Origin of the sequence: Microbacterium barkeri (genome assembly GCF_027921765.1) — a bacterium.
Lineage (GTDB): Bacteria > Actinomycetota > Actinomycetes > Actinomycetales > Microbacteriaceae > Microbacterium > Microbacterium barkeri.
Window position 1 is genome coordinate 1 of sequence record NZ_BSEJ01000001.1, and the last position, 54778, is coordinate 54778.

Genomic DNA, 54778 nt, shown 5'->3' on the forward strand with positions numbered 1-54778 from the left:
GGCCCTCGAACAACTCGCCCTCGTCTACCCCGAGCGCATCGAGCCCTACCTCTGACCCCGAGGACCCAACTCCTTACACACACAACTTGACAAGCTCTCACCGTCGACCGGTACACCCCCACCGCGGCGCAGAAGCGGTACCTCCTCGCCCGCGACGAACGCTGCCGCACCCCCGGGTGCCGCAACCTCGCCCTCACCGCGGATCTGGATCACACCATCCCGTACGCCCAGGGCGGTGTCACGGACGTGGGCAATCTCGCCTGTCTGTGCGAGGGGTGCCACCAGGACAAGCACCACACGCCCTGGCAGGTCCGGCAGCTCGGCGACGGGGTCCTGGAATGGACCAGCCCCGCCGGATACACGTACACCGAGAAGCCACCCCCGCGGGTCCGCGCGGAAGCGACCCCGAACCAGCTCATCACCGACGCCCTCGCCCGCCACCACCGCGACCGCGAGCAGGTTGAGCAGCGCCGCCGCGCCCGCCAGCGCGAACGCGAGCGCGAGCAGGAACAGCACCAGCGCGAACGCGAGCGCGAGCAGCGCCAGCGGGAACGCGAACAGCACCAGCGGGAGGAGGAGCGGGAGCGGGAGCGGCGGCTGCACCTCGAGATCGAACAGGACATCCAGGAATGGCTCCGCCACTACTGGACAACCCCCGAATACCTCGCCCAAGCCCTCCTCGACGCCGACGACATCGCCCACCACGAACCCGAAGACCACGGCCCCGACACACCCGCACGCATCGAACCGCAACCGCAGCTCGCCACAGCAGCACACTGAACCCGGCCCGCCAGCCGCCCGCCGGTGCGGATGCGGACGTATGGCGGCGGGATGGCGCCAAGATGAACACGTCGACGACAACACGCCAGGCGCGATGTCTTCGACGGCCGTGTCGAGTCAGATGCTTCGTCCTGTACTTCGCTCTGGCGAACACATATGGAGGGGCAGTGAAGGCAGATTCACTCCGCTTGAGCATCACCTGCGTCAGACCTGCGAGCGGCATCTTTCCTCGTTTCGTCCCTAGGTTGCTGCGGGCACGACTTCGACCTATGGACGAGGCACCCGGCCCGCGTCGTTCAAGGTATATATGCGGTAGTGCAGAAGCCAGGGCATGAGTACCTACGCTTTCCGTGCCACCGTCAGCAAGCTGGAAGGATGCCAGAGCCGCACTCCGACGCGTCGTTGAAGGTGGGGCGCCGCATCGCCCAGCTGCGACACGCGGCGACCCTGAGCGCGAAGAAGCTGGCGGAGTGCGCAGACCTCGATCTCACCCATCTGCAGCGGATCGAGAAGGGCGCGGGCAACCCGACGCTCTACACCCTGCTCCAGATCGCCGTCGCGCTCGAAGTGGAGGTCGGAGAGCTCCTCGTCGACCTCGACGCGGAAGACCTGCCTCAGGGCCGGCGGCCCTACGGATACTCGCGCCGTGACGAGTTCCGGCGTCAGCCCCGAACGTGGGGCTGACCGACCGCGCGCGTCAGAGACAGAACCGCCACAGGTACTCATCGTCTTCGCCGGGCCGGAACCAGGCGAGCGTCACGAGCGTCGACGCGAGGGCGCGCTCGCACAGGCAGAGCTCGCAGATCTCCTCCGGCAGCACGAGTCCCCAGTGCTCGCTGGATGGCGGCGCCACATCGTCGTGCACGAACGCCCGCACGAAGTCGGCCGGCTCGCGCGATGCATTGAGCACGCGCGGATGGGCGGGGTCCGCTCGGTCTACGCGCCAGGGCACGCGATACGGGGGATCGAACCGTCGTGAGGGGAGCGGCGTGAGCATGCCGTGACGCTACGAGCGGCCTCGGACGAGCACGCGCGAGGGACGGCGGGCTGTCCACACCCGAAGGCGGGCACGCCGTCCTATCGACGGCTGTGCACGCGGCGTCGGCTACGGACGCTCGTCTCTCACGTCGCGCTCGTCGCTCGTGTCGACGTCCGCGGCCGGAGTGCCCGCGCCATCCGCATCGTCTCGCCGCCCGCGCGGCAGGGCACGTCCGACCGTATCGCGCCCGAGTCGCTCGACGCCGCGGCCGACGGCTCCGACGCCCGAGCCCATCGAGCCCGCCGCCGCGCGCAGCGAAGCGCCTGCCGTCTGGATCCCTCGCAGGGCCACGCTCTCGATCCGCTCCGCTCCCGGCTTGGGGGCGAGCCAGTCCGGAAGCCGCTCCGGGGCCGGGCCGAACGCCTTGCGCGACGCGGCGACGACGCGTCGACCGAGGAGGTGGTTGCCGACACCGCCCACGGCCGCGCCGACGCCGAACGGCAGCGCCTTGCCGACGACACTCGCGCCCCCGCGCACCGCGAACTGGTGGATGAACGCGGTCTTGAGACGGTCGACGATCGGCGCGAGAGCCGCGCGGGGGAGCGTCTTCGTGATGAGGTCGCCCCAGTGCGCCGACAGCGACGTGCCCTTGCCGACGACCTGCGCGGCGAGGTGCCGCACGAGATCGACGCCCTCCTCGCCCATCATCAGGGTGAGCACGAGCGCGCGGGCGCGATTCGGATCCTCGACGGCGAATCCGTGCAGCTCGGCGAGCGACTGGGCATAGAGGGCCGTCGCCTCGACGAATCCCACCGTCTCGACGCCCGACAGGGCGAGCGTGACGCCGGTGCCGACACCCGGGACGACGGCGGCGGCCCCGACGGCCGCCCCGCCCGACGTGACACCCAGGAGATAGCGGCGCTCGAGCATCCGCACGACCTGAGCGGGCGACGCCTCCGGATGCCGCAGCCGGATGGAGCGCAGGTGCGCGAGCACGAGGGGACGCTGCACGCCGAGCACCCGATCGAGCGCGCGGATCGCGAACGGATGCTCCTCCGAGCCGACGGGCGGAAGCCCGCCGCTCCAGGGCGCGTCGTCCGGAAGCGAGTGGATGCGGTGAACCTTGTCGGCCATCACGCCGATGCTACCCGGCCGCCTCCTGGCGGCGGTCAGAGGAGTGCCGCGTTGGCCCGCTCGAGGTCCTCGGCGAAGTCCACCTCGACGGCGTACAGGTCGGACACGTCCATCGGGAGGAGGCGCAGCCCGTCCTCGGCGATCGCGAGTTCGAGGCCGCGCTCGAAGTAGTCCTGGTCGTCGACGCGCGACAGCTGGCGCATGAAGGCGCGCTTGTCCCGCTGCGAGATGTAGTTGATGCCCACGGCCTCGCCGATGCCGCCGACGACGGTCTTCGAGAGCTCGTCGATCCAGCCCTCGGGCGTGACCGTGTACTTGACCTCCTCGTCGCTCACCTTGGCGGTGTTGACGGTCACGAAGGACTGGTCGGCCTGGATGTTGCCGATCGCGCGGTCGAGGATGCGCGGGTCGAAGACGACATCGCCGTTCATCCAGAGCACGCCGCCGCGGCCGGTCGCCGAGAGGGCACGGAGGAGGCTCTTCGAGGTGTTGGTCTGGTCGTACCGCTCGTTGTAGACGTAGTTCGCGTCGGGGAAGAGTTCGACGATGTCCTCCGCGCGGTAGCCGACCACGGTCGTGATGCGGGCGTCGTCGCCGAAGGCCGCGCGGATGTTCTCGTGCTGCTGCTGCATGATCGAGCGTCCGTCGCTGAGAACCGTGAGGGACTTGGGCAGGACGCGGCCGAGGCGCGATCCCATGCCTGCGGCGAGGATGACGGTCTGGATGGTCATGCGTGACTCCCCTTGATCGGTTCAGTCCGGGTTCATCGAAGATTCACGACAAACTGGCTCTTTCAGGGTAGCGAAGAGGCTGTGGATGAGCGACAATGCGGTCCCCATCGGCGGCACTTTGCCAGGACTCCTCCGGGAGGTCGTGACCGGATCGTGATGACCGGGGGCTCCCGATGCGACTTGATACCGTGGGGCGGTGACCGAGGCAGAGATCCGCGAAACCGAGCCGGGGAGCCCTGCGCTGACGCTCCAGGGCGTGTCCAAGTCGTACGGCGGAACGCATGCCGTCGCCGGCATCGACCTCGAGGTCCCCGCAGGCATGTACTACGGCCTCCTGGGGCCGAACGGCGCGGGGAAGACGACGACGCTGTCGATGATCTCCGGCCTGCTGCGCCCCGACCGCGGCGAGATCCGGGTGTGCGGCGTCGATCTGCGCACGCACCCGCGCGACGCGAAGAAGCGGATGGGCGTGCTCCCCGACCGTCTGCGGACGTTCGATCGGCTCACGGGCCGGCAGCTGCTGTACTACACGGGCATGCTCCGGGGAATGAAGCCCGGGGTGGTCGCGGACCGCACGGCCGACCTCGCGGGCGCGCTCGACCTCGGCGACGCGCTCGGCCGCGTGGTCTCCGACTACTCGGCCGGCATGACGAAGAAGGTGATGCTCGCGGCCGCGATGATCCACTCGCCGCAGCTCCTCGTGCTCGACGAGCCCTTCGAGGCCGTCGACCCGGCGTCTGCGGCGAAGGTGCTCGAGATCCTCGACGCGTACGTCGCGAGCGGGGGCACCGTGCTCCTCTCCAGTCACGGAATGGATCTCATCGAGAAGGTGTGCACGCGCGTGGCGGTGCTCGTCGCCGGACAGGTGCTCGAGGAGGGCACGGTCGACGAGGTCAAGGGCGACCTCACCCTCGAGCAGCGCTTCGTCGAGCTCGCCGGCGGACTCGGCGAGGTGGAGGGGCTCGAGTGGCTGCACACGTTCTCCGACTGAGGGCCGCGCTTCTCGTCGGCGCATTCCGCGAGCCGGGGCGCACGATCCCTCGGGCGATCGGCTTCCTCGCGCTCGTCATCGGCACCGCCGTCACGGCCTCGCGCGCGCTCGCGCTGCCGTCGCTTCCCGACGGCGTCGCGGCGACCGCGCTCGTGCTCTCGGCGGCAGGGCTCGTGCTCTCCTTCGCGATCGCTCCCGCGCTGACGGCGACCGTCGACCCGCTGGATCCGCGCCGGTTCCGCACGCTGGGCGCTGCGCCCGACCCGCTGGCGGCCGTCCTGCTCCTCGCGTCGCTCGTGAGCGTGCCGACGTGGCTGCTGCTCGTCTACGAGGTCGTCGCGACGATCGTCTGGACGCAGCTCGGCGCATCCGCCGGCAGCGCGATCGCGGGCGCAGTCCTCCATCTCCTTGGGTGCGTGCTCGTGGCGCGCGTCGTGATGGCGCTGCGTGCCGCTCTCGGCGGACAGGGACGGCCAGCCGACGCCGCGGGCGTGTTCGTCGTGGCGCTCGTCGTCGCGAGCGTGCCGGCGACGATCGCCTCCGCCGCGGTCTGGTCGCCCGGCGCCGCACGGGCCCTCGGCCGCGTCGCGGGGCTCATCGCGGCGCTCGTGCCGGGGACGGCGCTGCCTGCCGGCGAGGCCTCGGGCAGCGGCTCGGTCGGCCTGGCCGTCGCGATCGGGATCGTCGTCGTCGCCGCGCTCGCGGTCGCGTGGGTCGCGCTCGTCCGCCGCCTCCTCACGACGATCGAGCATCCCGTGGTGGCCCGCGGAGGTGCGGGACTCGGATGGTTCGCGCTGCTTCCTCGGACGGCGACCGGAGCGATCGCGGCGCGCAGCCTCGTGTACGGCCTGCGCGACAGCCGCTACCTCGCGAATCTCCTCGTCATCCCGGTCGCCGGCATCCTGCCGGTCATCCCGCTGCTCGTCGCGGGCGTCCCGATCGAGGTCGCCGCGCTGGTCCCGGTGCCGCTCATGGCTCTCTTCTACGGCTGGCTGCCGCACAACGACCTCGCGTACGACGCCTCCGCCGTATGGCTCCACATCGCGAGCGGCGTGCGCGGCGTCGCCGACCGGGCCGGCCGGCTCGCGCCGGTCGTGCTCATCTCGGTGCCCGTCCTCGCGGTCGCGACCGCCCTCTCCATCCTCGTGAGCGGACGCGGCGACGCCGTGCTGCCGGTCGTCGGGGTCACCGCAGCGCTCCTCCTGTCGGGCTTCGGGCTCTCGAGCATCGCGTCGGTCGTCGCGCCGTACGCCGTGGCGCGGCCCGGCGACGGACCGTTCCAGCAGCCGCAGCGCACCGACTCGACGGGCGCCTGGTCGCAGGCCCTCGTGCTGCTGGGCGCGCTCGCCGCGAGCGCGCCGACCGTCTGGCTCGCGTGGCTCGCGATCGCGGACCGCCAGGTCGAGTCGGTCGCCGTGCTCTGGACGGGACTCGGCTCCGGGGCCGCCGTCCTCCTCATCGGCATCGGGATCGGCGCCGCCGTGTTCGACGTGCGCGGCACCCGCATCATGGAGTTCGCGGGCGCAACCTGACGCCGGAGCCCGCCACGGGCATCCGCCGCGCGATTAGACTGCAGGTCATGAGCACCCCGCTTGACAGTCCCGACCAGGGCGGCACGGCACTCCTCGACCGCGAGCTCGAGGAGCTCCTCCGCGAGGAGACCATCGAGCCCGGAGACCACGAGCGCTTCTCGCACTACGTCAAGAAGGACAAGATCCTCGAGTCGGCGATCACCGGCAAGCCGGTGCGCGCGCTGTGCGGGAAGAAGTGGACTCCCGGGCGCGACCCCGAGAAGTTCCCCGTGTGCCCCACGTGCAAGGAGATCTACGAGTCCATGCAGAAGTGAGACGAGCCGCCGGCGCAGAGGCCGGCGGCTCTTCTCGTCTCAGCGGTCGCCGGCGTCGGCGAACACCGTGGGGATCGCGGGATCGGACTTGCTGAGCGCGAGGGCGCGCACGGGCAGCTCCTCCCGGACGGCGAGGTGATGCGCACGCGCCGCCTGGACGCCCTCGGGGCCCTCGTGTGCCGCGTCGAACGCGCCGTGATCGACGAGCGTGACCTGGAGCATGCGCCCGCCCTCGACGTCGGCCGCCGTCGGCAGCTCCTCGAACCCGTCGGCGATCTCGACGTACTCGTCGCGCGCCACGTCGTCCTCGAGGCGGCGGAACGCCCGCTTCCGACCGCCCTGGGAGCCCTTGCCCTCCGCCTTCTTCGCGACCGCGACCCATCCGCCCGACGCGTCCTGACGCGCGACGAGCTTGTAGACCATCCCCGCGGTCGGATAGCCCGACCCCGTGACGACCGAGGTGCCCACGCCGTACGCGTCGACGGGTGACGCGGCGAGAGCGGCGATGGCGTACTCGTCGAGATCGCTCGTGACGGTGATCCGCGTCTCGGTGGCGCCGAGTGCGTCGAGCTGGGCGCGCACCTCGGCGGCGACGATCGGGAGGTCGCCCGAGTCGATCCGCACGCCGCCGAGCCCGGTGCCGGCGACCGCGACCGCGCGCTCCACGCCGCGGCGGATGTCGTAGGTGTCGACGAGCAGGGTCGTGCCGCTGCCGAGGGCCGCGATCTGCGAGCGGAAGGCGTCCTCCTCGGTGTCGTGAAGGAGCGTCCACGAGTGCGCGGCGGTGCCCATCGTCGGGATGCCCCACTGGCGGCCGGCCTCGAGGTTGCTCGTCGCGCCGAAGCCGGCGATGTAGGCCGCGCGCGCGGCAGCGACCGCCGACTGCTCGGCCGCCCGGCGCGAGCCCATCTCGGCGAGGGGCCGGTCGCCGGCGGCGATGCTCATCCGCGCAGCGGCCGTCGCGACGGCCGCGTCGTGATTCATCACACTCAGAGCGAGCGTCTCGAGGATGACGGCGTCGGCGAACGAGCCCTCGATCGTGAGGATGGGGGAGCCGGGGAAGTAGAGCTCGCCCTCGCGGTAGCCCGTGACGGTCCCGCCGAAGCGGTAGCTCTCGAGGTACCGCACGGTCTCCGCGCTCACGACGTGCTCGTCCCGCAGGAAGCGCAGCTCGTCCTCGCCGAAGCGGAACTCGCGCAGGAGGGAGAGGAGGCGACCCGTGCCCGCCACGACGCCGAAGCGGCGCCCGCCGGAGAGGCGCCGGGCGAAGAGCTCGAAGACGCAGTGGCGGTCGGCGGTGCCGTCGCGCAGCGCGGCGTCGAGCATGGTCAGTTCGTAGCGGTCCGTCAACAGGGCCGTGGAGGCGCTCATGGCGGTCAGCCTACCGGCGTGCGCGAGCTGCTCCGGCCCGGCGGGTACGCTGGGACATCGTGAACAACGCGCCGATCGGGATCTTCGACTCGGGCGTCGGCGGCCTCACGGTGGCCCGTGCGATCGGCGACCAGCTGCCGCGCGAGTCGATGCTGTACATCGGCGACACGCTGCACTCGCCGTACGGGCCGAAGCCGATCGCCGACGTCCGCCGCTATGCGCTCGAGGTGCTCGACACCCTCGTCGACCAGGGCGTGAAGATGCTCGTGATCGCCTGCAACACGGCGTCCGCCGCGATGCTGCGCGACGCCCGAGAGCGGTACGACGTGCCCGTCGTCGAGGTCATCGGGCCGGCCGTGCGCACGGCCATCGCGGCGACCCGCAACGGCCGGATCGGCGTGATCGGCACGGAGGGGACGATCGGCTCCGGCGCGTATCAGGACATGCTCGGCGTGAACCCCGGGGTCGAGGTGTTCACCGCCGCCTGCCCGCGCTTCGTGGAGTTCGTGGAGGCCGGCGTGACCGATTCGCCCGAGCTGCTCGCGGCCGCCGAGGAGTACCTCGCGCCGCTGCGGCGTGCGGGCGTCGACACCCTCGTGCTCGGCTGCACGCACTACCCGTTCCTCAAGGGCGCGATCAGCTACCTCATGGGCGACGGCGTCTCGCTCGTGTCGAGCGACTCCGAGACCGCGAAGGACGTCTACCGCCAGCTCGTGTCGGGCGACCTCCTCGCCGACCCGTCGGCGACGCCCGTCCACACCTACGAGGCGACCGGAGCCGACACCGAGACGTTCACGGCGCTCGCCAACCGCCTGCTCGGCCGCGAGGTGCGCGATGTGCGCCTCGTGCGCACGGGCGCGATCGACCTCCCCCGATGAGAGAAGAGGACACCATGACCCAGCGCGCCGACGGCCGCACCCCCGACCAGCTGCGTCCCATCACGATCGAGCGGGGCTGGAGCAGCCAGGCCGAGGGATCGGCGCTCATCAGCTTCGGGGACACCAAGGTCCTGTGCACGGCCTCCTTCACGAACGGCGTGCCCCGGTGGCTCACCGGCCAGGGGCGCGGCTGGGTCACCGCCGAGTACGCGATGCTCCCGCGCGCCACGAACGAGCGGAACCAGCGCGAGAGCGTGAAGGGCAAGATCGGCGGGCGCACGCACGAGATCTCGCGCCTCATCGGCCGCGCGCTGCGCGCCGTGGTCGACACGAAGGCGCTCGGCGAGAACACGATCGTCATCGACTGCGACGTGCTCCAGGCCGACGGCGGCACCCGGACGGCCGCGATCACGGGCGCGTACGTCGCACTCGCGGACGCGATCGAGTGGGGGCGCGACAAGCGGTTCGTCGGGCAGAAATCGCGCGTCCTGCTCGACTCGGTCGCGGCGGTCTCGGTCGGCATCATCGACGGCGTCCCCATGCTCGACCTCCCGTACGTCGAGGACTCGCGCGCCGAGACCGACATGAACGTCGTCGTCACCGGGCGCGGTCTGTTCGTCGAAGTGCAGGGCACGGCCGAGGGCGCGCCGTTCGACAAGCGCGAGCTCGACGCGCTTCTCGAGCTGGGCGTGAACGGGTGCGCTGAGCTGCGCCGCCACCAGCTCGCTGCCCTGGGGCAGGAGGCGTGAGCCGGCGCATCGTCCTCGCGACGCACAACGCCCACAAGGTCGTGGAGTTCCAGGGCATCGTCGCCAGCACGCGACCCGACTTCGAGGTCGTCTCCTATGACGGACCCGAGCCGGTCGAGGACGGCACGACCTTCGCCGAGAACGCGCTCATCAAGGCCCGCGCGGCGGCCGCCCACACGGGGCTCCCCGCGCTCGCCGACGACTCCGGCGTGTGCGTCGACGTGCTGGGCGGCTCGCCCGGCGTGTTCTCGGCGTACTGGGCCGGGCACGCGAAGGACGACGCGGCGAACCTCGCGCTCCTGCTGGATCAGATCTCCGACATCTCCGACCCGCACCGTGGCGCGCACTACACGTCGGTGATCGCCCTCGTCACCCCCGACGGCGGCGAGCACGTCGTCGAGGGCATCTGGCCCGGGCGCATCGCCCGCGAACCGCGCGGTGCGGGCGGCTTCGGGTACGACCCCGTGTTCGTGCCGAATGGCCAGGGCGCCGACGAGCGCACGGTCGCGGAGTGGACGGCCGACGAGAAGAACGCGGCGTCGCACCGGGCCCGCGCGTTCGCGCAGCTGGGGCCGCTTCTCGCGTCGCTCTGACGTAACGAGAATCATCCCCGTTCCCGACAGCGCGCAGAGCACCCGAGCGGGCGTCCGACGCGCCTAGCCTGGAGTCATGCACGACCACGCACCGGGCATCCGCGGCGCCGACAGCCGTCGGCTGCTGACGATCTCGCTGACCCTCACGGGCGCGGTGTTCGTCGTGCAGGTCATCGGAGCGATCATGACGGGATCGCTCGCGCTGCTCGCCGACGCCGTGCACATGCTCACCGACGCCGTGGCCCTCGTCGTCGCGCTCATCGCGAGCGCGGTGGCCGCGCGGCCCGCGGACGACCGGCGGACGTACGGATATCAGCGCGCCGAGGTGCTCGGGGCGCTCGTGAACGCCGTCATCCTCATCGTGCTCTGCGTCACGGTCGCGATCGAGGGCGTGCGGCGCCTCCTCTCGCCCGACGCCCACGAGGTGACCGGCGGATGGATGCTCATCGTCGCCCTCGCGGGTCTCGTCGCGAACGGGGTGTCGCTGTGGCTGCTGAGCTCCGCGCAGCGGCACAGCATGAACGTGCGCGGCGCGTACCTCGAGGTGCTGGGCGACCTCGTCGGATCGGCGCTCGTGATCGTGGCCGCCGTCGTCATCCTTCTCACCGGGTGGATGCCCGCCGACGCGATCGCGTCGCTCGCGATCGCGGTGCTCATCGTGCCGCGCGCGATCTCGCTCCTGCGGGAGGTCGTCGGCGTGCTCGCGGAGTCGGCGCCGGCGGGGACCAGCGTCGCCGCCATCCGCGCGCACATCCTCGCGGCCCCCGGTGTCGCGGATGTGCACGACGTCCATGTGTGGCAGCTCACGCGCGGCGCGCCGGTCTTCACGGCGCACGTCGTCGTCGAGCAGTCGGTCATCGACGAGGGGCGCAGCGGCGCGGTCCTGAACGGGCTGCAGGAGTGCCTGGCCGAGCACTTCGACGTCGCGCACTCCACGTTCCAGCTGGAGCAGTCGGGCCACGTCGACCGCGACGACGCGCACTCCTGACCGTCAGCTCCAGCCCGCGACGAGCTCGGCGAACAGCTCGGCGACGTCGTCGTGGCGGGTGAGCCCCGCGCTCTGACCCGCCCACAGCGACAGCAGGTCGCCCCGGTCCTGCACAGCGGCCTCGGCCCGGAAGCGCCCGGTGAGCCAGTTCTGCGCCGGGAAGGGGGCGATCGCTCCCGCGTGCTCGATCTCGCGCACGGCGCGGTTCGGGATGCCGCGGGCGAGGCGCCCGCTCATCGCGCGCGTGAGCACGGTGTCGGCTCCCGATGCGATCGCCGCGCGGTGCGACGCGGGCGCGGCCGAGACCGACGTGCGGAGGAAGGCCGTGCCGACCTGGACCCCGTCGGCGCCGAGGGCGCGCGCGGCGGCCACGCCGCGACGATCGACGATGCCGCCCGCCGCGACGACGGGCACGTCGACCGTGTCGACGACCTGGGGGATGAGGGCGAGCCCGCCCACGAGGGACTCCTCGGGCGGCCGCAGCCACGACACCCGGTGGCCGCCCGCCTCGGCGCCCGTCGCGACGACCGCGTCGACACCGCCGTCGGCGAGGGCGCGCGCTTCCTCGACGGTCGTCGCGGTGCCGAAGATCCGGATGCCCGCGGCGCGCAGGCGCTCGACGTGCGCGGGCGACGGGACCCCGAAGACGACGCTCAGCACATCGGGGCGGGCATCCACGACCGCGTCGAGCTGGTCCTCGAAGGGAGGGAGGAACGACGACGGCTTCTCGGGGATCTCGATCCCGAGCTCGTCGAAGAATCCGCTCACGGCGGCGACCGCCGCCGTGAGATCGACGTCGTCGGGCGCGACCTCGTCGCCGCGCGGCAGCCACAAGTTCACCGCGACCGGGCGCGCCGTCGCCGCACGCAGAGCAGCGATCGTGTCGCGGATCCGGTCGGGTGCGTAGCCGTACAGCCCGTACGAGCCGAGCCCGCCCGCGTCGCTCACCGCAGCGGTGAGCGCCACGGATGAGACGCCGCCGAACGGCGCGAGGACGACGGGGTGGTCGATGCCGAGCAGGTCTTCGAGGCGTCGGGTCACGGATGCTCCTCCAGATGGTCGCGCAGGACGACGGCGTGGTTGTGCTCGGGGTCGCGTGCTCCGTAGACGAGGGTCACGACGGCGTGCTCCGCGAGCGCGGCGCGCAGCTCGTCCACGGCCGGATTCGCGTCGAGCTCGTCGCGGTAGCGCTGCGCGAACTCCTCGAATCGGGCGGGGTCGCGGTGCCACGCCGTGCGCAGCTCGGGGCTGGGCGCGACGTCCTTGGCCCACGCGTCGAGCGCCGCGCGCTCGCGGGAGACGCCGCGGGGCCACAGCCGGTCCACGAGCACGCGCCATCCGTCGTCCGCCTCCGCCGCGTCATAGACGCGCTTCAGCCGCGTCACACGGGCCATGCCGGTCCGTCCGCCTCGATACGCTCGAACACGGGATCGACGCTACTCCCACCCGCACCACCCGAGGAGCTCCATGACGACCGTCCGTCATCTCGACATCCGCCCGTCCGTCCTCTACGTGGGGACGCCCGTGATGCTGATCGGCACGGTCAACCCCGACGGCACGCCGAACCTGGCGCCCGCGTCGTCGTACTGGGCGCTCGGGTGGATGCTCGTGCTGGGGCTCGAGAACGACGGCCAGACGCAGCGGAACGTGCGCGAGCGCCCTGAGCTGACCGTGAACTTCCCGCCGCCCGGGCTCTGGAACGCCGTCGAGGCGATCGCGGACACGACGGGGCGCGTCGACGTGCCGCCCGCGAAGGCCGCCCGCTACCGTCACGTCGCCGACAAGTTCGCCGCCGCCGGCCTGACCCCGCAGGCCGCGCAGCATGTCGCGCCGCCGCGCGTCGAGGAGTGCGCCCTGCAGCTGGAGGCGCGCGTCGCGCGGATCACCGACGGCCTCGGCGACTACGCGATCGTGGAGGCGGAGGTGCAGGCCGTGCACGCGGACCCGCGGATCGTCGCGCCCGGCACGGATCACATCGATCCACGGCTCTGGGAGCCGACCATCTACAGCTTCCGCCACTACTTCGGCATCGGCGGCGAGCACGGGCACCGGCCCACGAGCGATACCGCCGGGGCCGGTGCCTGACGCTCAGATGACGCCGAGAGCGAGCATCGCGTCGGCGACGTGCGTGAAGCCCGCGATGTTCGCGCCCGCGACGTAGTCGCCGGGAGCCCCGTACTCGTCGGCGGTCTCGAGGCACCGCGCGTGGATCGAGCTCATGATCTCGGACAGGCGCTGCTCGGTGTGCTCGAACGACCACGAGTCGCGTGAGGCGTTCTGCTGCATCTCGAGGGCGCTCGTCGCGACACCGCCCGCGTTCACGGCCTTGCCGGGGGCGAAGACGACGCCGCCCTCGCGCAGCACGCGCGTCGCCTCGGGGGTCGTGGGCATGTTCGCGCCCTCGGCCACGATGAGGCAGCCGTTCCGCACGAGCGCCGCGGCGGCATCCGCGTCGAGCTCGTTCTGGGTCGCGCAGGGCAGCGCGATGTCGCACGGCACATCCCAGATCGATCCGCCTGCCACGAAGTGGGCGCTGTCGCGGCGCGCGGCGTAGTCGGAGACCCGGCCGCGGTGGCCGTTCTTGATCTCCTTGAGCAGGTCGAGGTCGATGCCGGCCTCGTCGACGACGTAGCCGCTCGAGTCCGACGTGGCGACGACCTTCGCGCCGAGCGCCTGCGCCTTCTCGGTTGCGTAGATCGCGACGTTGCCCGAGCCCGAGACGACGACACGGCGGCCCTCGAGGTCCATGCCGCGCGCCGCGAGCGCCTCCTTGACGAAGAAGACCGTGCCGTAGCCGGTCGACTCCGTGCGGACCTGCGACCCGCCCCAGGTGATGCCCTTGCCGGTCAGGACGCCCGACTCGTAGCGGTTCGTGATGCGCTTGTACTGGCCGAAGAGGTAGCCGATCTCGCGGCCGCCCACGCCGATGTCGCCCGCGGGGACGTCGGTGTGCTCGCCGATGTGACGGTAGAGCTCGGTCATGAACGACTGGCAGAAGCGCATGACCTCGGCGTCTGAGCGGCCCTTGGGGTCGAAGTCCGAGCCGCCCTTGCCGCCGCCGATCGGCATGCCGGTGAGCGCGTTCTTGAAGATCTGCTCGAAGCCGAGGAACTTGACGATCCCGAGGTAGACCGAGGGATGGAAGCGGATTCCGCCCTTGTACGGGCCCAGCGCCGAGTTGAACTCGACGCGGAAGCCGCGGTTCAGCTGCACGCGGCCGGCGTCGTCGACCCACGGCACGCGGAAGATGATCTGGCGTTCCGGCTCGCACAGCCGGCGGATGATCTCGGCGTCCGCGTACTCGGGCCGTTTGCCGAGCACGGGTCCGAGGCTCTCGAGAACCTCTCGGACCGCCTGGTGGAACTCGGCTTCGCCGGGATTGCGCCGGATCACCTCGTCGAATACGGGCGTCAGGGCGTCATGGAGTGCTGCCATCGTGTTGCTCCTCTCGCTGGCACACAAGCGCCCACGATAGCGGTTCCTCGACACCCGTCGCGTCACGCCTCCGTGCGGACGTCGTCAGGGGCCTTGTCGGGGCGGAGCCCGCGCCAGCGTGCCTGCCGGAGGCTGCCGCTGCGCGTCCACTCCGCGAACTCGACCTCGCCCACGAGCCGGGGCTCCACCCAGGTGGCGTCGCCGGTGTCCTCACGGGGGACGTCCCGCAGCGGACACTCCCGGGTCTCGAGCGGGGCGAGCAGGTCGCGCAGGCGCCGCAGCTCCCGATCGGAGAAGCCCGTGCCGACCCTGCCGACGTACCTCAGGCCATCCGCATCGGGCACGCCGAGGAGGAGCGAGGCGAACGAACCGGCCCTGCCGCCCCTGCCGCGCCGGAACCCGCCGATGACGACCTCCTGCGTGTGCGTGAGCTTGACCTTGAGCCAGTCCTCGCTGCGCGTGCCTGGCCGGTAGGGCGACGCGCGCCGCTTCGCGACGATGCCCTCGAGGGCGTGCTCGCGCGCGACGTCGAGGGCGATGTCGACGTCGTCGAAGACCGGCGGCACGATCACCGACGGACCGGCCGTCGCCGCCGTCTCCTCGAGCAGGTGCCGGCGCTCCTCCAGCGGCAGTGGCGTGAGGTCGCGGCCGTCGAGCCGCAGGATGTCGAAGAGGTACAGGAGCACGGGCGCCCGCGTGCTCTCGCGGGCGACGTCGTCGGCGCGCTCGAGGTGCATGCGGTTCTGAAGGAGCGAGAAGCTCGGCCGACCCTGCTCGTCGAGCGCGACGATCTCGCCGTCGACGAGCGCGTCCCACGCGTCGAGGTGCGTCCGGGCCGCTCCCGACAGCTCGGGGTAGCGCTGCGTGATCTCGGCGCCCGAGCGCGCGAAGAGCCGCAGGGCGCCCGAGCGCCACTCGCCCAGCGCACGCACGCCGTCCCACTTGAACTCGACCCACGGCGGCGACGAGAGCGTCCGGGCGAGCCCCGGCGTGCCGTGCACCGCGAGCATGGGCGCCGGCCGCGCGGGCGGCGCCTCGTCGCGCGCGGGCTCCGCGGCCGCCCCCGGCTGCCGCTTCGTGCGGTGGAGGAGCCACGACGACTTCTCGCCGGATCCCTGGGTGCGGATGAGCGCGATCCGCACCTCGTGGAGCGGGCCGTCCTCGCGTCCGCGGAGCGTCACGATGACCTCGTCGTCGCGCCACTTCTCCGTCTCGTACGTGCCTTCGTCCCAGATGGTCATCGTGCCGGCGCCGTACTCTCCCTTCGGGATCGTGCCGTGGAAGTCGATGTACGCGAGCGGATGGTCCTCGGTCTGCACCGCGAGGCGGTTGCGGTCGGGGGTGTCGGGAATGCCCTTCGGCACGGCCCAGCAGGCGAGGACGCCGGCGCGCTCGAGTCGGAGGTCCCAGTGGAGCCGGCTCGCGTGGTGCTCGTGCACGACGAAGCGCGGGAGATCCCCGTCGTCGGGCTCGGGATGGGGCGTCTCGGGGACCGGCTCCGGAGTGCGCCCCGCCGTGCGCTTGGCGATGTAGGAGCCGAGAGGGCCGGTCGCGGCCGCGGGCGGGTCGATCCCGGCGAGCGGGTCGCCGATCGCATCGGCGCGCGCGAGCACCTCGTCGAGCTCGAGGTGCCGCAGGTCGGGGTCGTCGAGCTCGTCCCACGTGCGCGGCGCGGCGACCCAGGGCCGCGCGCGTCCGCGCAGCGAGTAGGGCGCGACGGTCGTCTTCTTGCCGTGGTTCTGGCTCCAGTCGACGAACACGCGGCCCGCGCGCAGGTCCTTGCGCATCGCGCTGACCGCGAGGTCGGGATGGTCCGCCTCGAGTGCGCGCGCGAGCTCGCGGGCCAGCGCGGACGCGTCGTCGGAGGGGAGCGGGCGGGGGAGCGCGGCGTAGAGGTGGATGCCCTTGCTGCCGCTCGTGACCGGCTGGGGCTCGAGTCCCATCCCCTGCAGGATCCCGCGCGCGAGCCGCGCGACCTCGGCGCACTCCGCGAGCCCCGCACCGGGTCCGGGGTCGAGGTCGAGCACGAGCCGGTCCGCCGGCCCCGGCGATCCATCCGGCGCGAACCGCCACTGCGGCACGTGGAGCTCGAGGCTCGCGACCTGCGCGAGGTAGACGAGTGTCGCGACCTCGTCGACGAGGGGGTAGTCCTTCGGCCCCGAGCTGTGCTGGATGGCCTGGCGCGGCACCCAGGACGGCGCGCCCGGCTCGAGCGCCTTCGCGAAGAACGCCTCCTCGGGCGCCTCCGTCGTCCCGACGCCCTCGACCCATCGCTTGCGCGTCACGGGTCGCCCGGCGACGTGCGGCAGGAGCAGCGGCGCGATGCGCGTGTAGTACGCGATCACGTCGGCCTTCGTCGTGCCCGTCTCGGGATACATGACGCGCTCGAGGTGCGACACCCGCAGGCGGCGCCCGGCGACCTCGACGGTCTGCTGCTGGGGCACGGGCATGGTTCAGGCTATGCGCGCGGGGCCGATCCGCGTCAACCCCTGGCGGCCGGGGCGTGGGAGCGCTTCACTGGTGCCATGAGATCGATCTGGAAGGGCGCGCTGACGTTCGGCCTCGTCAACGTGCCGGTCAAGGTCTACGCGGCCACGGAGGACCACGACGTGTCGCTCCACCAGGTCCACGCGGCGGATGGCGGCCGCATCCGGTACCAGCGCAAGTGCGAGGTGTGCGGCGAGGTCGTCGCGTACCGCGACATCGACAAGGCGTTCGACGACGGCGAGCGCACGGTCGTGCTCACCGACGACGACCTGAAGTCGCTTCCCTCCGAGCGCAGCCGCGAGATCGAGGTGGTCGAGTTCGTGCCCACCGAGCAGGTCGACCCGATCACGTTCGACCGCGCGTACTACCTCGAGCCCGACTCGGCGTCGCCCAAGTCGTACGGCCTCCTGCGCGAGACCCTCGAGCGGACGGACCGGACGGCGATCGTGCGCTTCTCGCTGCGGCAGAAGACGCGGCTCGCGGCGCTGCGCGTGCGCGACGGGGTGCTCATGCTGCAGACGCTGCTGTGGGCCGACGAGGTGCGGCAGGCGTCGTTCCCCGCCCTCGAGGACCCGATCAAGGTCAGCGAGAAGGAGCTCGAGCTCGCCGAGAGCCTCGTGGAGAGCTACTCGTCCGACTTCGACCCGGAGGAGTACGTCGACGAGTACCAGAAGGAGCTCCGCACCCTCATCGAGGCGAAGCTCGAGAAGGGCGACGCAGTCGACACCGAGGCGACCTTCGGCGCCGAGGAGGAGAAGGGTGGCGAGGTCATCGACCTCATGGAGGCGCTGCGGGCGAGCGTCGAGCGATCGCGCGCCGCGCGCGGCGGCAAGAAGGAGGCCGAGGAGGCGGAGCCCGAGAAGGAGGCCAAGCCGCGCAAGCGGTCGAAGAAGGCCTCCTGACCGGATCAGAAGTCGGGCTTGCCGTCTCCGTCGATGTCGGGCGCGCGCTCGAACACCTCGGCGTCGAGCACGAGGTCTTCGGCCGGCGCCGCTTCGGCGGCCTTGCGCGCGCGGCGGCGCTCCTGCAGGTAGTGCCAGAGCACGATGAGCGCGGTGCCGCCCACGGCAGCGAGCAGGATCACGTCGATGTACTCCGTGACGATGTCGCGGACCCACGGGATGTACGCGATCACGTAGCCGAACATCGTGAGGCCGAAGCCCCACAGGAGCGCGCCTATGAGGTTGTAGAGCGAGTATCGCTTCCACGGCATATGACCGATGCCCGCCGCGACCGGCGCGAAGGTGCGGACGATCGGGACGAAGCGCGCGAGCACCACCGTGATGCCGCCGAAGCGCTCGAAGAAGGCGTTGGTCCGCTCGACGTTGTGGCGGCTGAACACGCCGGAGTCCTTGCGCTCGAACACCGCGGGCCCGCCCTTGTGCCCGATGAGGTAGCCGACCTCGCCGCCGACGAACGCGGCGAGCGCGATGAGGCCGCTCACGATCCAGATGTTGACGCCGAAGACGTCGACCGTGTGGGTGAGGAGCCCCGAGATGAGCAGGAGCGTGTCGCCCGGGAGGAGGAAGCCGACGAGCAGGCCGGTCTCGGAGAACACGATGAGGCAGACGACGAGCAGCGCCCACGGCCCTGCCGCGTCGATGATCGCCTGCGGGTCGAGCCACGGGATGAGAGCGATGTGGTGCACGATGCTCCGGATGTCGGTGGGAGGGGTGCGACGCGGGACCGCGTCTCGTGCGGAAGGTGGGACTTGAACCCACACGCCCGGAGGCACAGGAACCTAAATCCTGCGTGTCTGCCAGTTTCACCACTCCCGCGAGTCCGATCAGTCTACGGCGCGGGAGGGAGCGCGACCATGAACGCCGATCACGCCTTCATGCCGGCAGATCCCATCACCCGCTCGACGGCGATCTCGAGGACGACCCTGCGCGGGTTCTCGCGTGGCTGACGGTAGCGCTCCGTGTAGAGGCGCACAGCCTCCGCGACCGCCTCGGGCTCATCCCGCACGCGCGCGGGCCCCTCGAAGCTGATCCAGCGGGCGCCGTCGACGCTGCTCACGGTCGCGCGCCCTGCGCGTGCGGCGTTGACGAACTTCTGCGTGCCGCGTGTGCCGATGATCCGCACCACGCCGTCCCGGTAGGTCATGCCCACCGGGACGGCGTGGATGCGGCCATCGCGGCCGATCGTGGACAGGGTGGCGAGGTGGCGCTCGGAGACGAACGCGAGACCGGCTTCGGAGATCACCTCACCAGCGTGCCAGAGCGATCAGGCGCGGAAGCCCGCGCGGTCGACCTTGCGGTGGTAGCGCATGCCCGCGAGCCCGCCGAGCACCGCTCCGCCGAGGCTCACCAGGAGCGCGCCCACCGCGGTGATGATGCCCACCGTCGTGAGCTCGCCCTCGTTGAAGGGGAGCCGGGGGAACGTATTGACGTCGGCGAGGATGTTCCACTGGGCGCCCGCGACCGCCGTGACGATCGCGACGACGATCGCGATGACGACGGCCCACAGCCAGACGGCGAGGCCCTGCTTGGCGCCGCTGAACCGCGCCATCCGCCCCGCGACGTACCCGCCCGCGTAGTACGAGACGAGCAGGATCACGAGCACCGCGACGGCGCCCGCGATGCCGATCGTGTCGGCGTTCTGCGCCGCCTCGTCGGCGGTCACCTGCTCGCTGAGGCCGAGAGCCGCCCCTGCTCCCGCGACGAGGGCGGTCAGCAGCGCCGTCATGCCCATCGCGCACAGCCATCCGAAGAAGGCCGAGCCGAACTTGAAGCCGCCGAACTCCTCCTTCTCGCGCGCCACGACCTCCTCGCGGTCGGTGCGGACGGCCGTGGTGTCGGCGCGGGACGCTGTCGTGTCATCGCGGACGTCGCGCACGTCGTACGCGCGCGTGGGCTCGTCGCTGCCGTGGCCGGCATCGCCGTCGCCGGCGAGATAGTCCGCGTGCTCCGGGGCGCGCCGGTCGCGGCGCGATTCCGATGAGTTCTCGGGAGTGCTCATGATGCGGTCCTTTCGAGCTCGTCCGTGGTCCCCCCAGTAAGGCATCGGCGCGGCCGCGCACACAGGGCATTGCGCGAACGGCGTCGGCACGGTAGCGGCTCGCGGCTCCGCTGTGGATAACTTTCGAGGCCCTCTCGGCGATTCGGCCAGGATGGCCGCGTGGGTCCCCTCATGAGCGCGGTCGCGGAGCGAGTCAGGGATCGGCTGCGCGCCGACCAGACCGATCCCTCGCGTGCGCCCGAGGCGGTGCTCCGAATCGCGCACGCGGAGGTGCGCCGGCACAACGACTTCGCCCTCGCCCGCGGTCTCGCGATCGTCGACGACGAGCAGGCGGCCGTGCGCGAGGTGCTCGCCGCCGTGACCGGATACGGGCCCCTGCAGGAGCATCTCGACGACCCGACGGTCGAGGAGCTCTGGATCAACGCCCCCGATCGGATCTTCGTGGCCAGGGACGGCGTGACCGAGCGCCTCCCGCTCGCGCTCACCGACGCGGCGGTCCGCGACCTCGTCGAGCGGATGCTCCACGCGACAGGGCGGCGCATCGACCTCTCGCAGCCGTTCGTCGACGCCGCCCTCCCGGACGGCTCGCGCCTGCACGTCGTCCTCGGCGGGATCGCGCGGAGGCACTGGGCCGTGAACATCCGCAAGTTCCTCCCGCACGTGCGGAGCCTCGATCGCCTCGTGGAGATCGGATCGCTCGCCGCCGAGGCGGCCGACCTCCTGCGCGACGCCATGAGGCAGGGGCGCAGCGTGCTCGTCTCCGGAGCGACGCACGCGGGCAAGACGACCCTCCTGGGTGCTCTCGTCGCCGCGTGTCCGCCTGCGCACCGCATCGTCACGGTCGAGGAGACCTTCGAGCTGGGCGTGGACGCGCCCGACCTCGTCGCGCTGCAGGGTCGGCAGCCGAGCCTCGAGGGCACGGGCGAGATCACCCTCCGGCGCCTCGTCAAGGAGGCCCTGCGAATGCGGCCCGACCGGATCGTCATCGGGGAGGTGCGCGACGCAGAGGCGCTGGACCTCCTGCTCGCGCTGAACACGGGCATCCCCGGCGCCGCGACGATCCACGCGAACTCGGCGGTCGACGCCCTCGCCAAGCTCGCTGCGCTCCCGCTGCTCGCGGGCCGCAACATCGGTCGCGAGTTCGTCGTCCCGGCGATCGCGACGAGCGTGGACCTCGTCGTGCACTGTCAGCGGGCCGAGGACGGGCGGCGCCGCGTCCAGGAGATCATCGCTCCCACGGGGCGCGTCATCGACGACGCTCCCGAGACGCGCACGCTCTACCGGACTGGGGAGCGATGGCGGTGATCCTCGTCCTCGGAGCTGCGCTCGCCGCGGGGCTCCTGCTCGCCCTGTCGCCGTGGCTCTGGCCGCCGCGGGAGCGCGCAGCGCGCGAGCGCCCGTCGGCCCTCGCGGCCCTGCTCGAGTCCGCGGGCTTCTCCCACGTCGCCCCGCGCGTGGTCGTCGCGGTGTGCGCAGGCGCGGCGCTCGTCGCGGCGTCCGTCGCGTGGCTCGTGACGACCGTGGGGGTGCTCGCCCTCCTCGCGGGGCTCGCGGGAGTCGCGTGGCCCCTCCTGTGGCTGCGCTCGCGCGCTGCGCGACTCGTCCGCGCCCGCCGCGCGCTCTGGCCCGACGTCTGCGACCTGCTCATCGCCTCGGTCCGCGCGGGGATGTCGCTGCCCGACGCGGTCTCATCGCTCGCGCGATCCGCGCCTCCTGCCCTTCGTGCGGCGTTCGCGGGCTTCGAACGCGATATGGCGGCGTCGGGGCACTTCGACTCGAGCGCCGATCGGCTGAAGTCCGCACTCGCGGATCCGATGGCCGACCGCATCGTGGAGACCCTGCGCATGGCGCGGCAGGTCGGCGGCACCGAACTCACCCCCGTGCTGCGGGCGCTCGCCGCGTCGGTCCGCGCGGACGCCGCCCTGCGCTCCGAGGTGGAGTCCCGGCAGTCGTGGACGCGCGGGGCCGCGGTCCTCGGCGTCCTCGCGCCGTGGGTGATCGTCGCCCTGCTCGCCATGCGGCCCGAGGGTGCGGAGGCGTACTCGAGCCCCGAGGGCGTGGCCCTCCTGCTCGCGGGAGCGGCGGTGTCGATCGTGGCGTTCCGGGTCATGCTCCGGATCGGCCGGCTGCCCGAGCCCCGGCGGTGGTTCGCATGAGCTGGGCGACCGACGCGGCGCTCTCGCTCCTCCTGGGCGGGTGCCTCGGTCTAGGCATCTGGGCCCTCCTGATGCTTGCTCCGCGCTGGAGCGCGCCGAGCCTCGCGCGCCGCATCGCGCCGTACCTCCGCGACATCACCGATCCGGCGGGCACGACGGCGTGGGCGGCCGTCGCCGACCCGGGTGCGGCGATCGCGGGCGGGGCCAGAGCCCTGTGGGCGGCGGCACAGCGTCGGCTGACGGCCCTGCTCGGGGGTGCGGACGGGATCGCGCGCCGACTCGCGCAAGCGGGCCGCCCGGTCGACGTCGCCGCGTTCCGCGGCCGCCAGCTGGCCGCGACCCTGATCGGGCTCGTCGCGGGCGGGCTCGTCGTCGCCGTGCTCGCCGTCGGCGGCACGCTGTCCGGCCCGACGCTGGTGCTGCCGGTCGCGGGAGCCGCCGCCGGGGCTGTCGGCGCGGACCTCGCCCTCACCGGGCGCGCGCACGCGCGGATGGCGCGGATCGGCGAGGAGCTCCCCACCGTGCTCGAGTTCCTCGCGCTCTGCCTCGCAGCGGGGGAGGGCATCTACGACAGCGTCGGCCGCGTCGCGCGTCTGGGGTCGGGCGAGCTCACGGCCGAGCTGCGCGCGGTCGTCCTCGACGTGCGCACGGGCTCGACCCTGCCCGATGCGCTCCTCGCGATGGCGCGGCGCCTCCAGGTGCCCGCGCTCAGCCGCTCCGTCGAGCACATCGTCGCGGCGCTCGACCGCGGCTCCCCGCTCGCCCAGGCGCTCCAGGCGCAGGCGGCGGACGCGCGCGAGGAGGCCAAGCGCGCGCTCATCGAGCAGGCCGGCCGCAAGGAGATCCTCATGCTCCTCCCGCTCGTGTTCGGCCTGCTGCCCCTCAGCGTCCTCTTCGCCGTCTTCCCGGGCATCGTCATGCTCCGCCTCGGGATCGGCTGACCCCTCGAGAAAGGAAACGACATGAGCAGAATCGACGAGCTCGCCATCCGCCTCCGCACCGCGTGGGGCGACACCCTGCAGGACCTCGCCGAGGACGAACGCGGCGACGTGCCGGGGTGGGTGCTGATCACGCTGATGTCCGCCGGCCTGGTCGTGCTCATCTGGGCCCTCGCCGGGCCTGCGCTCGAGGGGCTGTTCCAGCGGGCGATCAGCAGCGTCGACGGGATCTGACCGTGCTCGGCCCGAGCCTCCGCGACGAGCGCGGCTCGAGCTCGGTCGAGTTCGTCCTCGTGGGCGCCCTGCTCACGGCCCTCACCCTCGCCGTCCTGCAGCTGGGGCTCGGGGTGTACGTCCGCAACGTCCTGCACGATGCGGCCGTCGAGGGCGCGTACCACGCCGCGCTCGCCGACGTGGGGCCCGAAGGCGGGGCCGAGCGGACCCGGCTCGTGATCGCACGCGCGATCGGATCGGCCTACGCGCAGGATGTGAGCGCCGCGGTGTCGGGCGGCGACATCCGGGTCACGGTCCGCTCCGTGACGCCCGTCGTCGGGCTGATCGGCGTGCCAGGGACGCTGGAGGTGACGGCGCGTGCGCCGGTCGAGTCGATGGGCTGACGCGGCCCCGGACGACGAGCGGGGGTCGGCCGCGCTCGAGTTCCTCGTGGGCGGGATCGTGCTGCTCGTCCCGCTGGCCTACCTGGTCGTCGCGCTCGGCGTCGTCCAGGAGCACGCCCTGGGCGTCGAGGCGACGGCACGGCATGCGGCGCACACGCTCGCGCGGACCGGCGGGATCGACGACACGTTCGCGGCGCTGCCCGAGGTGCTCTCGTCGGTGCCGCCCGAGTACGGCATCGCGCCCGACGCCCTCGAGGTCTCCGTGACGTGCGTGCCCGCCCATGTCGGGTGCCCAGAGGCCGGCTCCACGGTCGTCGTGACGATCGGCGCGAGGGTCCCGCTGCCGCTCGTGCCGCCCGTCCTCGGGCTCGATCGCCTCACGAGCATCCCCGTCGAGTCGACATCCGTGCAGAAGGTCTCGCGCTTCTGGGGCGGCACGTGAGCGCCCGGGGCCTCCTGCGCGACGAGAGCGGGAGCATCCTCCCGCTCACGATCGGGTACGCCGTCCTCGCGCTCGCGCTCATCATCGTGTGCGCGAACGCGACGTCGCTGTATCTCGCGCAGAAGTCCCTCGACGCGGTCGCGGATGCGGCGGCGCTCGCGGGCGCGGACGGCTTCACGCTGTCGCTCGAGGGCGATGCTCCTCTCGCGCGACTCGACGACGGCGCCGTGCGCGCGCAGGCCGAGGCGATCGTGGCGGCCGCGCCCGGCGATCAGACCCTCGTGGCGGCGGGGACGCCCGACGGCCTCTCGGCGCGGGTGACCGTCGCGACGACGTGGCACGCGCCGCTGCTCAGCGCGCTCGTCCCGGCCGGGGTCGCACTCGAGGCGACCGCGACGAGTCGCACGGCGCTGCGCTGAATCAGTCGCGTCGCGGGGCGTAGCGGGGCACGTAGCGCACGAACGCCGCGGCGCCGACGAGGCCCACCACACCGACGAGACCGGTCGCGACCGAGAGCGAAGCGGCGGCCGTCACGGCCGACACGATGAGCGGCGTCAGGGCCGCGCCGCCGTCGGTCAGCGTGCGCCACGCGCCGAGGAACGGCGCAGGGTCGCGCTCGGGGGCCACGTCGGCGCCGAGCGTGAGCAGGATGCCCGACGACAGGCCGTTGCCGACGCCGATGACGAGCGCGAGCACGCCGAACCACAGCACCGCGCTGTCGAGGTCGTGGGTGAACGCGAGCGCGCCGAAGCCCGCGCCCATGAGCAGGAGCGCGGGCACCGCCGCCCAGAGGCGGCCGAACCGGTCCATGACCTGCCCGCTCACGTAGAAGAGGGAGAACTCGACCGCTCCTGCGACGCCGACGACGAGGGCGAGGGTCTGCGAGTCCAGGCCGATCGAGACGCCCCACAGCGGCAGCACGGCCTGGCGAGCCGAGCGCACGGCGGCGAGCGACGCGGCAGCGGCTCCCAGCCGGGCGAGCACCCCGCGATGGCGGTGCATGGTCCGCAGAACGCCGATCCGCTCGGTCGCCGGGATGGAGCCGGTCACCGGCTCGCCCGTGTCCTCCTCGTCGAGATCGGCGCGCGCGTCGGCCCGCTCGCGCGCGGCGAGGCGATCGGCGATGAGCGCCTTCTCCTCGGGATCGGGTCCGAAGGCGACGAGCGCCGCGACGCCGAGCAGGCAGACCGCGAAGAACCACACCGAGGCGATCTCGTCGCCGAACAGGGCGAGCAGGCCCGCCGAGACGAACGGGCCCGTGAATCCGCCGAGGCGGAACGAGCCGCCGACGAGGGCGAGCGCGCGGGCGCGGTGCGCGTACGGCACGCGCGTCGTCATGAACGTGTGGCGGGCCACCGCGAACGACGACGCGCAGAACCCGATGAGCAGCACCGAGAGCCCCAGCAGGGCGATGTGAGGCGCGAGGAGCATCCCCGCGATGCCCACGAGCGACGCGAGCGACGCGATGAGCATCGTGCGCCGCTCCCCGGCCTTCGACACGAGCCAGCCGGCGGGGATGTTGCCGGCGAGCTGACCCACGACGATCGCGGCCGACACGAGCGCGGCGACCGCGAGATCGGCGCCCAGGTCGGCGGCCAGCGCCGGGAGCAGCGGAAGGATGGCTCCCTGGCCGAGCGAGTAGAGGGCCGTCGGCCCGTAGACCATGGGCGCATACCGCCGGATCGGATCGAACGGGGCGTCGGCAGTCGAGGGCATCGGCTTCCACGTTACGCCGAGCAGGATAGGCTGGAGCGTCATGCTTGAGTTCGATCCTTCCGCCGAGATCCAGGCGCTGCGCTCCACGTTCGCGAACATCCGAGAGGTGGTCGACGTCGACAGCGTGCGCGCGGACATCGCGCGTCTCGAGAAGGAGGCGTCGGAGCCCGGCCTGTGGGACGACACCGCGAACGCCCAGCGCGTCACGAGCGCGCTGAGCCACCGCCAGTCCGAGCTCGCGCGCATCGAGGCGGTCGAGCGTCGCCTCGACGACCTCGAGGTGCTCGTCGAGCTCGCCAACGAGATGGGCGACGAGGACTCCGTCGAGGAGGCGCGCAAGGAGATCACCGACCTCGAGCGCGTCATCGGCGACCTCGAGGTGAAGACCCTGCTCGACGGGGAGTACGACGAGCGCGCCGCGGTCGTGACCATCCGCTCGGGTGCAGGCGGCGACGACGCCACCGACTTCGCCGAGATGCTCATGCGCATGTACCTGCGCTGGGCAGAGCGTCACAAGTACCCCGTCAAGGTGATGGACACGTCGTACGCCGAGGGCGCCGGGATCAAGTCGGCCACGTTCGAGGTCGACGCGCCGTACGCCTACGGCATCCTCTCGGTCGAGGCCGGCACGCACCGCCTCGCGCGCATCAGCCCGTTCGGCTCCGCCGACAAGCGCCAGACGAGCTTCGCCGCGGTCGAGGTCATCCCCGTCATGGAGGAGGCCGTCGAGGTCGAGATCCCGGAGAACGACATCCGCGTCGACGTCTTCCGCTCGTCGGGCCCCGGCGGCCAGTCCGTCAACACGACCGACTCCGCCGTCCGCATCACGCACATCCCGACGGGAATCGTCGTGTCGATGCAGAACGAGAAGTCGCAGATCCAGAACCGCGCGGCGGCCATGCGCGTGCTCCAGACCCGACTGCTGCTGCTGCAGCGCGAGGAGGAGGCCGCCAAGAAGAAGGAGCTCGCCGGAACGATCACGGCGAGCTGGGGCGACCAGATGCGCTCGTACTTCCTCTACGGACAGCAGCTCGTGAAGGATCTGCGCACGGGCTTCGAGGTCGGCAACCCCGCGACCGTCTTCGACGGCGACATCGACGGCCTCATCAACGCGGGCATCCGCTGGCGCAAGCGCAAGATCGAGGACTGATCGCCGCGGGCTGACGCCCGCGCCCGGGTGGTCTCCGCGCGTTCACACGCCGCGCGCACGACGGTCGCCGTCCGTTCACCGCGGGCGGCGACGCTCATCGCGTGACGCGCTCTCGTGCCCTCCGCCGGAACCGCTCCCTCGCTCTCCTCGCGCTCGCCGCGGCCCTCGTTCCCGCGTGCGCGACGCCCGCGCCATCCGGTGCCGTCGCCGCGCCGACCGACGGCGACATCGTCATCGACGAGGTGGGCGCCGGGACGCCGGACGACCCCGCCGCGAGCTTCTTCGAGCTGCGCAATCTGTCGCCGCACGCGGTCGACCTGAGCGGATGGCGCGTGCACCGCTGCACGGGCGACGGCACGCGCCTCGCGGAGGCCGACCACGAGGTCGACCTCGCTGGCGTCGTCCTCGAGCCCGGCGAGCGGATCACGGTCGGGACGGGCGTCGACGCCGACGTCGCGATGCGCGGGCCCTTCTCGACCGAGGGGTACGGGCTCGTGCTCGAGGATGCGCGGCGGCGAGCCGTGGACGCCTTCGCGGCGTATCCGTCCGAGCCGTGGCCGACGCAGAGCGAGTGCAGCGCGTCCGGCAACGTCCCGGATGCGCTCGGGGCCGCGCTCGACGAGAGCTGGCAGCGGGTCGGACGCACGGGCGACCTGGCCGCCGACTTCGTGCGCACCCGCGCGACGCCGCGTGAAGCCGCCGCGCCCGCCGTCGAGCCGGCCGAGCCGCGGGCGCTCATCTCGGAGGTCGCGAGCGCGGGCCCCGGCGGCCGTGACGACGACCTCGTCGAGCTGCGCGCCGTCGCCGACGTCGACCTCTCGGGCTGGGCGCTCTACCGCTGCACGCGCACGGGCGCGCTCACTCCGGAGACGCTGCAGGCGCGGTTCGCGGACGGGACGGAGCTGCGGGAGGGCGAGCGCCTGGTCGTGGGCGGCCCGGGATTCCGCGGCGACGTCGACGTGCGGACGACGACCTCGCTCGCCGACACCGTGTCGGGCGTGCTCCTCGTCGATGCCGAGGGCGCACGCGTCGACGGCGTGAGCGTCTCGAACCACGCCGACACGGCCTGCCAGACGGGCGACGCGAAGCTGCCGTCGGTCCTCGACCACCTGCGCGGCGAGAGCTGGCAGCGGCACGAGGAGACGGGGGAGTTCCTCATCGCCCCGCGCACGCCGGGTCGCGAGAACGCGACGGCCGACGACCGCCTCGAGATCGCCTTCGCGTACGGCGACCCCGGCGTCGCGCTGAGCGAGGTCGCGACCGACCCGGAGCTGCCGAGCGCCGAGCGGCACAATCTCGTCGAGCTCGCGAACTACGGCGACGCCGTCGTCGACCTGAGCGGATGGCGCATCCGCGCGTGCGCGCCGGACGGCTTCCGCGAGCGGACGCCGCTCATCGAGGTGCCGGCCGGCGTCCGGCTCGCACCCGGGCAGACCTGGCTCGCGGCGCTCGAGGGCACCCGCGCCGCGCAGGGCGCCGACGCGGTGTACGCGACGGCCCTCGGCTACCAGGGATCGGGCGTGTGGATCGAGGACGCTGCCGGAGAGCGCGTCGACAGCGTCGGCATCTTCCACCGCAACGAGCAGGACGCGTCGAACGACGTCGTGAGCCCGTGCACGAAGGGGCTCGCCCTGTCGACCTTCGGAGTCGACCGCCTGGCCGGCGAGACCTGGCAGCGCGTGGGCTTCACGGGCGACGATGCGAACGACTTCCGAGGCGGGCCGTCGAGCCCGGGCGCGCTCGACCTCCACGACGAGACGCCCGTCGGAGAGCTCACGGCCGAGGCTGCGCTCCGGATCGCCGCGGCCACGCCGGCCGATGGCGCACGGGCCGCTCGCGCGGTCGCGGCAGCGGCGGATGAGCCGCAGGCCGTCGACGGCATCGATCCGGTCGTCGCCCGCGCCTTCACCGGAGCGAGCGAGGGCGGGGCCCTCACGGCCGAGGCGGCGGCGGGGGAGCGGCCCGCCGCGCTCGAGACGGCGCGGCTCGCGGCGAGCGACGACGGATGGGCGCACCCCTACGTGCGGTTCGAGCTCGCGCGAGCTGCCGACGGGACGGCCACCTGGTCGGGCGAGGTCGCCGGTCCGGCCCCCGCGCGGCTCTCGGCATGGGCCGACGGGCGCTGGCACGCGGTCGACGAGGAGGCCGCCGCTGACGACGGCACGGTGACGCTCTCCGGCACGCTGCCCGAAGGGACCACCGGCCTGCTCGTGCAGGTCGTGCCGAGCGGCCCCGCCATCGCGGACGCCGCCGACGGTCTCGCCGCTCCCGGCACCTACGACTTCGCCGTGAGCCACCTCACCGACACGCAGTACCTCAGCGAGGCCCACCCGGAGGTGTACCGCGAGCAGACGGCGTGGATCGCGGCGAACGCCGGGCCGCGCGACATCGCGTTCGCCGTCCACACCGGCGACCTCGTCCAGAACTGGGTCGACCCCGACCAGGGCGAGGAGCGTGCGCGTCGCGAGTTCGCCGTCGCGTCGGCAGCCCAGGGCGAGCTCGACGCGGCGGGCGTCCCGAACAGCGTCCTCCCGGGAAACCACGACAACAAGCGCGGAGCGACGAACGATCTCTTCAACGAGCACTTCGGCCCGCACCGCTACGCCGATGCCCCCTGGTACGGAGGGTCCATCGCCCCCGATGACGGCAGCGCGAACTGGACCTCCTTCACCCGCGAGGGCGCGGAGTTCATCGTGCTGTCTCTGCCCTACGCGTACGCCGAGCGCGAGCTCGCGTGGGCGGAGCGCGTGATCGCGGAGCATCCGCGCGCGAACATCATCGTCGCGACGCACGAGCATCTGCTCCCTGAGGACGCGAGCGGCTCGGCCGAGCGGGCGACCGAGAACAGGTGGGTCTCGCGCGCCGACGAGCTGTGGGAGCGCATCGTCGCCCCGCACCGCAGAGTCGTCCTCGTGCTGTCTGGCCACTATCACGGGCTCGCCCGCATCGAGACGGATGACGCGGGCGGCATCCCCGGCCACGACGTCGTGGAGATCCTGGGCGACTACCAGGAGTTCCGCACCGAGACGGGGATGCGCGCGACCGGCTTCCAGCGGCTCCTCCAGGTGTCGCTCGCGACCGGAGAGATCGCCGTCGACACGATCTCGGTGACCCTCGGGGAGCACGCGAGCGCGCCGTTCGACTACCCGCAGGCGGTGGCCGACGACGGCCGCGAGACCACGCTCGCCGCGGATCGGCCGTGGCGGATCGTCGAGGCCGGCGTCCAGGGGCGCTACGACGTCGCCGACGACGACTTCCGCATCTCCGTCGGCCTGCAGTACCCGAAGGGGCTCGCCACGAGCGGCCTCCGCATCGCGGCGCCGTGAGCCGATAGCCTGGGCTCATGCTGTCCCGCGACGATGACGCCCTCCGCTGGGAGGGCGACGACGACCCCACGCTCGACGCGCGCTCCGAGACCGCGGCCGAGCCCGGCGAGCCGTCCGAGGCACCCGTCCTGCCGGAAGGGTGGCGCGCCGTCGGTGCCGGCAGCGAGACGGTTCCCGAGGACGATGCAGTCGAACCGGCCCCGGCGCAGGGACTCGGGAACGTCGCCCTCGTCTCCCTCGGGCTGCTGGGCGGCGTCTACCTCTTCTGGACGATCGGATGGGTGCTCGGCACCACCCGCCTAGCGGCGTGGGTGCAGTCGGGCACGGACGCCGTTGCCGACGTCATGTTCCAGGCGAGCATGTGGCTCGCGATCGCTACGCCCGTCGCCTGGTTCGCGGCGGTCCTCATCCTGACCCGGCGCGCGGCGACCTGGAAGCGCATCGTGCTCCTGCTCGCGGGCGCCGTCGTGCTCGTGCCATGGCCGTTCCTCATGTCCGGGTCGTTCATCGTGGTGGGAGGGTGATGCGCATGGCCGTCGAGACCTCGAAGAAGCCCACGCCCGTCTGGATCGTGTCGACCATCGCCGGTGCGTTCGGGCTGCTCTACGCGTACGCCGTGTGGAGCGGCGTGTCGTACCTCGTGCTCTACGCGCAGATCGCGAGTCAGTACGGCACCTCGCTCACGCCTATGGCGGCCGTCGTTCTCGTCCTCGCCATTGCCGTCCCAGTGGTGCTCTTCTTCGTCGCCCTGTTCGCGGGGATGCGCCGCGGCGGCGTGACGCTCGCCCTCCTCCTCGCAGGCGGCCTCATGCTCACCGCCGTTTTCTGGATGAACGCGCAGGCGTACACCGCGTCGACCGCGTTCCTCGCTGTCTGAGCGTCATCTTCCGACGCCCGCGTCGGGTCGTGCCGCCGGCTCCGATAGAGTGGTCGCCGTCGCGCCCCCACGGCGTGTGGCGCGTCGAACCCGCTCCCGCGCGCCCGCGCCCATCCGCATCGAAGGATCCATCCGTGCCGAAGCCCGTCGTGCTCATCGCCGAAGAACTCTCTCCCGCAACGATCGAGGCGCTCGGCCCCGACTTCGACATCCGCAATGTGGACGGCACCGACCGCCCCGCGCTCTTCGACGCGCTCGCGGACGCCGACGCCATCCTCATCCGCTCGGCCACGAAGGTCGACGAGGAGGCCCTGGGCCACGCGAAGAAGCTCAAGGTCGTCGCCCGCGCCGGCGTCGGCCTCGACAACGTCGACATCAAGGCCGCCACGACCGCCGGCGTCATGGTCGTGAACGCGCCGACGTCGAACATCATCTCGGCCGCCGAGCTCACGTGCGGTCACATCCTCAGCCTCGCCCGCCACATCCCGGCGGCGCGCGCCTCGCTGGGCGCCGGGGAGTGGAAGCGCAGCAAGTACACGGGCGTCGAGCTCTTCGAGAAGACGCTGGGCGTCGTCGGCCTCGGCCGGATCGGCGCCCTCGTCGCCGCGCGGATGCAGGGCTTCGGGATGCGCGTCGTCGCATACGACCCGTACGTCACGAGCGCGCGCGCCCAGCAGCTGGGCGTCGAGCTGCTCAGCCTCGACGAGCTCGTCGCGCAGGCCGACTTCCTGACGATCCACATGCCGAAGACGCCCGAGACGACGGGCATGATCGGCGCCGAGCAGCTCAAGGCGATGAAGCCGACGTCGTACGTCGTGAACGTCGCGCGCGGCGGCCTCATCGACGAGGACGCGCTGTACGAGGCGCTCGTCAACGGCGAGATCGCGGGCGCCGGCCTTGACGTCTTCACGAGCGAGCCGCCGACCGACACGAAGCTCACGGCCCTGCCGAACGTCGTCGTCACGCCGCACCTCGGGGCGTCGACGTCGGAGGCGCAGGAGAAGGCCGGCATCTCGGTCGCGAAGTCGGTCAAGCTCGCGCTCGAGGGCGACCTCGTGCCCGACGCCGTCAACGTCGCCGGCGGCGTCATCGACCCGTTCGTGCGCCCCGGGATCGCGCTCGTCGAGAAGCTCGGCCAGGTCTTCAGCGGTCTCGCCACGTCGGCGCTCACGAGCCTCGACATCGAGGTGCGCGGCGAGCTCGCCGACTACGACGTGAGCGTCTACCGCCTCGCCGCGCTCAAGGGCATCCTGTCGAACGTCGTGAGCGAGAACGTCTCGTACGTGAACGCCCCCGTCTTCGCCGAGCAGCGCGGCATCGAGACGCGCCTCATCGTGGAGAAGGAGAGCCCCGAGTACCGCAACCTCACGACGCTGCGCGGTGCGCTGTCGGACGGCACGGTGCTCACGGTCGCGGGGACGCTCGCCGGCACGCGGATGGTGCAGAAGATCGTCGGCATCAACGGCCACGAGATCGAGGTGCCGATCGAGAAGCACCACATCGTCATGCTCTACACCGACCGCCCCGGCATCGTCGCGGTCTACGGCCAGAAGTTCGGCGAGGCCGGCATCAACATCGCGGGCATGCAGATCGCGCGCCGCTCGGCCGGCGGCCAGGCCCTGTCGGTGCTCACGGTCGACTCGCGCGTCCCCGAGGACCTGCTCGCCGAGGTCGGCGAGGCGATCGAGGCGTCGGTCATCCGGCAGATCGAGATCGCCGAGGCCTGACCCCGGCGCACCGAACGCCCCCGCCCATCGGGCGGGGGCGTTCGCGCGTGCTCAGGCGCGCGTCGCCCCCTCGACGAGGCGGATGAGCGCCTCCAGCGCCTCGCCGGTGGGGACCGGGCTCGGAACGTCGTTGAGCAGAGCGGAGTTCACGTACAGGCCGTCGCTCAGCAGGAGCACGAGCTCGAGGGCGGCCTCGTCGCGCACGTGCGGGCGGATGGCGTCTGCCCACGCATCCCGGAGCTCGGCGAGGGCGCCGCGCGCGAGGGCGTTGCCGCCGTGCGCGAGGCGGCCGACCGCCGAGATCGCACGGTCGAACGGCCCGCCGACGTGCGCGGAGGTCGCGATGTAGTACCAGATCGGGCCCTCGGGTGCGTCGTGCAGGGCCGCCATGTCGTCGGCCGCGAGCAGCCGGAGCCGGTCGACGAGGCCCGCATCGAGCGCGTCGCGCGAGCCGAAGTGGTAGAGCAGACCGCCCTTGGACACGCCCGCTCGGCGCGCGACCGCCTCGAGGGTCGCCGCCCGCTCGCCCTCCTCGAGGAGGATGCTCTCGAAGGCGTCGAGGACCTTCTCTCTGGCGCGGGGCGGGCGGCTCATGCAGACGAGCCTCTCACACGGCGCGCGCTGCCCAGGGCGTGCACAGCCATGGCAGTTACTGTACCATCTGGACGGTACAGTAATTGAGACAGGCGGATGAGATGACGACCGGCACGACGACCCAGCCCACGACGACGCAGCGCGCCGGATGGCGGGCATGGGCCGCGCTCGCGGTGCTCATGCTCCCCGTGCTCCTCGTGTCGATCGACAACACGATCCTCAACTTCGCGCTGCCCGCCATCGCGAAGGAGCTCGAGCCCACGAGCGCCGAGCAGCTCTGGATCATCGACGCGTACTCGCTCGTGCTGGCGGGGCTCCTCGTGACGATGGGATCGCTCGGCGACCGGTTCGGGCGCCGCCTGCTGCTCCTCACCGGCGCGATCGGGTTCACGGTCGTCTCCGTCCTCGCGGCCTTCGCACCGACAGCCGGATGGCTCATCGCGGCGCGCGCCGTCATGGGCCTGTTCGGCGCGACCCTCATGCCGTCGACCATGTCGCTCCTGCGCTCGCTGTTCCCCGAGCGCAACCAGCGGCGCATCGCCGTTGCCGTGTGGGCCGGCATGTTCTCCGCGGGCGGGGCTCTCGGCCCGATCGTCGGCGGCTTCCTCATCGAGCACTTCCCGTGGCAGAGCGTGTTCCTGCTCGCGGTGCCCATGCTCGTCCTCATGCTCGTGCTCGCCCCGCTCTTCGTGAGCGAGAGCCGCGATCCGAACCCCGGCCGGATCGACCTCCCGAGCATCCTGCTCTCGATGCTCGCGCTCGCGCCCCTCGCCTACGGCATCAAGGAGATCGCCGTGCACGGTCTCGCCGGCGGCGCTCCCGTCGTCATCGGCGTCCTGTTCGGATGGCTCTTCGTGCGCCGGCAGCTGCGGATGGCGCAGCCGATGCTCGACATGTCGCTGTTCGCGCGGGCCGGGTTCAGCGGCTCGATGCTCGTGAACCTCTTCAGCGTCATCGCGATGGTGGGCTTCCTCTACTTCGTGTCGCAGCATCTGCAGATGATCGTCGGCCTGAGCCCGATGATCGCGGGCCTCGCGCTCCTGCCCGGCGCCCTCACCTCGATCGCCGGCGGCTTCATCGTCACGCCGATCGCGCGGCGTGTGCGCGCGTCGATCGTCATCCCGTCGGCGCTCCTGCTCTCGCTCGCGGCGTACCTCATCGTGGCGCTCGTCGGCGCACACGACGTCGGGATGCTCGTGCTCGGGTTCGCGCTCCTCGGCGCGGGGATCGGCGCGGCCGAGACCGTGTCGGGGGAGCTCATCCTCGCGAACGCTCCCGCGGAGAAGGCGGGCGCGGCGAGCGCCGTCTCGGAGACCGCGTACGAGCTCGGCGCCGTGCTCGGCACATCCATCCTCGGCGGCATCCTCACGTGGTGGTACCGCTCGACCCTCGTCGTGCCGGAGGGGATCCCCGCGGAGCTCGCGCTGCATGCCGAGGAGACGCTCGCCGGAGCGATGAACGCCGCGGACTCCGTCGGGGGAGCGGCGGGAGAGGCGCTCCGGTCCGCGGCGGCGACCGCGTTCGACGGCGGCGTGACGATCACGTCGCTCATCGGCGCGGGGCTCGTCGTGCTCGCGATGGCGATCGCGGCGACTACCCTGGGAGGACGCCGGGAGCACGCGTCGCACTGACCGGAGCCCCGGCGGATGCCGAGACATCCGAAGGAGAGCAATGCCCCGCGTCGTGAAACTGGCCGTCATCCCCGGTGACGGGATCGGCCCCGAGGTCATCGCCGAGGCCGAGAAGGTGCTCGACGCCGTCACCGCGGGCGGCGACGTCGTCTTCGAGAAGACCCGCTTCTCGCTCGGAGCGGGCCGCTACCTCGAGACCGGCGACACGCTCACCGACGACGACCTCGACGCCATCAAGGCGCACGACGCGATCCTCCTCGGCGCGGTGGGCGGCACGCCCGGCGACCCGCGGCTCGCGGGCGCGAACATCGAGCGCGGGCTGCTCCTGAAGCTCCGCTTCGCGCTGGACCACTACGTGAACCTCCGCCCGTCCAAGCTCTACCCCGGGCAGGACGGCCCGCTCGCCGAGCCCGGCGACATCGACTTCGTCGTCGTGCGCGAGGGCACAGAGGGTCCGTACGTCGGCAACGGCGGCTCGATCCGCCAGGGGACCCCGCACGAGGTCGCGAACGAGACGAGCGTGAACACCGCGTTCGGCGTCGAGCGCGTCGTGCGCTACGCGTTCGCGCTCGCCGAGCGCCGCAGCCGTCGCCTCACGCTCGTGCACAAGACGAACGTGCTCGTCAACGCGGGCCGCCTGTGGCAGCGCATCGTCGACGAGGTCGCGCGGGAGCACCCGGACGTGGCCGTAGACTATCTGCACGTCGACGCCGCGACGATCTTCCTGGTCACGAACCCGGGTCGCTTCGACGTCATCGTCACCGACAACCTCTTCGGCGACATCCTCACAGACCTGGCCGGCGCCGTCACCGGTGGCATCGGACTCGCAGCCTCGGGCAACATCAACCCCGACGGCGACTTCCCCTCGATGTTCGAGCCCGTGCACGGCTCGGCCCCCGACATCGCGGGCACCCAGCAGGCCGACCCCACAGCGGCGATCGGCTCCATCGCCCTCCTGCTCGACCACCTCGGCCTGCAGGACGCGGCCGATCGCGTGTCGCGCGCGATCGAGGACGACATCGCCGCCCGCACGGGCGAGAAGCGCTCGACCGCCGAGATCGGCGACGCGATCGCGTCTCGCCTGAAGGCCTGACACCCACCGACGCGCAGACAGGAATCCGCACATGACGACCACCGACACCACGCTCCCGTCTCTCGACTTCGCGGTCACGAAGAACCTCGCCGCCGTCTCGCCCGCCCAGCGCGCCGAGCTGCTCGAGAACCCGGGCTTCGGCACGATCTTCACCGACCACATGGTCGACATCTGCTGGTCGGTCAAGGGCGGCTGGCACCGTCCGCGCGTGCAGCCCTTCGGTCCGATCAGCCTGTCGCCCGCCGCCGCCGTGCTCCACTACGCGCAGGAGATCTTCGAGGGCCTCAAGGCCTACCGCCACGCCGACGGCGGGATCTACACGTTCCGGCCCGATCAGAACGCGCGCCGCATGCAGCGCAGCGCGCGCCGCCTCGCGATGCCCGAGCTTCCGGAGGAGTACTTCCTCCAGTCTCTGCGCGAGCTCATCGCGGTCGACGGCGCCTGGGTGCCCGAGAAGGCCGACCAGACGCTCTACCTGCGCCCGTTCATGTTCGCGAAGGAGGCGTTCCTCGGCGTCCGCCCCGCGCACAAGTACACGTACTGCCTCATCGCGAGCCCCGCCGGCTCGTACTTCACGGGCGGTGTGAAGCCGGTCAGCATCTGGCTGAGCGAGAACTACGCGCGCGCCGCGAAGGGCGGCACGGGCGCCGCGAAGACCGGCGGCAACTACGCCTCGAGCCTCCTTCCTCAGGCCGAGGCGTACGAGAAGGGGTGCGACCAGGTGGTCTTCCTCGACGCCGACGGGAACGTCGAGGAGCTCGGCGGCATGAACATCGTCTTCGTGAAGAAGGACGGCACGCTCGTCACGCCGGCGTCGGACAGCATCCTCGACGGCATCACCCGCAACTCGCTCCTCGAGCTCGCGGCCGACCGCGGCCTCGCGGTCGAGCGCCGCGCGGTCTCGCTCGCGGAGTGGCGCGACGGCGTCGCGTCGGGCGACATCACCGAGGTGTTCGCGTGCGGCACGGCAGCGGTGGTCACGCCGATCGGCGCGCTCAAGGGCGAGGGCTTCGAGGACGCCCAGCCGCTCGGCGAGCTCGGCCTCTCGCTGCGCGAGGAGCTCACCGACATCCAGTACGGGCGCCGCGAGGACACGAAGGGGTGGCTGTACCGCCTCGACGCCTGAGCGCCCGCTCGCCGCGACGCCCGCCCGGGATGCCCGGGCGGGCGTCGCGCATCACCGTCCGTTCACCTGCGGACGGCACCCTGTCGGGATGATGCGCCGCGCCGGGTTCCGTCGAGACATCCAGGGGCTCAGGGCCATCGCCGTGCTGGCCGTCGTGACGCAGCACGCGGGCGCGACCTGGGCGCCGGGCGGCTTCATCGGCGTCGACGTGTTCTTCGTCGTGTCGGGCTTCCTCATCACCGGCCTCCTCGTGCGCGAGCTGGCGGAGACCGGCCGCATCGACCTGCCGGCGTTCACGGCGCGCCGGGCGCGCCGCATCCTCCCCGCGGCGCTCGTCGTGGTCGTGCTCACGGTCGTCGGCGCGTACGGGATCGTCTCGCCCCTCCGGCGGGAGACGCTCCTCGCCGACGCGGTCGCCTCGGCCCTGTTCGTGCCGAACTACGCGTTCGCCGTGCGCGACGCGGACTACTTCGGCGACGAGACGCCGTCGCTCTTCCAGCACTACTGGTCGCTCGGCGTCGAGGAGCAGTGGTACCTCGTCTGCCCGGCTCTGCTGCTCGCCGCGTGGGCCGTCGGCCGCCGACTAGGGGGCCGGCGCGGTGCGCGCGGGGCGGTCGCCGTCGCGCTCGGGATCGTCCTCGCGGGATCCCTCGCCGCGGTCGTCGCCCTCACGCCCGTGTCGCAGCCGTGGGCGTTCTTCGCGCTCTGGACGCGCATGTGGGAGTTCGCCGTCGGCGCGCTCATCGCGCTCGTGCCCGCCGCCGCTGTCGCGCGCATCCCCGGACTCGTGCGCGCCGCGCTCGGCTGGGCGGGCCTCGCCGGCATCCTCGCGGCGATCGCGCTCATCGGAGAGTCCTCCGCGTTCCCGGGCGTGCTCGTGCTGCTGCCGGTCCTCTCGACCGGCGCGGTCATCCTCGCGGGGATCGGGCAGGACGCGCCCCCGCGGGGGAGCGCGGGTGCCGTGATCGGCAACCGGCCGTTCGTCTTCGTCGGCGAGATCTCCTTCTCGCTCTATCTCGTGCACTGGCCGCTGATCGTGGCCGGCGCACTGCTGGCGCCCGGCCTTCCCTGGCTTCCCGCGGCGCTCGGCGTCGCGAGCATCCCCGTCGCGTGGGCCCTGTTCCGGCTCGTGGAGCAGCCGACGCGCCGCGCGCGGGTGCTCGTCGATGCACGGCCGCGTCGGACGCTCCTCGCGGCGGCGGGCGCGACGGCGGCCGTCGCGCTGGCCGCAGGGACCGCGCTGGCCGTGGCGCCCGAGCCCGCGCTCGCGACGCAGACGCGGGTCGCCCACGCCGAGCCGGCCGTCCCTCCGGAGGTCACGCCCGTCGTCCCGGCCAACCTCGAGCCGGGGCTCGCGGACGCTCCCGACGACGAGTCGGAGGTGTACGACGACGGATGCAACCTCGGCTATCAGGAGGAGCGCCCGCGCCCGTGCTCCTTCGGCGAAGGGGACGAGCGGATGGTCCTCTGGGGCGACTCGCACGCCGCGCACTGGGTCCCGGGGGTGCTCCGCGCCGCGGAGGAGCGGGGGATGGCGCTCACGACGCACACCAAGAGCCGCTGCTCGTCGGCGCTGGCGCGCCACGTGCTCGACGGCAGCGCGTTCGGTGCATGCGACCGCTGGCGCAGCACGGTGCTCGACGAGCTCAGGGAGGACCCGCCGGAGGTCCTCGTGCTCGCCAACTACGCCGACGAGGAGGTGCCGGACGGCATCGACGCAGAGCAGGCGTGGCGAGACGGGCTCCGCGAGGTCGTGGACGCGCTGCCCGAGACGCGCGTGCTCCTCCTCGCCGACACGCCGGATCTCGGCACGAGCCCGCTCGACTGCCTCGCGATGAACCTCGAGCACGCGGCCGTGTGCGCGGTTCCCGAGTCGGAGGCCGTCCGCGGGGCAGGACGCGACGCGGTGAGGGAGGTCGCCCGCGAGACGCGCGCGGAGGAGATCGACCTCCTGCCGTACTTCTGCGCGCCCATCGACGGCGCCCCCTCCGAGGAGCCCTCCTGCGCGCCCATCCTCGGCGGGCTGCTCGTCTACCGCGACTCGCACCACCTCACGGCGACCTTCGCGGAGGCGATGGGCGGCGCCCTGGCCGAGGCGATCGACTCCGCGGTGGACGGTCGTGGATAGGCTGGCAGGGTGAAGATCGCGCGGTTCAGCCACAACGACGCCATCACCTACGGGATCGTCGACGGGTCGGAGCTCGTCGTGCTCGCGGGAGACCCGCTGTTCGCGGGGTTCGAGACCACGGGAGCGCGCGTTCCGGTCACGGACGTCGCGCTGCTCGCGCCGGTCATCCCGCGCTCGAAGGTCGTCGCGGTCGGGCGCAACTACCGCGATCACGCCGCGGAGCTCGGCAACGACGTCCCCGCCGAGCCGCTGCTGTTCCTCAAGCCGAACACCTCGGTGATCGGGCCCGGCGACGCGATCGTCCGGCCGCCGCAGAGCTCCGACACGCAGTACGAGGGCGAGCTCGCGATCGTGATCGGGCGCATCGCGAAGAACGTGCGAGCGGAGGACGCCCTCGATGTCGTGTTCGGATACACCATCGCGAACGACGTCACGGCGCGCGACCTGCAGCGCAGCGACGGGCAGTGGGCGCGCGCCAAGGGCTTCGACACGTTCTGCCCGATCGGGCCCGCGATCGAGACCGAGTTCGACCTCGCGCAGGGCTCCCTCACGACCCGCCTCAACGGCGAGGTCGTGCAGGAGGCCCCGCTGTCGGACATGATCTTCGACGTGCCGACGATCATCGCGCACGTGTCGGCGGCGTTCACGCTCCTCCCGGGCGACGTCATCCTCACCGGCACGCCGGCGGGAGTCGGCCCCTTCCAGGCCGGCGACACGGTCGAGGTCGAGATCCCGGGCATCGGGCTGCTGCGCAACACCGTGCGCGACGCGTGACATGACCGCCGTCACGGCTCCCGAGGAGGTCGCGCGGATCCAGGGCCGCGTCGTCCGCGTACTGGCGCTCGGCCAGGTCCTCGGCGGCGTCGCCTTCGGCGCCACCGTCTCGCTCGGGGCCCTCCTCGCCGCCGACATCTCCGGTCAGGAGTCGCTGTCGGGGTTCGCGACCGCGTCCGTCACCCTCGGGGCCGCGCTCTGCGCCATCCCGCTCGCTCGACTCGCCGCCGCGCGCGGCCGCCGCACGGCGCTGACCCTGGGCAACCTCTTCGCCCTCGTCGGCATCGCGATCGTCGTGACGGCGGCGGCCCTGCGCGTCTTCCCGCTCCTCCTCGCGGGGGTCGTGCTCATCGGCGCGGGCAACGCGGGCAATCTGCAGTCCCGGTTCGCGGCGACCGACCTCGCCGCGGGCGAGCGCCGCGGACGCGACCTCGGCACGGTCGTCTGGGCGACGACGGTCGGCGGCGTGCTCGGGCCGCTGCTGCTGACTCCGGGAGAGGCGCTCGGCCGGCTCGTCGGCATGCCGCCGCTCACCGGCGCATACCTCTTCTCCATCGTCGCGCAGGCGGCCGCGCTCATCCTCTACCTCGTCGCGCTGCGCCCCGATCCGCTTCTGCTCGCCCAGCGGATCTCGCGCGACGCCGCGGGAGGCGCGGCGCCGCCGGTCGACGCGGACCGCCCCCTCGCGGCGCGCTATGCGATGTTCGCCGTGGCCGCGTCGCATGTCGTCATGGCGTCGGTCATGGCGATGACGCCCGTGCACCTCCAGCACCTCGCGCACGCCGGGCACGGCGGGGCCGCGGGCGCGAACGAGGCCGTGACCCTCCTCGTCGGCACGACGATCGCGCTCCACGTCCTCGGCATGTACGGGCTGTCGCCCGTGTTCGGCTGGCTGGCCGACCGCTGGGGCCGCGTCGCCGTCGTCCTCCTGGGGCAGGGGGTCCTCGCGTGCGCGCTGCTGCTGGCGACCTTCGGGTCCGACGTGCAGGGCATCGTGATCGTCGCGCTGTTCCTGCTCGGGCTCGGCTGGAGCGCGGCCACGGTGGCGGGCGCGGCGCTCCTCACCGAGAGCACGCCGGTCGACCTCCGCCCGCGGCGGCAGGGGATCGGCGACACGCTGATGACCTCGTCCGCGGCGGTCGGCGCCGTTCTCGCGGGCGTCGTCCTCGGGCAGTGGGGCTACGGGGCGCTCGCGCTCGTCGCCCTCGTGCTCGTCGCGCTCACGACCGTGCTGTCGCCCCTCGCGCGGCGCTGAGCGCTGACGGGCCACCGGGCGCCGCGAACTAGACTGGACGGGATGTCTGCTCCCGATCCCCGCACCACGACCGCCACCGGCGCCGACGTGCGCGTGCGCTTCTGCCCGTCGCCCACCGGCCTCCCTCACGTCGGCCTCGTCCGCACGGCCCTGTTCAACTGGGCCTACGCCCGTCACCACGGCGGCAAGCTCGTCTTCCGCATCGAGGACACCGACGCGGCCCGCGACAGCGAGGAGAGCTACCAGCAGCTCCTCGACGCGCTGCGCTGGCTGCGCATCGACTGGGACGAGGGCGTCGAGACCGGCGGGCCGCACGCGCCGTACCGGCAGTCGCAGCGGCATGACATCTACCGCGAGGTGCTCGACAAGCTCATCGCCGCGGGGCTCGTCTACGAGAGCTTCTCGACCGCCGAGGAGATCGACGCCCGCAACGAGGCTGCCGGCCGCGCCAAGCAGCTCGGCTACGACAACCACGACCGCGACCTCACGGAGGAGCAGAAGGCCGCTTTCCGCGCCGAGGGCCGCCAGCCCGCGCTGCGGCTGCGCGTTCCCGACGAGGACCTCACGTACGTCGACCTCATCCGCGGCGAGGTGACCTTCCCGGCCGGCTCGTTCCCCGACTTCGTCATCGTGCGCCCGAACGGCGTCCCGCTGTACACGTTCGTGAACCCCGTCGACGACGCGCTGATGGGGATCACCCACGTGCTGCGCGGCGAGGACCTCATGCCGTCGACGGCCCGTCAGCTCTCGCTCTACCGCGCGCTCATTGACGCGGGCGTCACGACCTTCATCCCGCGCTTCGGGCACATGCCGCTCGTCCTGGGCGACGGCACGAAGAAGCTCTCGAAGCGCGACCCCCGCGCCGACCTGTTCCTGCAGCGCGAGAAGGGCATGATCCCCGAGGGGCTGCTCAACTACCTCGCGCTGCTCGGCTGGTCCATCGGCCCCGACCGCGACGTGTTCTCGCTCGAGGAGTTCGTCGCCGCGTTCGACATCGAGGACGTCAACCCGAACCCCGCGCGCTTCGACCAGAAGAAGGCCGAGTCGATCAACGGCGACCACATCCGGATGCTCGCGCCCGACGACTTCGCCGAGCGGATCGTGCCGTATCTCGCGCAGGCGGGCCTCGTCGACGCGACCCCGACCGACGACCAGCGCGCGCTGCTCGCGAAGGCCGCACCGCTCATCCAGGAGCGCCTTCCGCTTCTGGGCGACGCCCCCGGCCTCCTCGGCTTCCTCTTCTCGGACGAGGTCGCGTACGACGACGATGCGCTCGCGGGGCTTCCCGAGAACGCGGGCGTCGTGCTCACGGCGTGCGTCGGGGCCCTCGAGGTCGTGCCGGAGGCGGAGTTCACGGCGCAGGGCATCCAGGACGCGCTCAGCGGCGCGCTCGTCGAGAATCTCGGACTCAAGCCGCGCGTGGCCTACGGCCCGCCGCGCGTCGCGATCACCGGGCGCCGGGTCTCGCCGCCGCTGTTCGAGTCGATGGAGCTGCTCGGCAAGGCCGAGTCGATCCGGCGCCTGAGCGCCCTCGTCCAGAAGCTCGGCTGAGCGGACGCGCGCCGCGTCACCCGGTGACGCGGCGCGCGAAGGCGAGCGCGGGGGACAGGACGTCGTCGGGGTCGTCGAGCCCCTGCCACAGGTGGCCCGCCCCCGGCACGAGCTGCAGCGTCGCGTCGGCGCCCGCGGCCACGAGCGCGGCGTGCAGCGCCTCGCTCTGCGCGGCGGGCACGGCCGTGTCGTCGATCCCGTGCGCGATGTGGAACGGCGGCGCGCCGGGCGCGACCTGACGCGCGGGGCTCGCGGCACGCGCGCGCTCGGGGAGGTCGGCCACGGCGCCGCCCAGCAGCGCCTCCTCGCGCGTGGGGTGCTCATCCGACGGCGCAGGCGCGGGGAACGAGACGAGGTCGCTCGGGCCGTACCAGTCCACGACCCCGCGCACCGCGCCATCCGAGAGCCCCGCGAGCGCCGCGAGGTGCGCGCCCGCCGACTCGCCCCACAGGACGATGCGCGTCGCGTCGACCGCGAGCGCGCCCTGGTGCTCGCGGAGCCACGCGAGCGCTGCCGCGACGTCGTCGAGCGGCGCGGGGAACACCGCCTCGCCGCTCAGACGGTAGTCGATCGAGGCGACGGCGAACCCGTCGGCGACGAGTCGAGGGAACCCGTGCTCGGGGGCGAACGTCGGGCACATGACCCGGCGGCTGCCGACGCGCCAGCCGCCGCCGTGCACGAACACGATGAGCGGGGCGCCGTCGGCCTCCGGTCGATGCAGGTCGAGGGAGAGCGGCCGGAACCCGGGGCGCGTCGCGTAGACGACGTCGCGCAGCGTCCGCTCAGTCGAAGAGCTCATAGCCCTCGACGAAGTTGACGTCGTACTGGGCGCCCGCGGCCGCCATCCGCTCGAACGGCGGGATGTGGAAGCGGTCGGGCTCGGGGATCCCGGGGATGTCGGTGGGGGCGCCGACCGCGCGGAAGAAGTCGGTGAAGGGCGCGCTCGTGACGCCGAAGATCCTGCCCGTGCGCTCGATGCGATACGAGTGGACCGTGCCCTTCGGAACGAACCCGAAGCCGCCCGCCTCGAGGATGCGGGTCTCGCGGAAGCCGTTGCGGTCATCCATCCAGAGGCGGATGGCGCCCTCGAGCACGAAGAAGGTCTCGTGCGTGAGCGCGTGGTAGTGCGCGGGCACCGGACGCCCGGGCCGTCCCTCCGTCACGAACGCGTCGAACTGCCCCTCGTTCTGCGTTCCCGTCGTGAGGAGCGTGAAGAGCTGGTCGAACATGACGAGCTTGTCGCCCTGCACCTCGTCGAGGAAGTACGGGGCGGGCGCACCGGGCAGGGCGCTCGGGATGGCGGGGGCGGTGTCGGACACGGACGACCTCCTTGTCGAGGGGGAAGGAACGGGTTCAGCCTCGCGCGGAGCCCGGGCGTGCGTCCACGTGGAAGAGGCGCACGCGCATTAGCCGCGGGCTAACATCGAGCCATGAACGTGTCGGCGACGCAGCTGCGCTACTTCGTGACGGTCGCCGAGCACCTGCACTTCGGCCGTGCCGCGGCGGCCCTCCACATCTCGGGCCCCACGCTCAGTCAGCAGATCGCGCGCCTCGAGTCCGTGGTCGGCGCGCGGCTGTTCGACCGGACGCCGCGGTCCGTAGCGCTGACCGAGCGCGGTCGGGCGTTCCTCCCGCTCGCGGTGGAGGCGGATCGCGCGCATCGTGCGGTGGAGGCGTGGGCGTCGGAGTCGGCAGGGGGTGGCACGCTGCGCGTCGGCGTCGTCGCGGCTGGCGCGGGCCCGATCGTGAGCCGTGCGCTCGCCGAGCTCGTGGCAGCGGACGCCGACCTCGACGTCGAGCTCGTGCGCCTGGGCTTCTTCGCGGGGGCGCAGGCCCTGCGCGACGGCGTCGTCGACGTCGTGATCGCCCCACCGTCCGGCGCGAGGGAGGACGGGGTCTCGTCTGAGCAGATCGCGACCGAGCCGCGCGTGCTCGTGCTGCGCGACGACCATCCGCTCGCGGCACGCGACAGCGTCAGCATCGCGGAGACCGACGACCTCCCGTTCGTCGTGGTCGGAGCCGCGGAGGGGCCGGTGCGCTCGTGGTGGCTGGTCGACCCGCGGCCGAGCGGCGTGCGCCCGCGCGTCACCGCTGTCGCCGACGACGTCGAGGGTCTGCTGGAGCTGTGCGCCGCGGGGATCGGCGTGAACATCGCGGCGGCCTCCGTCGCGACGCACTATCGGCGCCCGGGGATCGTGTGCGTGCCGATCGTCGACATCGATCCGGTGCCCATCCTCGCGAGCCGGCGGGCCACCTGCGTCTCGGCCTCGGTCGACGCGTTCCTCGAGGTCGCACGCCGCGTCGCGTGAGCGACACGCCATGGGGAACGCCCCGGTTTGGACGCCCTCGCCGGTTCGGGTAGAGTAGACCCTCGGTACGGCCCAGGCCGGAAACCTCTTGGGGTATGGTGTAATTGGCAACACGGCTGATTCTGGTTCAGTTGTTCTTGGTTCGAGTCCAGGTACCCCAGCTCTGAAGAACCCCCGCTCCGGCGGGGGTTTTCTTGTACGCGGCGGTGTCGATCTGAGCTGCAGGCCGCGCAGGAACTCACTCCCTCGAGCCCCGCTCAGACCACGGGGAAGCCGTCCGGCTCTCCCACGCATCCGCCGAGCCAGGACGACATCGCGTAGTCGCATCCGACGTCGGTCGCGGCCACAGGCGTCCAGACCGTGTAGACGAGATAGGAGCTTGCGGTCAGCGGCTCGTCGACGTCGACGGTGGTGTGCGCCGTGCGCGGCCCGCCAGGAGCGGCGAGCATGCAGCGATCCGGCTCATCCTCGGGCGGTGTGCCGTCTGGGTCAATCCACCACAAGTCCGGGGTGTACGCGTCGGGGCCCACGGCACCGGCGTCAGGGGTGAGGACGTCGAAGATGAGCTCGCTGCACGTCGGGTCGCCCGCGGTGTGGCCTCCGAGCCATGCGGCGACGGATGCGCCGTCTGTGAGCTCATCCGGCACAGGGTAGAGCTCGATGCTCCGCAGCGAGCATTGCTGCGAATAGAACATCACGATGTCCTGTTCGCCGTCGCCGTCGCTGTATTGCGGTGCGAGCGAGCAGGACACCTCGGTCCAGGAGCGCACGGGAGCGCCGAGCTGTTCGAGCGGGGCACGGAACTCTTCCCGCTTCGCGAGCAGCGTGTCGCGCTCGGCGGGAAGGCTGTCGACGAGCTGGTGGGCATTATTCGTGTGGATGATCCGCAGAATCGGCCCCGGAGCGAAGGCGACGAGCCCGACGAGGATCAGGACGATGAGGGTTCCCGTGAGTCGGCGACGCCGCGGCGACCACGGCTCCGTTTCCGGCGTGTCTGGTTCCGTCGGCTCCTCCATGCCCTTCACGATATCGAGGCGCTCCGCCGGCGGGCTCGGACGCGTCTCGCAACCGAGTGTCCATGCGCGGAGTTCGGCGGGCTACGGCAGACGCAGGTCGAGGACGACTTCGAAGAGGGAGATCGTCTGTGCATCGTACGGTGGAGCGATGAGCACCGTGATCGAGGTCGAGGGAGAGACGTTCCAGGTCGACACGCGAGAGCAGCCGGGCGGACAGCGCTGCGTTGATTTCAGGTGGCTCACCGGGCCCGCCGACGGCACCTATGGCTTCACGGTGTCCGGGTTGCCGCTGGATCGGATCGAGGAGGAGGCCGCCCGCTTCGTGCGTGCATTCTTCGCGGAAGACGGCATCGGACCCGCCGACTTCCCGGACTTCGTCGCCGGTCGTGCCTAGACTCCGTGCATGCCGATGTCGGACTACGTCGCCTCGATCCGCTCCCGCATCGGGACCGATCTCCTGCTGCTTCCCGGCGTCACAGCGGTGATCCGCGACGATGACCGCTTCCTGCTGGCGCGGCATCGTCACTCGGGGCTCTGGAGCCTGATCGGCGGCGGTGTCGAGCCGGGGGAGGAGCCGGCCGCGGCGCTGCTGCGCGAGGTCCTCGAGGAGACCGGTGCGCGAGTCCGCGTCCGCGGCATCGTCGGCGTCTACGGCGGCGAGCCCATGATGGTCACCTATCCGAACGGCGACCAGGTCGGCTATGTGACGACCGCGTTCGACTGCGAGCTGCTCTCCGCGGCGACCCCCGACCTCGAGGAGCTCCTCGAGCTGGGGTGGTTCCCGCGGGACGCGATCCCATCGCTCCCGCGTCGCGACTGGATCGACCGCGTCATCGCGGACGCGCCCGGCGGCTCCGAGTCATCCTGAGCGTGAAGCGCCCGACGCCGCGGTGCGCGTCGATCAGGCGATGAGACGCATCAGGTAAGCGGCCCGGGTCTCCGTCGAACCCGGTGGATTGCGACGGAATGCCCCGTTCCCAGGCAGCAGCATCGCGAGCCAGAAGGCCGCCCACAACGGTCGGAATGCGCGCATTCGAGCGCGTTCCTCTTCGGAGAAGCCGACGGCAGTCGAGAGAGCATCGGGGTCGTAGACCCCACTTCGGCGTGCGGCGATGTGCTCGACATGGTCTGCGAGATCATAGGCGGGATCGGTGACGCCGCCGTCTTCGAAATCGACGAGGCGACAGGTCTCGCCGTCCCACAGGACGTTCGCGGGATTGAGATCGGCGATCCCGAGACTCGTCAGCTGCGCTTCCGGACGGTTGTCCGAACGCGCAAGCCATGCGAGCGCCGCTTCGATGCCGTCGCGTACTCGGGCAGGATCCGCGCAGCGGGCGAGGTCCTGTGGTTCGCGCAGCCAGCCGATGAGCGCAGCGGGGAGCGTCGAAGGTCCGTATCGCCGCTCGGAGATCGCCGCAGCCGTGATGCCCTCGATCGGGATGCGATAGAGGCGGTGCAGGGCCCGTCCGAGGGAAGCGGTCTGAGCCGGGGTGAGCGGCCCCTCACCGAGCGGCTCGCCCGGGATCCGCTCCATGACCACGACCGGGTGTCCGTCTGCGACCTCTCGCCTCAGGGGACGAGGGGCGAGCCCGGGCGCGTGTGTCCAGATGAGCTGGAGGCATTCCCATTCTCGATCGGCCTCGCCGTCCGACCAGCTCACGAAGCGCTTTCGCACCTCGGTTGGGGTGAACCTCAGCTCGTGCGTCTGGGAGGGCATGGCTCAGGACTCCGCCATGGGGATCAGTGGCTGCTCCCGTGTCTCCTGTCGCACGGCGTCGGTCGCGGGTGCGGACGCACCCGGCGTTCCTCGCCTGCGGGCACGCCGCTCGCGTGCCTCCGGCGAGAAGAGCAGCGCGACGAGCCCCGAAAGGGCCAGGGCGAGCAGGCTGAGCGTCATCGCGCCGGCCTGTCCCGGGGCGAGCCGCCCCAGCGCGCCGAGGAACGCGATCGAGATGAGCCCGGCGGCGAGCGTGCCGACGACGATCAGCGCCCACCCCTCCGGTTTCATGCCTCCATTCTGCGGCTGCCCGGGCATAACAGCCCGCATTGAACCCGGGTCGCGCGTGACGGTGCGTCAGGCGCCGTCGCGCGCGACGATGTGCGCGTCGGCTCCCGGGAAGACGAGGCCCTCGTGGCCGTCCTTCCAGCGCACGAGGAACGGCGGACCGCCGTCCGGTCCGCGCACCTCCAGGACCTCCGCCTCGCGGCGCGGCTCGCTGTCTGTGTGGCCCTCCACGACGAGGCGATCGCCGGGCTTCACCTGCATCGTCCTCACCTCCGGTTCCGCCGAAGCCGATGTGTCTTCCAGCGTGCTCGGCCGAGGCGTTCGCAGCAAGAGGGAGCACGTTGCGGGAATACCCCCGGGGGGTATACGGTTGGCGCAGGTGACACCCTTCCGAACCTGACGAGAGGACCGAAGATGACGGAGATCGAATACCGCGTGACGGGCATGACCTGCGGGCACTGCGAGATGTCGGTGCGCGAGGAAGTGGGCGAGGTGCCGGGCGTCGAGGGCATCGACGTGAGCGCGCAGACGGGCCGCCTCGTCGTGAGCGGCACGGCCGAGATCGACGACGCGAAGATCCTCGCGGCCGTTGAGGAGGCCGGCTACTCGGCGGAGCGCGTCTGATGAACGCGGGGGCGCGGCTCGCCCTGTACGGCGCCGGACTGGTGGCGGCGTTCGGCGCGGCCTTCGGGGTCGCGTCGGCCGTCGCCCCCGACGCGGTCGTCACCGCATGGAACGAGGAGGACAAGGTGGATGGTCACGGAGGCGGTCACACGACCGCGCCGACGGATGGCACGGCATCGGATGGCGCGCAGAGCGAGAGCGCGCACGGCGCGCCTGGCGATGGCGCGCACGGCGCGCACGCCCCGCAGGGCGTCACGCTCAGCGCCGACGGCTACACGCTCACCGCGGTCGCCGCTCCGAGCGGGGCGGGGGAGCAGGGGGAGCTGAGCTTCCAGATCCTCGACAGCGCGGGTGAGCCGCTCACGTCGTACGCGATCGAGCACGAGAAGGAGCTGCACCTCATCGTGGTGCGCTCCGATGGCGCGCACTTCCGCCACGTCCATCCCGAGCTCGACGCGCACACCGGAGCCTGGAGCATCCCGTGGTCGTGGGAGGCCGCCGGCACGTACCGCGTGTACGCCGACTTCACGCCGGCAGGCGACGGCGCGCAGGGGCTCACCCTCGCGCGCTCGGTCGAGGTCGCGGGCGACTACACCCCCGTCAGCGCCGAGCCGTCGCGCGTGGACGAGGTGGGCGGGTACACCGTCGAGCTCGCGGGCGACCTCGCTCCGGGTGCCGCACAGGAGCTCACGCTCTCGATCACCCGCGACGGCGAGCCGGTCACCGCGCTTGAGCCGTATCTCGGGGCATTCGGGCACCTCGTCGCGCTGCGCGAGGGCGACCTCGCGTATCTCCATGTGCATCCCGAGGGGGCGGAGCCCGGCGCGGACGACCTCGGCGGTCCGGAGATCGCGTTCGCAGCGGAGGCGCCGACCACCGGACGCTACCTGCTCTATCTGGACTTCCAGGTCGGCGGGCAGGTCCACACCGCGGAGTTCGTGCTCGACGCCGGCGCGGCCGCAGCCGGGCACGGGCATGCGCATTCGGGAGGCCACTGATGAGCACGTCCGTCGGGGGCGCCGACATCGAGCTCGAGATCGGAGGCATGACCTGCGCGTCGTGCGCGAACCGGATCGAGCGGAAGCTCAACAAGCTCGAGGGCGTGTCGGCGACCGTGAACTACGCGACCGAGAAGGCGCGCGTCACCGTGCCCGAGGGGTACGACCCGGCGCTGCTCGTCGCCGAGGTGGAGAAGACCGGGTACACGGCCGCCCTTCCGAAGCCGCCCGTCGACGAGCCGTCGGATGACGGCGAGCCGGATGATCCGGAGCTGCGCTCGCTGCGGCAGCGGCTGATCGGATCGGTCGTGCTGACGCTCCCCGTCATCGCGATGTCGATGATCCCCGCGCTGCAGTTCCCGTACTGGCAATGGGCGTCGCTCGCCCTCGCCGCACCCGTCATCGTGTGGGCGGCGTGGCCGTTCCACCGCGCCGCGTGGCTCAACCTGCGGCACGGGGCGGCGACCATGGACACGCTCATCTCGATGGGCACCTCGGCGGCGTTCCTGTGGTCGCTCTACGCGCTCTTCCTGGGCACAGCGGGCGAGCCGGGCATGACGCATGCCTTCGAGCTCTCCATCGCGCCCTCGGATGGCGCGGCGAACATCTACCTCGAGGTCGGCGCGGGCGTGACGATGTTCATCCTCGCGGGCCGCTACTTCGAGAAGCGCTCGAAGCGCCAGGCCGGCGCCGCTCTGCGGGCGCTCCTCGAGCTCGGCGCCAAGGAGGTCTCGGTGCTGCGCGGCGGCGTCGAGACCCGGATCCCCGCGTCGCAGCTCGCCGTCGGCGACGAGTTCGTCGTCCGCCCGGGGGAGAAGATCGCGACCGACGGCGTCGTGGTCTCCGGCACCTCGGCGGTCGACGCGTCGATGCTCACGGGCGAGTCCGTGCCGGTCGAGGTCGGCGAGGGCGACGCGGTGACGGGTGCGACCGTCAACGAGGGCGGGCGGCTCGTCGTGCGTGCGACGCGCGTCGGGGCTGACACGCAGCTCGCCCAGATGGCGCGGATGGTCGAGGACGCCCAGAGCGGGAAGGCCGAGGTCCAGCGGCTCGCGGACCGCATCTCGGGGGTCTTCGTGCCGATCGTCATCGCGATCGCGGTGGTCGCGCTCGGCGCGTGGCTCGGCGCGGGCTTCCCGGCGTCGGCGGCCTTCACGGCAGCCGTGGCGGTCCTCGTGATCGCCTGCCCGTGCGCGCTGGGACTCGCCACGCCGACGGCGCTTCTCGTCGGAACCGGCCGCGGAGCGCAGATGGGCATCCTCATCAAGGGGCCCGAGGTGCTCGAGTCGACGCGCCGGGTCGACACGGTCGTGCTCGACAAGACGGGCACGGTGACCAGCGGACGGATGACGCTCGTCGACGTCGTGACCGAGCCGGGTGTCGAGCGGGCCGATGTCCTGCGGCTCGCAGGCGCGCTCGAGAGCGCGTCGGAGCACCCGATCGCCCAGGCGATCGCGCGCGCGGCGACGGCGGAGCTCGGCGCGCTGCCCGTCGTGGAGGGGTTCCAGAACCTCGAGGGAAGGGGCGTGCAGGGGGTCGTCGACGGCGCGGCCGTCGTCGTCGGCCGGGCCTCTCTCCTGTCCGACTGGGCTCTGCACCTCTCCGCCGACGTCGCGGAGGCGCAGCGGCGCGAGGAGGCGGATGGCCGCACCGTCGTCGCGGTCGGATGGGACGGACGCGCACGAGGGCTCCTCGTCGTGGCCGACACCGTCAAGCCGACCAGCGCCCAGGCGATCGCCGAGCTGAAGGAGCTGGGTCTCACCCCCGTGCTGCTGACCGGCGACAACCGCGCGGTGGCCGAGCGGATCGCCGCCGAGGTCGGCATCGAGCTCGTCCACGCCGAGGTCCTGCCGCAGGACAAGGTCGAGGTCGTCGCGCGACTGCAGCGCGAGGGCCGCGTCGTCGCGATGGTGGGCGACGGCGTGAACGACGCCCCCGCGCTCGCTCAGGCCGATCTCGGGCTCGCGATGGGCACGGGGACCGACGTGGCCATCGAGGCGTCCGACATCACGCTCGTCCGGGGCGACCTGCGAGCCGCGGTCGATGCCATCCGCCTCTCCCGGCGCACGCTCTCGACGATCAAGTCCAACCTGTTCTGGGCGTTCGCGTACAACGTCGCGGCCATCCCGATCGCCGCGCTCGGCATGCTGAACCCCATGCTCGCGGGCGCCGCGATGGCCTTCTCGAGCGTGTTCGTCGTCGGCAACAGCCTGCGCCTGCGCGGCTTCCGAGGCGTCGCGCAGCGGTGACGCGGCGCTGCCCGGCGGGGAGGACCATCCCCGTCGGGTAGCGTTGCGTTGCCCGTCTCGTGCTCGGACCCGTGGGAGAACACATGTCTGTCGGCCTGCTCGCCGTCGTGGACGACATCCTGACCGCCGCTGTGAAGGCCTCGTCGAAGGCCGCCGGCGTGGTCATCGACGATGCCGCCGTGACCCCGCAGTACGTGCAGGGCATCACGCCCGCGCGCGAGCTGCCGGTCGTGGGCCGCATCGCGCTCGGCTCGCTCGCGAACAAGTTCCTCATCATCATCCCCGTGGCGATGCTGCTCACGACCTTCGCGCCGTGGGTGCTCCCGTTCCTGCTCATCCTGGGCGGTTCGTACCTCTGCTTCGAGGGCGCGGAGAAGGTCCTCGAGTGGTTCGGATTCGGGCACGGCCATGCGGACGAGGGCGCGCGCGACGAGAAGCGCCTCGTGTGGGGCGCGATCCGCACCGACCTCATCCTCTCGACCGAGATCATGCTCATCTCGCTCGCGAGCCTCGATGCGGGAATGGGGTTCTGGCAGACCCTCGCGGTGCTCGCCGTGATCGCGCTGCTCATGACCCTGCTCGTCTACGGGGCGGTCGCGCTGCTCGTGAAGATCGACGACATCGGGATGCGGATGGCCGAGAGCCCGGTCGGCAGCGTGCGGCTCACGGGCGCCCGCATCGTGACGTCCATGCCCGCCGTGTTCCGCGTCATCAGCGTGATCGGCACCGTCGCGATGCTGTGGGTCGGCGGGCACCTCGTGATCGTGAACCTCGGCGAGGTCGGCCTGCACGTCTTCGCGGATGCGCTCCATGCGGTCGAGCACGCGCTCGAGCCGCTCGGCGGCGTGGTGGTCTGGGTCGTCGACACGGCGATCTCCGCGGTGTTCGGCTTCATCGAGGGGCTCGTCATCGTGGGGGTCGTGCTCCTCATCGCGCGCCTGTTCGGCCGCCGTCCGACCTTCGACGAGGCGCACTCCACGTCGTCGCACTGAGCGCGGCCGCTAGGCCCCCTCGCGGAGGGTGACGCAGCAGCGGCCGTCCTCCGGCTCGAGGGCGACCGCGGGCGAGTGCGGCGCGAGCGCGTCGCCCACTCCGTCGATGAGCGCGCAGTTCATGCCGCACACCAGGTCGCGGTGATCCTGGGCGAGTCGATGGAACGGGCAGTTCCGCAGCACCGTGGTGGGCCCGTCGCGCTCGGGCTCGTATCCCTCGCCGCGCAGGATGTCCTCGGCCGCCTCCCGCGCGGCGGACGCGGAGACGGGCGGCTCGGCGCCCCGCGCCGCGGCGATCGCGCGGCCCCTGGCTCGCGCGACGTCGACGACCGCCTCCGCCACCGGGATGCCGTCGGCCGCGCTGCGCGTGATCGCGCGGGCGAGCAGATCACCCGCGACGTCGTAGCCACGCGGCGGCACCGAGACGGCGATCTCGCTCTCGGCAGGGCGGTACCGCTTGGCGGGTCGCCCCGCGCCCGGGCCGGTGCGCCCGGGCGGGCGGGCGTAGTCGACCGTCACGAGGCCGTCCTGCTCGAGGCGGTCGAGGTGGAACTTCGCTTGGTGATGCGGGATGTCGAGCGCGCTCGCCGCCTCGTCACGCGTGACCGCGTGGCGCTGGCGGCTGAGGAACGCGTAGATGGCGCGGCGGAGCGGATCGGCGAGCCCGCGGATCCGGCGGGTGGCCTCGGAATCGGCATCGGTCATCTCGTCCGCCTTCTTTCGGAGAATCCTCTTGACGAAAGACTACCCTCCTTCTAACGTTCGGAGTAACTTCCGATAGAAAGGACGACGCTCATGTCGACACTCCGCAGTTCCCGAGCAGAGACGCTCACCGGGGTCGGCGATCTCCGCTCACCGACGCACCAGGCGTTCCTGCTGCTCCGCACCGTGTTCACCGTCGCGCCGATCCTCTTCGGGCTCGACAAGTTCACGAATCTCCTCGTCGACTGGACGATCTATCTCGCGCCCTGGATCGACGCGATCCTCCCCGGCGACGACGTGTTCGCCATGCGCGTCGTCGGGGTCGTCGAGATCGCCGCCGGCGTGCTCGTCGCGATTCTCCCGCGCTGGGGCGCGTGGGTCGTGGCGGCGTGGCTGCTCGGGATCATCGTGAATCTGGCGACCCTGCCCGGCTACTTCGACGTGGCGCTGCGTGACTTCGGCCTCCTCGTCGGCGCGGTCGCGCTCGCGCGGCTCGCCGAGGGAGAGCGCAGGGCCCGCGGCGGGCGCTGAGCCGGATGTCAGCGCCAGGCGGGTGCGGCCGCGCCGTACCCGCCGACGTCGCGCTCGATCGAGCGGCGGTCGAGGAGGACCGGGGGAGGGGGCAGGAAGAGCGTGCCGTGCGGGGAGCTGACGTTCACCATCGTCGTCCCCATCGACACCTCGTCGTCGGCCTCGGGCGGCGGCGCAGACGCGAGGAGCGCCCGCGCCGCGCCGAGGAGGCTTGCCCGCACGAGACCGCCGCGCCCCGAGGCGAGGAGCTCGAGCACGCGCGCGGCCAGCACGTATCCCGTCGCGAAGTCGAGCGCCTGCACGGGCAGCGCGCCCGGTCGTCCGTCGG

General features: G+C 72.2%; 59 protein-coding genes and 2 tRNA genes (1 of these 61 cut by a window edge). 39 read left to right on the forward strand and 22 right to left on the reverse strand.

Annotated features, from left to right (window positions below; translation table 11 throughout):
* Window positions 1-204 precede the first annotated feature (204 nt).
* Together PKE79_RS00005 and PKE79_RS00010 are read left to right on the forward strand one after the other, a co-directional pair.
* The gene (locus PKE79_RS00005; RefSeq protein WP_374727768.1) at window positions 205-780 is read left to right on the forward strand and encodes an HNH endonuclease; all 576 of its coding nucleotides are present in this window, start codon (window positions 205-207) and stop codon (window positions 778-780) included.
* 375 nt (window positions 781-1155) lie between these two features.
* A complete protein-coding gene (locus PKE79_RS00010) occupies window positions 1156-1464 on the forward strand; it encodes a helix-turn-helix domain-containing protein (protein WP_271171613.1) in 309 nt (102 codons plus the stop codon).
* Between the two features lie 13 nt (window positions 1465-1477).
* Here the strand turns inward: PKE79_RS00010 and PKE79_RS00015 are convergent, their stop codons facing one another.
* The 3 genes from PKE79_RS00015 to PKE79_RS00025 all read right to left on the reverse strand — a co-directional run bounded on the left by PKE79_RS00015 (window position 1478) and on the right by PKE79_RS00025 (window position 3624).
* Complete coding sequence (locus tag PKE79_RS00015) at window positions 1478-1777, reverse strand: hypothetical protein (protein WP_271171614.1); 300 nt, start codon at window positions 1775-1777, stop codon at window positions 1478-1480.
* Between the two features lie 108 nt (window positions 1778-1885).
* A complete protein-coding gene (locus tag PKE79_RS00020) occupies window positions 1886-2893 on the reverse strand; it encodes a hypothetical protein (protein ID WP_271171615.1) in 1008 nt (335 codons plus the stop codon).
* Between the two features lie 35 nt (window positions 2894-2928).
* Entirely contained in the window at window positions 2929-3624 is a 696-nt protein-coding gene (locus tag PKE79_RS00025; RefSeq protein WP_271171616.1) for a phosphocholine cytidylyltransferase family protein, read from the reverse strand.
* Window positions 3625-3820: 196 nt separating this feature from the next.
* Here PKE79_RS00025 and PKE79_RS00030 point away from each other — a divergent pair, with 196 nt between their 5' ends.
* From PKE79_RS00030 to PKE79_RS00040, 3 genes are read left to right on the forward strand one after another with little or no spacing between them, the layout of a single operon-like run.
* Entirely contained in the window at window positions 3821-4615 is a 795-nt protein-coding gene (locus PKE79_RS00030) for an ABC transporter ATP-binding protein (RefSeq protein ID WP_271171617.1), read from the forward strand.
* Window positions 4591-6147, forward strand: a complete 1557-nt coding sequence (locus PKE79_RS00035; RefSeq protein WP_271171618.1) for a hypothetical protein — start codon at window positions 4591-4593, stop codon at window positions 6145-6147. Before PKE79_RS00030 ends, PKE79_RS00035 begins: the two co-directional genes overlap by 25 nt.
* A gap of 47 nt (window positions 6148-6194) precedes the next feature.
* Complete coding sequence (locus PKE79_RS00040; RefSeq protein ID WP_271171619.1) at window positions 6195-6461, forward strand: DUF3039 domain-containing protein; 267 nt, start codon at window positions 6195-6197, stop codon at window positions 6459-6461.
* A gap of 39 nt (window positions 6462-6500) precedes the next feature.
* On the opposite strand, the gene PKE79_RS00045 is transcribed toward PKE79_RS00040, so the two are convergent.
* Complete coding sequence (locus PKE79_RS00045; protein WP_271171620.1) at window positions 6501-7832, reverse strand: nicotinate phosphoribosyltransferase; 1332 nt, start codon at window positions 7830-7832, stop codon at window positions 6501-6503.
* Between the two features lie 59 nt (window positions 7833-7891).
* On the opposite strand from PKE79_RS00045, the gene murI reads away from it, so the two are divergent.
* From murI to PKE79_RS00065, 4 genes are all read left to right on the forward strand, one after another.
* Window positions 7892-8710, forward strand: coding sequence for a glutamate racemase (gene murI / locus PKE79_RS00050; protein WP_271171621.1), 819 nt, complete (start codon window positions 7892-7894; stop codon window positions 8708-8710).
* A gap of 14 nt (window positions 8711-8724) precedes the next feature.
* The gene (rph, locus tag PKE79_RS00055) at window positions 8725-9459 is read left to right on the forward strand and encodes a ribonuclease PH (RefSeq protein ID WP_271171622.1); all 735 of its coding nucleotides are present in this window, start codon (window positions 8725-8727) and stop codon (window positions 9457-9459) included.
* On the forward strand, window positions 9456-10052 hold the full coding sequence (rdgB, locus tag PKE79_RS00060; RefSeq protein WP_271171623.1) for an RdgB/HAM1 family non-canonical purine NTP pyrophosphatase: 597 nt from the start codon (window positions 9456-9458) through the stop codon (window positions 10050-10052). Before rph ends, rdgB begins: the two co-directional genes overlap by 4 nt.
* Before the next feature lie 76 nt (window positions 10053-10128).
* Window positions 10129-11040, forward strand: coding sequence for a cation diffusion facilitator family transporter (locus PKE79_RS00065; protein WP_271171624.1), 912 nt, complete (start codon window positions 10129-10131; stop codon window positions 11038-11040).
* A gap of 3 nt (window positions 11041-11043) precedes the next feature.
* Here PKE79_RS00065 and PKE79_RS00070 read toward each other — a convergent pair whose 3' ends face one another.
* Window positions 11044-12081 carry an NAD(P)H-dependent flavin oxidoreductase gene (locus PKE79_RS00070; RefSeq protein ID WP_271171625.1) on the reverse strand — a complete coding sequence of 346 codons (1038 nt, stop codon included), beginning with the start codon at window positions 12079-12081 and terminating at the stop codon, window positions 11044-11046.
* Window positions 12078-12434: a DUF488 domain-containing protein gene (locus tag PKE79_RS00075; protein ID WP_271171626.1), complete on the reverse strand. Its 357-nt coding sequence runs from the start codon at window positions 12432-12434 to the stop codon at window positions 12078-12080. Before PKE79_RS00075 ends, PKE79_RS00070 begins: the two co-directional genes overlap by 4 nt.
* 73 nt (window positions 12435-12507) lie before the next feature.
* Here PKE79_RS00075 and PKE79_RS00080 point away from each other — a divergent pair, with 73 nt between their 5' ends.
* Complete coding sequence (locus PKE79_RS00080; RefSeq protein WP_271171627.1) at window positions 12508-13125, forward strand: flavin reductase family protein; 618 nt, start codon at window positions 12508-12510, stop codon at window positions 13123-13125.
* Window positions 13126-13128: 3 nt separating this feature from the next.
* Here the strand turns inward: PKE79_RS00080 and gdhA are convergent, their stop codons facing one another.
* Window positions 13129-14475 (reverse strand): NADP-specific glutamate dehydrogenase, encoded by a 1347-nt coding sequence (gdhA, locus tag PKE79_RS00085; protein WP_271171628.1) that lies wholly within the window; start codon window positions 14473-14475, stop codon window positions 13129-13131.
* A 62-nt stretch (window positions 14476-14537) separates the two neighbouring features.
* Entirely contained in the window at window positions 14538-16925 is a 2388-nt protein-coding gene (locus PKE79_RS00090; RefSeq protein WP_271171629.1) for an ATP-dependent DNA ligase, read from the reverse strand.
* Between the two features lie 75 nt (window positions 16926-17000).
* On the opposite strand from PKE79_RS00090, the gene ku reads away from it, so the two are divergent.
* Window positions 17001-17864, forward strand: a complete 864-nt coding sequence (gene ku / locus PKE79_RS00095) for a non-homologous end joining protein Ku (RefSeq protein WP_271171630.1) — start codon at window positions 17001-17003, stop codon at window positions 17862-17864.
* 5 nt (window positions 17865-17869) lie between these two features.
* Here ku and PKE79_RS00100 read toward each other — a convergent pair whose 3' ends face one another.
* The 4 genes from PKE79_RS00100 to PKE79_RS00115 form a co-directional block, all read right to left on the reverse strand.
* Window positions 17870-18610: a DedA family protein gene (locus PKE79_RS00100; RefSeq protein ID WP_271171631.1), complete on the reverse strand. Its 741-nt coding sequence runs from the start codon at window positions 18608-18610 to the stop codon at window positions 17870-17872.
* A 48-nt stretch (window positions 18611-18658) separates the two neighbouring features.
* Window positions 18659-18740: transfer RNA gene (locus PKE79_RS00105), tRNA-Leu, on the reverse strand.
* A 49-nt stretch (window positions 18741-18789) separates the two neighbouring features.
* On the reverse strand, window positions 18790-19167 hold the full coding sequence (locus tag PKE79_RS00110) for a PPOX class F420-dependent oxidoreductase (RefSeq protein ID WP_271171632.1): 378 nt from the start codon (window positions 19165-19167) through the stop codon (window positions 18790-18792).
* Window positions 19168-19188: 21 nt separating this feature from the next.
* Entirely contained in the window at window positions 19189-19923 is a 735-nt protein-coding gene (locus tag PKE79_RS00115; RefSeq protein WP_271171633.1) for a hypothetical protein, read from the reverse strand.
* Window positions 19924-20094: 171 nt separating this feature from the next.
* Here PKE79_RS00115 and PKE79_RS00120 point away from each other — a divergent pair, with 171 nt between their 5' ends.
* Genes PKE79_RS00120 through PKE79_RS00150 form a run of 7 tightly spaced genes read left to right on the forward strand, consistent with a single transcriptional unit; the run spans window position 20095 to window position 24495 of the window.
* Window positions 20095-21228, forward strand: coding sequence for a TadA family conjugal transfer-associated ATPase (locus PKE79_RS00120; RefSeq protein ID WP_271171634.1), 1134 nt, complete (start codon window positions 20095-20097; stop codon window positions 21226-21228).
* Window positions 21219-22079, forward strand: coding sequence for a type II secretion system F family protein (locus PKE79_RS00125; RefSeq protein ID WP_309299951.1), 861 nt, complete (start codon window positions 21219-21221; stop codon window positions 22077-22079). The genes PKE79_RS00120 and PKE79_RS00125 overlap by 10 nt, the downstream gene beginning before the upstream one ends.
* On the forward strand, window positions 22076-23020 hold the full coding sequence (locus PKE79_RS00130) for a type II secretion system F family protein (RefSeq protein ID WP_271171635.1): 945 nt from the start codon (window positions 22076-22078) through the stop codon (window positions 23018-23020). Before PKE79_RS00125 ends, PKE79_RS00130 begins: the two co-directional genes overlap by 4 nt.
* Window positions 23021-23041: 21 nt before the next feature.
* The gene (locus PKE79_RS00135; RefSeq protein ID WP_271171636.1) at window positions 23042-23251 is read left to right on the forward strand and encodes a hypothetical protein; all 210 of its coding nucleotides are present in this window, start codon (window positions 23042-23044) and stop codon (window positions 23249-23251) included.
* 2 nt (window positions 23252-23253) lie between these two features.
* A complete protein-coding gene (locus PKE79_RS00140; protein WP_271171637.1) occupies window positions 23254-23634 on the forward strand; it encodes a TadE/TadG family type IV pilus assembly protein in 381 nt (126 codons plus the stop codon).
* Complete coding sequence (locus tag PKE79_RS00145; protein ID WP_271171638.1) at window positions 23609-24076, forward strand: TadE family protein; 468 nt, start codon at window positions 23609-23611, stop codon at window positions 24074-24076. The genes PKE79_RS00140 and PKE79_RS00145 overlap by 26 nt, the downstream gene beginning before the upstream one ends.
* Entirely contained in the window at window positions 24073-24495 is a 423-nt protein-coding gene (locus tag PKE79_RS00150) for a pilus assembly protein TadG-related protein (protein ID WP_271171639.1), read from the forward strand. Before PKE79_RS00145 ends, PKE79_RS00150 begins: the two co-directional genes overlap by 4 nt.
* Window position 24496: 1 nt before the next feature.
* Here the strand turns inward: PKE79_RS00150 and PKE79_RS00155 are convergent, their stop codons facing one another.
* On the reverse strand, window positions 24497-25792 hold the full coding sequence (locus PKE79_RS00155) for an MFS transporter (protein WP_271172173.1): 1296 nt from the start codon (window positions 25790-25792) through the stop codon (window positions 24497-24499).
* 40 nt (window positions 25793-25832) lie between these two features.
* Between PKE79_RS00155 and prfB the strand changes: the two genes are divergently transcribed.
* The 5 genes from prfB to serA all read left to right on the forward strand — a co-directional run bounded on the left by prfB (window position 25833) and on the right by serA (window position 32872).
* Window positions 25833-26942 (forward strand): peptide chain release factor 2, encoded by a 1110-nt coding sequence (gene prfB / locus PKE79_RS00160; RefSeq protein ID WP_271171640.1) that lies wholly within the window; start codon window positions 25833-25835, stop codon window positions 26940-26942.
* A gap of 101 nt (window positions 26943-27043) precedes the next feature.
* Complete coding sequence (locus tag PKE79_RS00165; protein ID WP_271171641.1) at window positions 27044-30268, forward strand: lamin tail domain-containing protein; 3225 nt, start codon at window positions 27044-27046, stop codon at window positions 30266-30268.
* A gap of 17 nt (window positions 30269-30285) precedes the next feature.
* Complete coding sequence (locus PKE79_RS00170; RefSeq protein WP_271171642.1) at window positions 30286-30792, forward strand: DNA polymerase III subunit gamma/tau; 507 nt, start codon at window positions 30286-30288, stop codon at window positions 30790-30792.
* Between the two features lie 5 nt (window positions 30793-30797).
* Window positions 30798-31145, forward strand: coding sequence for a bacitracin resistance protein (locus tag PKE79_RS00175; protein WP_271171643.1), 348 nt, complete (start codon window positions 30798-30800; stop codon window positions 31143-31145).
* Between the two features lie 134 nt (window positions 31146-31279).
* A complete protein-coding gene (gene serA / locus PKE79_RS00180; RefSeq protein WP_271171644.1) occupies window positions 31280-32872 on the forward strand; it encodes a phosphoglycerate dehydrogenase in 1593 nt (530 codons plus the stop codon).
* Between the two features lie 51 nt (window positions 32873-32923).
* Here serA and PKE79_RS00185 read toward each other — a convergent pair whose 3' ends face one another.
* Window positions 32924-33466, reverse strand: a complete 543-nt coding sequence (locus tag PKE79_RS00185; protein ID WP_271171645.1) for a TetR/AcrR family transcriptional regulator — start codon at window positions 33464-33466, stop codon at window positions 32924-32926.
* A gap of 101 nt (window positions 33467-33567) precedes the next feature.
* On the opposite strand from PKE79_RS00185, the gene PKE79_RS00190 reads away from it, so the two are divergent.
* From PKE79_RS00190 to gltX, 7 genes are all read left to right on the forward strand, one after another.
* Window positions 33568-35097 carry an MFS transporter gene (locus PKE79_RS00190; protein ID WP_271171646.1) on the forward strand — a complete coding sequence of 510 codons (1530 nt, stop codon included), beginning with the start codon at window positions 33568-33570 and terminating at the stop codon, window positions 35095-35097.
* A 40-nt stretch (window positions 35098-35137) separates the two neighbouring features.
* On the forward strand, window positions 35138-36190 hold the full coding sequence (locus tag PKE79_RS00195; RefSeq protein WP_271171647.1) for a 3-isopropylmalate dehydrogenase: 1053 nt from the start codon (window positions 35138-35140) through the stop codon (window positions 36188-36190).
* 31 nt (window positions 36191-36221) lie between these two features.
* Window positions 36222-37316, forward strand: coding sequence for a branched-chain amino acid aminotransferase (locus PKE79_RS00200; protein ID WP_271171648.1), 1095 nt, complete (start codon window positions 36222-36224; stop codon window positions 37314-37316).
* Between the two features lie 88 nt (window positions 37317-37404).
* Window positions 37405-39444 carry an acyltransferase family protein gene (locus PKE79_RS00205; protein WP_271171649.1) on the forward strand — a complete coding sequence of 680 codons (2040 nt, stop codon included), beginning with the start codon at window positions 37405-37407 and terminating at the stop codon, window positions 39442-39444.
* Window positions 39445-39453: 9 nt separating this feature from the next.
* Complete coding sequence (locus PKE79_RS00210; protein ID WP_271171650.1) at window positions 39454-40218, forward strand: fumarylacetoacetate hydrolase family protein; 765 nt, start codon at window positions 39454-39456, stop codon at window positions 40216-40218.
* 1 nt (window position 40219) lies between these two features.
* Window positions 40220-41473, forward strand: coding sequence for an MFS transporter (locus PKE79_RS00215; RefSeq protein ID WP_271171651.1), 1254 nt, complete (start codon window positions 40220-40222; stop codon window positions 41471-41473).
* A gap of 42 nt (window positions 41474-41515) precedes the next feature.
* Window positions 41516-43024: a glutamate--tRNA ligase gene (gene gltX / locus PKE79_RS00220; RefSeq protein ID WP_271171652.1), complete on the forward strand. Its 1509-nt coding sequence runs from the start codon at window positions 41516-41518 to the stop codon at window positions 43022-43024.
* Window positions 43025-43040: 16 nt separating this feature from the next.
* On the opposite strand, the gene PKE79_RS00225 is transcribed toward gltX, so the two are convergent.
* The gene (locus PKE79_RS00225) at window positions 43041-43823 is read right to left on the reverse strand and encodes an alpha/beta hydrolase (protein WP_271171653.1); all 783 of its coding nucleotides are present in this window, start codon (window positions 43821-43823) and stop codon (window positions 43041-43043) included.
* Entirely contained in the window at window positions 43807-44343 is a 537-nt protein-coding gene (locus PKE79_RS00230) for a quercetin 2,3-dioxygenase (RefSeq protein ID WP_271171654.1), read from the reverse strand. The genes PKE79_RS00225 and PKE79_RS00230 overlap by 17 nt, the downstream gene beginning before the upstream one ends.
* Window positions 44344-44454: 111 nt before the next feature.
* On the opposite strand from PKE79_RS00230, the gene PKE79_RS00235 reads away from it, so the two are divergent.
* Together PKE79_RS00235 and PKE79_RS00240 are read left to right on the forward strand one after the other, a co-directional pair.
* A complete protein-coding gene (locus tag PKE79_RS00235; RefSeq protein WP_271171655.1) occupies window positions 44455-45333 on the forward strand; it encodes a LysR family transcriptional regulator in 879 nt (292 codons plus the stop codon).
* An 89-nt stretch (window positions 45334-45422) separates the two neighbouring features.
* Window positions 45423-45494 (forward strand) — tRNA-Gln (locus PKE79_RS00240).
* Window positions 45495-45590: 96 nt separating this feature from the next.
* Here PKE79_RS00240 and PKE79_RS00245 read toward each other — a convergent pair.
* Window positions 45591-46349: a hypothetical protein gene (locus tag PKE79_RS00245; protein WP_271171656.1), complete on the reverse strand. Its 759-nt coding sequence runs from the start codon at window positions 46347-46349 to the stop codon at window positions 45591-45593.
* Between the two features lie 148 nt (window positions 46350-46497).
* Between PKE79_RS00245 and PKE79_RS00250 the strand changes: the two genes are divergently transcribed.
* Entirely contained in the window at window positions 46498-46743 is a 246-nt protein-coding gene (locus PKE79_RS00250) for a hypothetical protein (RefSeq protein ID WP_271171657.1), read from the forward strand.
* Between the two features lie 9 nt (window positions 46744-46752).
* On the forward strand, window positions 46753-47217 hold the full coding sequence (locus PKE79_RS00255; protein ID WP_271171658.1) for an NUDIX domain-containing protein: 465 nt from the start codon (window positions 46753-46755) through the stop codon (window positions 47215-47217).
* Between the two features lie 33 nt (window positions 47218-47250).
* On the opposite strand, the gene PKE79_RS00260 is transcribed toward PKE79_RS00255, so the two are convergent.
* The 3 genes from PKE79_RS00260 to PKE79_RS00270 all read right to left on the reverse strand — a co-directional run bounded on the left by PKE79_RS00260 (window position 47251) and on the right by PKE79_RS00270 (window position 48615).
* Window positions 47251-48066, reverse strand: a complete 816-nt coding sequence (locus tag PKE79_RS00260) for an aminoglycoside phosphotransferase family protein (protein ID WP_271171659.1) — start codon at window positions 48064-48066, stop codon at window positions 47251-47253.
* Between the two features lie 3 nt (window positions 48067-48069).
* Window positions 48070-48357 carry a hypothetical protein gene (locus PKE79_RS00265; protein WP_271171660.1) on the reverse strand — a complete coding sequence of 96 codons (288 nt, stop codon included), beginning with the start codon at window positions 48355-48357 and terminating at the stop codon, window positions 48070-48072.
* A gap of 66 nt (window positions 48358-48423) precedes the next feature.
* Window positions 48424-48615: a DUF1918 domain-containing protein gene (locus PKE79_RS00270; protein WP_271171661.1), complete on the reverse strand. Its 192-nt coding sequence runs from the start codon at window positions 48613-48615 to the stop codon at window positions 48424-48426.
* 153 nt (window positions 48616-48768) lie between these two features.
* Between PKE79_RS00270 and PKE79_RS00275 the strand changes: the two genes are divergently transcribed.
* The 4 genes from PKE79_RS00275 to PKE79_RS00290 all read left to right on the forward strand — a co-directional run bounded on the left by PKE79_RS00275 (window position 48769) and on the right by PKE79_RS00290 (window position 53217).
* Window positions 48769-48978 (forward strand): heavy-metal-associated domain-containing protein, encoded by a 210-nt coding sequence (locus PKE79_RS00275; RefSeq protein WP_271171662.1) that lies wholly within the window; start codon window positions 48769-48771, stop codon window positions 48976-48978.
* A complete protein-coding gene (locus tag PKE79_RS00280; protein ID WP_271171663.1) occupies window positions 48978-49976 on the forward strand; it encodes a DUF8832 domain-containing protein in 999 nt (332 codons plus the stop codon). The genes PKE79_RS00275 and PKE79_RS00280 overlap by 1 nt, the downstream gene beginning before the upstream one ends.
* Window positions 49976-52225: a heavy metal translocating P-type ATPase gene (locus PKE79_RS00285; RefSeq protein WP_271171664.1), complete on the forward strand. Its 2250-nt coding sequence runs from the start codon at window positions 49976-49978 to the stop codon at window positions 52223-52225. Before PKE79_RS00280 ends, PKE79_RS00285 begins: the two co-directional genes overlap by 1 nt.
* 83 nt (window positions 52226-52308) lie before the next feature.
* Complete coding sequence (locus PKE79_RS00290) at window positions 52309-53217, forward strand: DUF808 domain-containing protein (RefSeq protein ID WP_271171665.1); 909 nt, start codon at window positions 52309-52311, stop codon at window positions 53215-53217.
* Window positions 53218-53226: 9 nt separating this feature from the next.
* Here the strand turns inward: PKE79_RS00290 and PKE79_RS00295 are convergent, their stop codons facing one another.
* A complete protein-coding gene (locus PKE79_RS00295; protein WP_271171666.1) occupies window positions 53227-53922 on the reverse strand; it encodes a helix-turn-helix transcriptional regulator in 696 nt (231 codons plus the stop codon).
* A gap of 90 nt (window positions 53923-54012) precedes the next feature.
* Between PKE79_RS00295 and PKE79_RS00300 the strand changes: the two genes are divergently transcribed.
* A complete protein-coding gene (locus tag PKE79_RS00300) occupies window positions 54013-54450 on the forward strand; it encodes a hypothetical protein (protein WP_271171667.1) in 438 nt (145 codons plus the stop codon).
* Window positions 54451-54458: 8 nt separating this feature from the next.
* On the opposite strand, the gene PKE79_RS00305 is transcribed toward PKE79_RS00300, so the two are convergent.
* Window positions 54459-54778, reverse strand: the 3' portion of a protein-coding gene (locus tag PKE79_RS00305) for a CoA transferase (RefSeq protein ID WP_271171668.1). It continues 931 nt past the right edge of the window; only the last 320 of its 1251 coding nucleotides appear in the window; the start codon falls outside the window, past its right edge — the gene reads right to left on this strand; the stop codon is at window positions 54459-54461.

Bases quoted from the DNA above. Each gene is read 5' to 3' on its own strand.
- PKE79_RS00010 (WP_271171613.1), top strand. From the start codon at position 1,156: ATGCCAGAGCCGCACTCCGACGCGTCGTTGAAGGTGGGGCGCCGCATC.
- PKE79_RS00015 (WP_271171614.1), bottom strand. From the start codon at position 1,777: ATGCTCACGCCGCTCCCCTCACGACGGTTCGATCCCCCGTATCGCGTG.
- PKE79_RS00020 (WP_271171615.1), bottom strand. From the start codon at position 2,893: ATGGCCGACAAGGTTCACCGCATCCACTCGCTTCCGGACGACGCGCCC.
- PKE79_RS00025 (WP_271171616.1), bottom strand. From the start codon at position 3,624: ATGACCATCCAGACCGTCATCCTCGCCGCAGGCATGGGATCGCGCCTC.
- PKE79_RS00040 (WP_271171619.1), top strand. From the start codon at position 6,195: ATGAGCACCCCGCTTGACAGTCCCGACCAGGGCGGCACGGCACTCCTC.
- PKE79_RS00045 (WP_271171620.1), bottom strand. From the start codon at position 7,832: ATGAGCGCCTCCACGGCCCTGTTGACGGACCGCTACGAACTGACCATG.
- rph (WP_271171622.1), top strand. From the start codon at position 8,725: ATGACCCAGCGCGCCGACGGCCGCACCCCCGACCAGCTGCGTCCCATC.
- PKE79_RS00065 (WP_271171624.1), top strand. From the start codon at position 10,129: ATGCACGACCACGCACCGGGCATCCGCGGCGCCGACAGCCGTCGGCTG.
- PKE79_RS00075 (WP_271171626.1), bottom strand. From the start codon at position 12,434: ATGGCCCGTGTGACGCGGCTGAAGCGCGTCTATGACGCGGCGGAGGCG.
- PKE79_RS00080 (WP_271171627.1), top strand. From the start codon at position 12,508: ATGACGACCGTCCGTCATCTCGACATCCGCCCGTCCGTCCTCTACGTG.
- gdhA (WP_271171628.1), bottom strand. From the start codon at position 14,475: ATGGCAGCACTCCATGACGCCCTGACGCCCGTATTCGACGAGGTGATC.
- PKE79_RS00090 (WP_271171629.1), bottom strand. From the start codon at position 16,925: ATGCCCGTGCCCCAGCAGCAGACCGTCGAGGTCGCCGGGCGCCGCCTG.
- ku (WP_271171630.1), top strand. From the start codon at position 17,001: ATGAGATCGATCTGGAAGGGCGCGCTGACGTTCGGCCTCGTCAACGTG.
- PKE79_RS00115 (WP_271171633.1), bottom strand. From the start codon at position 19,923: ATGAGCACTCCCGAGAACTCATCGGAATCGCGCCGCGACCGGCGCGCC.
- PKE79_RS00120 (WP_271171634.1), top strand. From the start codon at position 20,095: ATGAGCGCGGTCGCGGAGCGAGTCAGGGATCGGCTGCGCGCCGACCAG.
- PKE79_RS00125 (WP_309299951.1), top strand. From the start codon at position 21,219: ATGGCGGTGATCCTCGTCCTCGGAGCTGCGCTCGCCGCGGGGCTCCTG.
- PKE79_RS00130 (WP_271171635.1), top strand. From the start codon at position 22,076: ATGAGCTGGGCGACCGACGCGGCGCTCTCGCTCCTCCTGGGCGGGTGC.
- PKE79_RS00135 (WP_271171636.1), top strand. From the start codon at position 23,042: ATGAGCAGAATCGACGAGCTCGCCATCCGCCTCCGCACCGCGTGGGGC.
- PKE79_RS00155 (WP_271172173.1), bottom strand. From the start codon at position 25,792: ATGCCCTCGACTGCCGACGCCCCGTTCGATCCGATCCGGCGGTATGCG.
- prfB (WP_271171640.1), top strand. From the start codon at position 25,833: ATGCTTGAGTTCGATCCTTCCGCCGAGATCCAGGCGCTGCGCTCCACG.
- PKE79_RS00170 (WP_271171642.1), top strand. From the start codon at position 30,286: ATGCTGTCCCGCGACGATGACGCCCTCCGCTGGGAGGGCGACGACGAC.
- PKE79_RS00175 (WP_271171643.1), top strand. From the start codon at position 30,798: ATGGCCGTCGAGACCTCGAAGAAGCCCACGCCCGTCTGGATCGTGTCG.
- PKE79_RS00185 (WP_271171645.1), bottom strand. From the start codon at position 33,466: ATGAGCCGCCCGCCCCGCGCCAGAGAGAAGGTCCTCGACGCCTTCGAG.
- PKE79_RS00190 (WP_271171646.1), top strand. From the start codon at position 33,568: ATGACGACCGGCACGACGACCCAGCCCACGACGACGCAGCGCGCCGGA.
- PKE79_RS00195 (WP_271171647.1), top strand. From the start codon at position 35,138: ATGCCCCGCGTCGTGAAACTGGCCGTCATCCCCGGTGACGGGATCGGC.
- PKE79_RS00200 (WP_271171648.1), top strand. From the start codon at position 36,222: ATGACGACCACCGACACCACGCTCCCGTCTCTCGACTTCGCGGTCACG.
- PKE79_RS00205 (WP_271171649.1), top strand. From the start codon at position 37,405: ATGATGCGCCGCGCCGGGTTCCGTCGAGACATCCAGGGGCTCAGGGCC.
- PKE79_RS00215 (WP_271171651.1), top strand. From the start codon at position 40,220: ATGACCGCCGTCACGGCTCCCGAGGAGGTCGCGCGGATCCAGGGCCGC.
- gltX (WP_271171652.1), top strand. From the start codon at position 41,516: ATGTCTGCTCCCGATCCCCGCACCACGACCGCCACCGGCGCCGACGTG.
- PKE79_RS00225 (WP_271171653.1), bottom strand. From the start codon at position 43,823: ATGAGCTCTTCGACTGAGCGGACGCTGCGCGACGTCGTCTACGCGACG.
- PKE79_RS00235 (WP_271171655.1), top strand. From the start codon at position 44,455: ATGAACGTGTCGGCGACGCAGCTGCGCTACTTCGTGACGGTCGCCGAG.
- PKE79_RS00245 (WP_271171656.1), bottom strand. From the start codon at position 46,349: ATGGAGGAGCCGACGGAACCAGACACGCCGGAAACGGAGCCGTGGTCG.
- PKE79_RS00250 (WP_271171657.1), top strand. From the start codon at position 46,498: ATGAGCACCGTGATCGAGGTCGAGGGAGAGACGTTCCAGGTCGACACG.
- PKE79_RS00255 (WP_271171658.1), top strand. From the start codon at position 46,753: ATGCCGATGTCGGACTACGTCGCCTCGATCCGCTCCCGCATCGGGACC.
- PKE79_RS00260 (WP_271171659.1), bottom strand. From the start codon at position 48,066: ATGCCCTCCCAGACGCACGAGCTGAGGTTCACCCCAACCGAGGTGCGA.
- PKE79_RS00265 (WP_271171660.1), bottom strand. From the start codon at position 48,357: ATGAAACCGGAGGGGTGGGCGCTGATCGTCGTCGGCACGCTCGCCGCC.
- PKE79_RS00270 (WP_271171661.1), bottom strand. From the start codon at position 48,615: ATGCAGGTGAAGCCCGGCGATCGCCTCGTCGTGGAGGGCCACACAGAC.
- PKE79_RS00275 (WP_271171662.1), top strand. From the start codon at position 48,769: ATGACGGAGATCGAATACCGCGTGACGGGCATGACCTGCGGGCACTGC.
- PKE79_RS00280 (WP_271171663.1), top strand. From the start codon at position 48,978: ATGAACGCGGGGGCGCGGCTCGCCCTGTACGGCGCCGGACTGGTGGCG.
- PKE79_RS00285 (WP_271171664.1), top strand. From the start codon at position 49,976: ATGAGCACGTCCGTCGGGGGCGCCGACATCGAGCTCGAGATCGGAGGC.
- PKE79_RS00290 (WP_271171665.1), top strand. From the start codon at position 52,309: ATGTCTGTCGGCCTGCTCGCCGTCGTGGACGACATCCTGACCGCCGCT.
- PKE79_RS00295 (WP_271171666.1), bottom strand. From the start codon at position 53,922: ATGACCGATGCCGATTCCGAGGCCACCCGCCGGATCCGCGGGCTCGCC.
- PKE79_RS00300 (WP_271171667.1), top strand. From the start codon at position 54,013: ATGTCGACACTCCGCAGTTCCCGAGCAGAGACGCTCACCGGGGTCGGC.